The organism is Streptomyces sp. NPDC111507 (genome assembly GCF_055638955.1).
Window position 1 is genome coordinate 168260 of sequence record NZ_JBVKBU010000010.1, and the last position, 55729, is coordinate 223988.

Below are 55729 nucleotides of genomic sequence, written 5' to 3' on the forward strand. Positions count from 1 at the left end.
CGCCTGGGTGGACCTGCGCGTCGAGTTCGGCGCCCGTTCCGTCGTCTGGTGGGTCAACGGGGATCGCGCCTACGCCGACCGGCGGGGCGTAGGGAGGAGCTGGCACGCCTACCTCATCGTCAACCTGTCCGTCTGCGCCGGGCGTTACCACCCACCACCCGCCGACGGGGTCTCCGAGATGGCGTTCGAGGTGGCACAGCTACTCGTGCACAGACCGAGCAGGGTCGGCGACGGCCCCTAGCGTCGGCGCACGACCGGCCGCGACGCCCTGGCACCCCGCACGCCGCCGGCCGCCCGCCTGTCGAAGTTCAGGCGGGCGGCCGGGTCGGTCCTGACGGTGCACGCGTGCACTGCCCACGCGTGCACCGTGACAGGCCTCAGCCGACCTCGATGAGCAGGTCACCGCCTTCCACCTGCTGGATCCGGTTGATGGCCAGCCTGGCCACCCGGCCGGCCTTCGGGGCGGTGATGGAGGCTTCCATCTTCATCGCCTCGATGGTGGCTACGGTCGCACCGGCCTCCACCTCGTCGCCCTCGGCGACCGCGAGCGTCACCACACCGGCGAACGGCGCCGCCACGTGCCCGGGGTTGGCCCTGTCGGCCTTCTCGGTGACCGGTACGTCGGAAGCCGCCGCGTTGTCACGGACCTGGATCGGCCGCAGTTGGCCGTTCAGGGAGGACATCACGGTGCGCATACCGCGTTCGTCCGCCTCGCCGATGGCCTGGAGCTCGATGAGGAGCCGCACGCCGGGCTCGAGGTCGACGGCGTATTCCTTGGCGGGGCGCAGACCGTAGAAGAAGTCCTTGCTGTCCAGCACGCTGGTGTCACCGTAGGCCTGGCGGCGGGTGTCGAAGTCGCGCGTCGGCCCGGGAAACAGCAGTCGGTTGAGGGTCGAACGCCGGGACTTCTCCAGGCCCGTACGGTCCTCGGCGCTCAGCTCCGGTACGGGCTTGGCCTCCGCGCGGCCTTGCAGCGCCTTGGTGCGGAAGGGCTCGGGCCAGCCGCCGGGCGGGGTGCCCAGTTCGCCGCGCAGGAAGCCGATGACGGAGTCCGGGATGTCGAACCTGTCCGGTGTCGCCTCGAAGTCCTCCGGCGCCACCCCGGCACCCACCAGGTGCAGGGCGAGGTCGCCGACGACCTTGGAGGAGGGGGTGACCTTGACCAGGCGGCCCAGGATACGGTCCGCCGCCTCGTACATCGCCTCGATGTCCTCGAAGCGGTCGCCGAGGCCGAGGGCGACCGCCTGGGTGCGCAGGTTGGACAGCTGGCCGCCGGGGATCTCGTGGTGGTAGACGCGTCCGGTCGGCGAGGCCAGACCCGCCTCGAAGGGCGCGTAGATCCTGCGGACGCTCTCCCAGTACGGCTCCAGGTCACCGACGGCCCCCAGGTCCAGGCCGGTGGGCCGGTCGGAGTGGTCGGTGGCGGCGACGATCGCCGACAGCGAAGGCTGGGAGGTGGTGCCCGCCATGGAGGCGACCGCGCCGTCCACCGCGTCGGCGCCGGCCTGGATCGCGGCGAGGTAGGTCGCGAGCTGACCGCCCGCGGTGTCGTGGGTGTGCAGGTGCACCGGCAGGTCGAACTCGCGGCGCAGCGCCGACACGAGCGTGGCCGCGGCGGGCGCCCGCAGCAGACCGGCCATGTCCTTGACGGCCAGGACGTGCGCGCCCGCCGCCACGATCTGCTCCGCGAGGCGGAGGTAGTAGTCCAGGGTGTACAGCCGCTCCGACGGGTCGGACAGGTCGGAGGTGTAGCACAGGGCGACCTCGGCGATCGCCGTCCCGGTCTCCCGTACGGCGTCGATGGCCGGGCGCATCTGGCCGACGTCGTTGAGCGCGTCGAAGATACGGAAGATGTCGATGCCGGTGGCCGCGGCCTCCTGGACGAAGGCGTCGGTCACCTCGGTCGGGTAGGGCGTGTAGCCGACGGTGTTGCGGCCGCGCAGCAGCATCTGGAGGCAGATGTTGGGCACGGCCTCGCGCAGGGCCGCCAGGCGTTCCCAGGGGTCCTCGGCGAGGAAGCGCAGGGCGACGTCGTAGGTGGCGCCGCCCCAGCATTCCAGGGACAGCAGCTCGGGCAGGGTCCGGGCCACGGCCGGGGCGACGGCGAGGAGGTCCTTGGTGCGTACCCGGGTGGCGAGCAGGGACTGGTGGGCGTCGCGGAAGGTGGTGTCGGTGACGCCGATGGTCGGCGACTCGCGCAGCTGCCGGGCGAAGCCTTCCGGGCCGAGTTCGACGAGGCGCTGCCGGGAACCCGCGGGCGGCTCACCGGCGGGCAGCGGGGGCAGTTTGGTGACCGGGTCGATGAGCTCGGGCCGTTCGCCGTGCGGCTTGTTCACCGTGACGTCGGCGAGGTAGGTGAGCAGTTTGGTGCCGCGGTCGGCGGAGTGACGGGCGGTGAGCAGGTGCGGCCGCTGTTCGATGAACGACGTCGTGACCCGCCCGGCCTGGAAGTCGGGGTCGTCCAGTACGGCTTGGAGGAACGGGATGTTCGTGGCGACGCCCCGGATGCGGAACTCGGCCACGGCACGACGGGCGCGGCCGATCGCGGACTTGAAGTCCCGGCCCCGGCAGGTGAGCTTGACGAGCATCGAGTCGAAGTGCGCGCTGATCTCCGTACCCGCGTGGGTGGTGCCGCCGTCCAGGCGGATGCCCGAGCCGCCCGGCGAACGGTAGGCGCTGATCCGGCCGGTGTCCGGGCGGAAGCCGTTCGCCGGGTCCTCGGTGGTGATACGGCACTGGAGCGCGGCGCCGCGCAGGGTGACCGTCTCCTGGGAGAGCCCGAGATCCGCCAGCGACTCGCCCGAGGCGATGCGCAGCTGGGCCTGGACGAGGTCGACGTCGGTGACCTCCTCCGTGACCGTGTGTTCCACCTGGATGCGCGGGTTCATCTCGATGAAGACGTGGTTGCCGTCGCGGTCGAGGAGGAACTCCACGGTGCCGGCGTTGCGGTAGCCGATCTCGCGGGTGAACCGCACCGCGTCGGCGCAGATCCGGTCCCGCAGCGCCGGATCGAGGTTCGGCGCGGGCGCCAGCTCGATCACCTTCTGGTGGCGGCGCTGCAGCGAGCAGTCACGCTCGAACAGGTGGATGACGTTGCCCTGTCCGTCGGCGAGGATCTGCACCTCGATGTGGCGCGGATCGACGACGGCCTTCTCCAGGAAGACGGTGGGGTCACCGAACGCCGACGTCGCCTCGCGGGAGGCCGCCTCGATGGACTCGCGCAGTGTGGCCGGGTCCTCGACCCGCCGCATACCGCGCCCGCCGCCGCCCGCGACTGCCTTGACGAACACGGGAAAGCCGACGTCCTCGGCGGCGCGGACCAGTTCGTCGACGTCGGTGGAGGGTGCCGAGGAGCCGAGGACCGGCACGCCGGCCGCCCGGGCGGCCGCCACGGCGCGGGCCTTGTTTCCCGTCAGCTCGAGAGTGGCGGCGTCCGGGCCGACGAACGTGATGCCCGCCTCCTCGCAGGCGCGTGCCAGTTCCGGGTTCTCGGACAGGAACCCGTAGCCCGGGTAGACGGCGTCCGCACCCGCCTTGCGTGCGGCACGGACGACCTCCTCCACGGAGAGATAGGCCCGCACCGGGTGCCCCGGCTCCCCGATCTCGTAGGCCTCGTCGGCCTTCAGCCTGTGCAGCGAGTTGCGGTCCTCGTGAGGGAAGACGGCCACGGTTCGCGCGCCCAGTTCATAGCCAGCGCGGAACGCGCGAATCGCAATCTCGCCGCGGTTGGCGACCAGCACCTTGCGGAACATCCTGGATCCCTTCGGCCTGCCGGTGACGAGGACCATGCTGTCGGTGACGCCCGCGTTATGCCATGTGAACCGGGCCACTCCCGTCCATGCCCCTCTCGGAACACCGTGCATTCGGGGTGGGCCGTCCAGGGCGGACCTACGTCGTCGCCCGCACGAGTGGTTCCCGCCACCATCATGGTGCCCCGCGTGCCCCGACGGATGCGTACCTGCCGGCGTACGACGGGGGCTCCGGCGGCGTCCTGGTGCGCCATCGTCAAGAAGCAACCGTCGGCCGCGGTTGGCAGATTGTCGCCGTTGACCCGTATGTACGGCACATGACAGCGTCGGCCCTGCCCGGGCGGCAGGCCCCGGGCGCATCCGCGGAGAGGACCGATCAGCATGGGCGGCAGACGGGCCACGTACACGGTGGCGGCGGCCACAACAGCCGCGCTTCTTCTCGGAGTCTCGGGCACGGCGGCCTCGGCCGCCGCCGGGCCTGCCCCAGCCGCGACATCCCTGGCGGCCGTGCACGCCTTCGGCCAGAGCGACTTCTCCCCGGAGGAGGAGGCGCACCTGCGGGAGGTGGCCGCCTCCATCTGGAACGCCGACCTGGCCGCCGGCTGGAACATGAACCCCGACGTCGCCGACGTCCTCTCCCAGGCGACCGGCGAAATCCTCAGGTGCTCCGAGGCCTTCGCGCTGGTACCCCGGCCGCCCGGCTTCCTCCCGGGCATCGGCTACCTGCTCAGCTACTGGAAGAACCTCAAGGACTACTTCCTCGTCGTGAAGGACAACCGGACCTATCGGGCCTGCGTGGTGACCGCGGCGGCGAACTACCGGTCGGCGATCGAGATGGCGTCGATGGGCATCTGACCGGCCGGCGGTGACGCTCCGCCCCAGACCGTTCCAGGTCTCCGGGCCGTGGGCCATCGGTGGCGGAGTGGCCCGCGTCCGCGTGTGCCTCCCGTCCTGTTCCCTCACCGCACCGCACAATCGCCCCTGGTCAAGACGTACGGAGACGTCGCGGCGGACTGAGAGGCCAGGGCTGATGGACAGAGCGGGACATCCCGATCGCAGAGTTCTTCTCGTCGGCGGTCTCATGGCCGCCACGGTCACGCTTGCGGGGTGTTCGCCGACGAGCGCCGCCTCGTCGGCGACCAGCGCTCCGCCGGAACCGCCGCCGACCACGCCCGCCGCGGCGTTCACCAGACTCATGGAAGGCAACAAGCGCTGGGTGAGCGGCGATCTTCGACATCCCGACCGCGATCCGGACCGACGCCAGTTCGTGGCCGAGAAGCAGGAGCCCTTCGGGGCGATCCTGTCCTGCATCGACTCCCGCGTACCGCCCGAACTCCTCTTCGACACCGGGCTGGGTGACCTGTACGTGATGCGCACGGGCGGGGAGGCCATCGGTCCGGTGGTCACGGGCTCCGTGGAGTACGGACCCATGACGAGCGGCACTCCGCTCATCGTGGTTCTCGGGCATCAACGCTGCGGCGCCGTCGAGGCGGCGTACAAGTCCATCCGCGACGGCAAACCGCTGCCGGGCAATCTGGAGGCGATCGCCAAGGCCCTGCGTCCGGCGTACGAGCAGGCGGTCCGTGAGGGCGGTGGCGACCCGGTGGACTCCATGGCCCGTGCGCAGGTCATGCTGACCGCCGCCGACCTGCGCTCCAATCAGGACCTGGCCCCCCTCGTGAAGAAGGGTGCCCTCGCCGTGGTCGGCGCCTACTACTCGCTCGACACCGGCAAGGTGGAAGTCCTGGCCGGAGCGCCCGCCTGACCGGTCCGAGCCGCTGGCGGAGGGCACGGCCCGCATGACAGGGTCAGCCTGATCGGACACAGGCGGGCGACGAGGATGAGTTCATGGATGCACAGACGTGGGACGCGCTGGTGGAGTCGATGAAGAGCGCGTACGCCGCGGGGCTCGCCGAGGGTGCCGTGCCACGGCCGGTCATCATGCCCCTGGTGCGCGGCGAGTTGGTCGGCCTGATCTGGGTGCGGCCGACCGAGGCCGGCAAGGACGCGCTCACCGGCATCGCCGAGCTCGCGAACATCGCCGCGGCGGCCGGCGCCGACGAGGTCGTTCTCGCGTGGGAGACCCACGACGTGGCCACCGCCTGCCAGTTGCCGGTCACCGGCCCGGTGCCCTGTCTGAACATGGTGCACGCCACGAAGGACGGCCATGTGCTGCACCAGTTCCCCTACACCGAACAGCCCGCGGCCCACTCCCCCGAGGGCCGGGGCTCGGCCGAGCCCGCATGGCAGCCCGCCGTCGAGCCACAGCCGGGCGGCGAGTTGGTCCTTCCCGTCCAGGCCGCGGTCAACTACTCCTTCATCCCGCTCGAACTGGACCATCCCTCTCCGTTCGGCGTCACCGTCGTCCTCATGGAAGAAGACGGCTACAACGTCCGCCTCAACGAGGCGTTCGCCGGCTGACCGCGGCCTCGGCATGACGGTGACCTCCGCACCATCGGCCCGGTGCGGGCACGCCCCGGACCGGTGCGGGCACGCCCCGCCCGGGTGGATCATGAGCAGAGATCGTGTTCGGGTGACATCGCTCCGGAAGTGACGCCACACTCGGTGGGGCGTAGACCTGTCGACAGGAGGTGGCCGGGCACGTGCGGACATCCAGTCGAATCCGTCCCGGGTCGGTCGCGTCGTGGCTGCGCGACCGCGATCCCGAGCTGGCGGCGACCCGGCGTGCCGGGCGGACGGCGCTCGTCATGCCCACGCTGTTCGCCCTGTGCAGCCAGGTCATCGGGTCACCGACGATGGCGGCCTTCGCCGCGTTCGGTGCGTTCTCGATGCTGCTGCTCGTGGATTTCACCGGTCCGATGGTGCAGCGGCTACGCGCCCATCTCGGCCTCGCGGTGGCCTGGGCCGTCCTGATCTGTCTGGGTACGCTCGTGGCCGACAAGACCTGGCTCGCGGTCACCGCCATGGTCGTCATCGGTTTCCTGGTGCTGTTCTCCGGAGTGGTCAGCTCCGTCCTCGCGGGCGCCTCGACGGCACTGCTGCTGGCCTTCATCCTCCCGGTGACCTCGCCCGCCCCGTTCGCGGAGCTTCCCGCCCGGCTCGCGGGAGCGGGCCTCGCGGCGGCCGCCGCCATGCTCGCGGTCACCCTGCTGTGGCCCCGTCCCAGCGGGGACCCCCTCAGCGCACCCGCCGCCCGGGTCTGCCGTGCGGCCGCCGAACAACTGCGCACCGACGCGTCCCTCCTGGCGGGCGGGCCCGCCGCGCCGAGCACTGGTCAGTGCCGTACCCGGGCCGACGAGGCCGCCGCCGCGGCGGCCGAACTGCGCACCGTCTTCGACGCCACCCCGTACCGCCCCACCGGCCTGTCCACCAGCTCGCGCGCCCTCGTCCGTCTGGTCGACGAACTCACCTGGCTCAGCAGCATCCTGGCCGACAGCGCGCCCCCGCTCGACGGTCGACCGGCCTGCGACATCGACGCCCGGTCCGTACGCCGGGCCGCCGCGGCCGTACTCGACGAGGTGGCCGCGCTGCTCGACGCCCCGCGCCACTCACCGGACGAGCTGCACGCAGCCTCGCAGACGCTGCGCAAGGCCATGGCCGACATGGAGCGCAACGCCACCACCCGGCTGCCCGTGCGCCGGGGCGGCGCGGGCACACCCTCGCAGGTGCACCCCGTCATCGGAGCGCTGGACCTTTCGTTCCGCGCGCAGGAACTGGGTTTCGCGACGCTGCAGATCGCGGACAACGTGGCCCTGGCGGCGGCCGCCGAACGCCGCAGCTGGTTCGAAAGCCTGCTGGGCCGCGAGCCCGACGCCGTGACCCGACCGCTGACGGCGGCGCGTGAGCGAGCCGCCGCCCACCTTCAGCCGGGGTCCGTCTGGCTGCACAACAGCCTGCGCGGAGCACTCGGCCTCGGCATCGCGGTCGGCCTCGCCAACGTGACCAGCGTCCAGCACTCGTTCTGGGTGATCCTGGGAACCCTGTCCGTGCTGCGCTCGAACGCCCTCAACACCGGGCAGAACGCGGTCCGCGCCCTGGGCGGCACCCTCGCGGGTTCGATCATCGGCACCGGGCTGCTGCAACTGATCGGCCACCACGGCACGGCGCTCTGGTTCCTGCTGCCCCTCGCCGTGTTCCTCGCCGGCATCGCCCCCGCCGCCATCTCCTTCGCCGCCGGTCAGGCTGCCTTCACCATCACCCTCGTCATCCTGTTCAACATCGGCCAGGACCCCGACTGGCACATCGTGCTGCTGCGGATCCAGGACATCGCCCTCGGCTGCGCGGTGAGCGTGCTGGTGGGCCTGTTCTTCTGGCCTCGCGGCGCCGCGGCGGCCGTCGACCGGGCGCTCGCCGAGGCGTACACGGACAGCGCCCGGTATCTGGCGGGCGCCGTGCAGTACGCCATCGGCCACTGCGGCACCGCCCCCGCGCCCGCGTCTGCCGAGGTCGCGCTGCGGGAGGGCGTCGAAGCAGCCGCGGCCGCACGCAGGCTCGACGACGCGTTCCGCAGCTATCTGGCCGAGCGCGGTGCCAAACCGGTACCCCTGGCCGACATGACCACCCTGGTGACCGGCATCGTGGGGCTGCGCCTCGCGGCGGAAGCGGTCCTGGGCCTGTGGCGGCGCCACGGCGAACCGGGCAGCGAGCCGAACCGGGCGGAAGCGGGCCTCGTCCTGCTGAGCGCCGCCGGCCAGATCTCCGGCTGGTACCGGGATCTGGCCGCCGGTCTCGGGCACCGCGCCTCCGTCCGGGATCCGTTGCCGCGCAACCCCGCGGCCGAGGCACAGCTGGTCGAATCCCTCCGCCGCGACCTCAGCGACGAGCACGGGCAGGCGACGGACACGGCCGTCCGCATCATCTGGACCGCCGACCACCTCGACGCCGCCCGCCGGCTCCAGCCGAGCCTGGTCACCGCGGCGAGGCCCGTCGGTCCGTCCTGACCCGGGGCGGTCCCCGGGGTCAGACCGCGGCCTTCGAGGGCGTCGGCAGGCGGCCGGGGTCGAAGGCGGTGGCGCTGAGGGTGCCGTCGACGGTGATCAGGCCGAAGACCGGGTACCCGGTGATGTCGAAGGCCTCGCCGAGCGGCCCGTCGCCCGGCTCGACCACGACGTGGGCGACCTCGGACAACGCCGCCACCTGCTCGCGGGCCTCCTCGTCGGTGCCGTGCACGACGGCGAGGACGCTGCGACCAGTCGCGCGGGCCGTGGTGCGCGCCTGCTCCACGAAGAGCGGCAGCCGCTCCTTACAGGCCCGGCAGTCGGGCGAGAAGAAGCCGAGCATGGTCTCGCCGAGGCCCTCGCGGGTGATCCGCTCACCGGCGGTGGTCACGGCGGAGAAGCCGGGCACGGCGGAACCGGCCGGGATGATCAGGCCGTCCGCCACCCGGTCGGCCTTCTCGTCGGCCTGGGCGCGGAGTTTGCGTATGACGCCGAAGGTGAGCAGCAGGTTCAGCAGACAGAGCACGGCGATGAGGACGACGGCGGTGACCAGAAAGGGCATGGGTGACTCCGGGGTCTCGTGTCATCGTGGGGCGGGGTGTCCGCCCATCGGATCGCGGGATGCGACGGCGCGACGCCGCACGGGTGTGCCGCGCGCCGTGGTGCGGCGGCTGCGACGGGTGCGTCGCGGTGGCCGCCACGGTGGTGCGTGAACATCAACCACCCGGGAAATCGGGAGGGTTGTCGCCTACCGGGTCGCCTGCCCGGATCGCCTACGGGGCTGATCCGCGGACGCGTCCCGAGGTGCGTGGGGCGCCGTCGTCGAACAGCGTGCCCAGCTCGTCCGTGAAGATCACGAGCAGGGCGCCCACCAGCGCGCCGAACGCCGCGATCAGCACGCCCGCCGCCTGGGCCGGCGCCGGCGTCCCCGCGAGGGCGGCGGCCAGGCCGAACGCGGCCAGGGCGAGCAGCACGGTGTTCCGCACCACGTGGCGGCGGCCGATCGGCGCGGTGGAAGCGCCGAAGCAGGCGCAGGACGCCTTGGTTCCGCTGCGGAGCGTACGGAAGATTCCGGTGGTGAACGCGGCGAGCAACAGTAGGGTCAGGACGAACCCGGGCGCGCCACCGGGCCCCAGGGCGAGCAGCACCACCGCGGCGCACTCCCCCACGACCACGGCCACCGCCACGAGGCGGCTCAGGCGGGCCGGAACGCCCATGGAACGGGCGGATTCCTCGAAGCCGCGGAAGGCCGCGGCGCCTCGTAGTTTTCCGGTCGCGGATGCCGCGAACACGATGCCGACGAGGAGTCTGACGGCAAGCAGGGCATAGGCCACGAGCAGCTCTCACCTCCCGGGACGACTGGACCAGAGGCAATGTAGCCCCAAGTCGACATGAGCAACAGTGGCCACTTTCGCCCAGATCTCCCCAGACGAAAATGGAAGCAATCAGTCAACTTCCGCACTCTTGCGCTCAATTGGCATCGCAACATAACTTCTGCTCCGGCCGGACCTTACCCCTGGTCCGGTCTTCACCCTACGAGGGAGGTCCGTGATGACCCGTGTGATCGGCACGATGGGCGACAAGTTGCTGGGCATGCTGCTGAAGGAGGACCGGGCCGGCGCCTGTGTCCCGGAGCACGGCACTTTCTGCAAGTGCACGAACCACGTCCGGTACGTCTTCAGCTGCAACGGCCCCTGTGTGAAGTCCGGCACCTGCTGACCCAGCCCCATCCCATCCCGTCACATCACGTCGCACGGCCAGGAGGCAGTCATGAGGCGAATGATCGGCACGATGGGCGACCGGCTGCTGCGGCTCGTACTCGACGAGCAGCGCGCGGGGGCATGCGTCCCCGAGGTGGGTCAGCTCTGTTACTGCAAGGGCGGACACCAGTACCGATTCGCCTGTAACGGCGTGTGCACCAAGCGCAGCAACACCTGCTGATGACGCACTCCGACCCACCTGCCGGTTCCCCGGAGGCCGCTTCGCCTCCGGGGAACCGGCTGCGGGCCCGCGCCGCATGGGCGGCGGTCGCCCTCCAGTTCCGCGCCACACCCGTCGGCGCCTCCCTGCTGTTCGGGGTGACCGTGGGAGTCGGCGTGACGCCGGCCGCTGCCGCCTGGCTCGCCAAGCTGCTCTTCGACGAACTCGGCCGCGGTGCGCACGCCGACGCGCGGCACGCCGTCAGCCTCGGCGTCGCCATGGCCGCGCTGGGCGCCCTCTCCGCCGTCCTTCTTCAACTGGCCGCATATCTCGATGAGTTGGTGCGCAGACGGCTCGTCGTCGAAGTAGAACGGACCCTGTTCGCCAAGGTCGACGAGTTCCGGGGACTGCGGCGGTTCGAGGATCCCGCGTTCCACGACCGGCTGCGGCTCGCTCAGCAGGCCTCGGAGGACGCGCCGCACAACGTCACCATGTTCACCCAGGAGGCCGTGCGATCGGTGGCCGCGCTCAGCGGCTTCACAGGCGCCCTGCTCGCTGTCTGGCCCCCGATGGTGGGTCTTTTGTTCCTGGTCGGCGCCGCCGCACTGCTGGCCCGGCTGTCGCTCGCCCGCCGCCAGGTGGTGGTCTGGGAGCTGACGTCCGCCCGGCTGCGCCGCCATCTCTTCTACCGCTCGCTCCTGACCGACCCCCGCGCCGCCAAGGAGATCCGGCTGTTCGGCCTCGGCGGCTTCCTGCACGGCCGGCTGATCCGCGCACTGAACGACGCCACCGAGGCCGAACTCGCGGTGGCGCGGCGTGGCGCACTCGTGCAGTCCGCTTTCGCCGCGCTCAATGCCCTGGTCGCCGGGCTCGGTACGGTCGTGGTGGTCGCGGGCGCGGCCCACGGCAGATTCACGATCGGTGATGTGACGCTGTTCATCGCCGCCGCCGCGGGAGTGCAGGGGGCGTTCACCGGGATCGTGCTCCAGGCCGGATCGGCCGCGGAGGGCGTACGGCTCTTCGGCCACTATCTCGACCTGCTCGACACCCCCGACGACCTGCCCCGGGGCGAGGCCCCCGCACCGGCCCTCACCGGACGCATCGAACTGCGCGACGTCTGGTTCCGCTACGACACCTCCGGCCCCTGGGTGCTGCGCGGGGTGAATCTGACCGTCCCGGCGGGCACCGCGATGGGCCTGGTGGGCCGCAACGGCGCCGGCAAGAGCACCCTCATCAAGCTGCTCTGCCGGTTCTACGACCCCGAACGCGGCGCGATCCTCTGGGACGGCACCGACATCCGGACCATGGACGTGGCCGAGCTGCGCCGCCGGATCGGCGTCACGTTCCAGGACTACATGACGTACGACCTCTCGGCGGCCGAGAACATCGGCATCGGCGATCTGCCGTACCGCGAGGACCTGGAGCGCATCCGCGACAGCGCGCGGCTCGCCGGCATCGACGCGACCCTGCGCGGCCTTCCCGACGGGTACGAGACCCAGCTCAGCCGGGTCCACCTCGACGAGGAGGACGGCACCCCCGGGGTCACCCTTTCCGGCGGCCAGTGGCAACGGGTGGCGCTGGCCCGCTCGTTGATGCGCGGCGACGCCGATCTGCTGATCCTGGACGAGCCCAGCTCGGGCCTGGACCCGGAGGCCGAGCACGAGGTGCACCGCACGCTCAGTCGCCACCGCAGGGGACGGACCGCGCTGCTGGTCTCACACCGGCTCGGCGCGCTGCGCGAGGCGGACGCGATCGCCGTGCTGGTGAACGGCCGGATCGCCGAACTCGGCTCCCACGACGAGCTGATGGCCCTGGGCGGCGGGCACTACGCCCGGCTGTTCGGCCTCCAAGCCGCTGGCTACGCCGAGCGCGGCGACCGGGGCAGAACCACGGAGGCGGCCACATGAGCCGCCCGGAACGGAAGGCTGCCAGATGACGGGTGCGGCGCGGACGACGGTGGCGTTGGCAGCGGGCGCGGGCATGCTGCTCCTGTCCGTACGCGTACTGCGTTCTCGTCTCACCCTCATCAGGGTCACCGGGTCGAGCATGACCCCGGCCTTCGCGGACGGCGACCGGCTGCTGGTCCGCCGCACCACGCGCGTGCGGCGCGGCGACGCGGTGGTCTTCCGCAACCCCGTCCCGTTCGGCGACGGCGACGACGCGCTCACCTGGCTGGTCAAGCGGGTCTCCGCCCTGCCCGGCGATGCCGTGCCGCCCGACGTACGCGAGATCGTCGGGGCCCGGGACGGCGGACTGGTGCCGCCCGGTTCCCTGATCGTCCGGGGCGACGCCGCCCGCACGCAGGACTCCCGCCACTTCGGTTACGTCCCCCAGGCGTCCCTGCTGGGCGTGGTACTCACCCGGCCGACTCCCCTCGGCCGCTCCTGAACCCACTGCTCACGGCGGCGTCCGCTCGGGCCCCACTGAACCCTGCTCGGCCACGACGCCGACTATGCCCCGGCACCAGCGCCGCGCACTGGTCGGCACTGCCGAGCTCGCGGTCCAGAGCATCACCCGGTTGGCGGCCGACCTTCACTCCGACCCAAGCGACCGAAACGGCCGGAGCGACCAGTAGCTCCTTGGCCGCCCCGGCGCCGACGAGGCAAATGCCCCATACGGGTGATCCTCCACACGCCGCGTCAACTCCGTTGCGCTGTGCCGCCCACCACGGAGCACGACCGCGACCCCGCAGAGGCGCTCACGGTGGGGCATGCGTGGAGGGGCCGTACGCGCTCAGCCCGAACTGGAAGTGTCGGACACCTCGTTCGCGGCGCGACGGTACTCGGCGTTGATGCGCTGCGCTTCCTCGAGCTGGTCCTCAAGGATGACGATGCGGCAAGCGGCCTCGACCGGAGTCCCCCTGTCGACGAGCTCGCGGGCGCGGGCGGCGATCCGGAGTTGGTAGCGGGAGTACCTCCGGTGCCCACCCTCCGAGCGCAGCGGAGTGATCAGGCGGGCTTCCCCGATGGCCCGGAGGAAGCCCGGAGTCGTCCCGAGCATCTCGGCGGCCCGGCCCATCGTGTACGCGGGGTAGTCGTCGTCGTCCAGGCGACCGCTCAGTGGAGTATCTGCTGTCATTTCACCTCTTTGTGCAACGCGTCGAGGGGCCCCGATGCCGTACGGCACCAGGGCCCCGAAGGAAATTGAACACCATCTGTCGGCACTACTGCTCTGCCGACCTCTTGTTTCCGCTACCTGGCCCCTGCGAGGGGGCGGGAATGCGGGGTTCGCGGATGCTTGACCGGGGACCACCTTCCATTCCGGGGTCTTGCGGCACCCGACCTCGTGCATGTCGGCCGGGTGATCCCGATGGCGTCGGCTCCTTCCGTACCTCCGCTGAAATCAACTCACTTGCCAGGTGGTGCGGCCGGCGGTCTCGTCACCGTCCTACGGACAGCTCGGCTTCGAGACTCCTCAGCCACCCCGACCTGCGAACTTCTGCACTACGAGAGAAAGACTAATCATGCAACAGCCCAATGTCTACTCTGTCAAACATAGATTTTAGGTTGCTCAGGGCATCGATATTCTCCGCCGAGCGGGCCATATGAGCAGGTGGCAGTGGGGGCGCGGCCGTCGGCCGACCCCAGCGCCCGGATCGCGCACCGAATAGAATCGGCTTTCATGTCGAACCCTGACGAGCTGCTCGTGGATCTCTGCGCCCTGGTGGAGTCCGAGCAGAGCAATCAGATGTCATTGACCGTGGTGGTCGGCGGTGCCGTCATCACCGGGCGGCTGGCTCCCGAAGGCGTATGGAGGGAGCGCGTGTCGGAGGTCCTCAAGGACTCGGACCGTCTGGGCCCCTTCTCCGACGTCTTCTCCGCCGACCGGACAGTGGGCCGGCCCGAACCCGGCGGGGCCCCCACACATCTGCACTTCCACCTCGCCCGGATCCTGCAGGGCAGCGTCGGAATTCCCGAGACGGGCGGAATGTATCGGGTCGCGATCAAGGATGTCAGCGCCTGGACGGTGGGCGACTTCAGCTACTCCGACCAGTGAGGCACCGCACCCGGACCGCGCCGACCGGCCGGGAGCCGTCGACCGGACGGTGACACGCGAGGGGGCCCTGCCGACGCGCGTCGGCAGGGCCCCCTCGCTGTCCTGGTGTCAGCTTCCGCCGGTTCTCACCGTCCCAGCGGCGCGGGGCTGCCGAGCAGCGCCGACGCGGTCTGCAACGGCGTAAGGGCCCGGACGGCGGTCGAGGACTCACGGGTGGGCTCATGGGTGCCGCGGCAGGTAAAGCCGAGGCGCGTCATGGCCCGGGTGACTTCCCCGCTGGTGAAGTCACGGGGGTCCTGCCGGGTGATGACCACGCCCACTTGCTTGGCGGGGTAGTGGCGGCGGCCGATGAGCACGGACTCCCCCGTGATGGGCTCCGGCTTGACGCCCTTCATGGAGGCAAGCACCCCGCTCTTGGTGAGGTCGAAGGGGAACCGGGCGATGACGCAGCGCATGATGCCTCGCAGGGAAGGGAGAAGGGGGAGGGAGGAACGGGGCTGATGCCGAACGGTGAGCCGGATCAGAGGGAGACGGTGAGGGCGAGGGCACCCGGGCCGCGGCCGTGCGGTCCGCCGGCGCCGAGGACGTCCCGTACACGGATCCGGTCCGTATAGGCGGGACTGTCACGGACCGCGGCGAGTTGGGCCCGCGTGACCGAGCCGGTGCAGTGTTCGTCCTGGTCGCAAAGGAGCAGGTACTCGACACGGGCACTGGCCATGAGGAACAGGGCCACCTCGACGGTGATGTCGTCACCGACCCGCGGTCCGGATGTGTCCAGGGCGTCGCACACGGTCGTGGGAACGGAACCGACCAGGCGTTGCTGCGTCTGAACCAGCGTCAAAGGGGTCCTCCTGGATGGGTGGGTGGGGTTTCCGATCACGAAGGTTCTAGGCCGCCGCTGTGGCCGCGGACGACCGCCGCGGCGCACGGCGTGCCGCCTCGCCGGTGGACCGGCCCTCGCCGGTGGACCGGCCCTGGCCGGTACGGCCGCGCCGGCCCCGGGACGGGGAAGAGGAGCCGCGCCGAGGACGTTCCACGACCGGCGCGGTGATGGTGACCGCGATCCCCGAGGGGGCCTGGGCACCGGTGATGCGACTCAACTCGGCTTCACCCGAGCGCACTTGGGTGGTCTGGGGAGTGATGCCGGCGGCAGTCATCAGTCGGCTCATGTCGCGTCGCTGCTGAGGCGTCACCAGGGTGACGACGCTGCCGGACTCGCCGGCGCGGGCCGTACGGCCGCCCCGGTGCAGATAGTCCTTGGGGTCGCTGGGCGGGTCCACGTTCACGACCAGGTCGAGGTTGTCGACGTGGATCCCGCGCGCCGCGACATTGGTCGCCACCAGCACCGTCACATGCCCGGTCTTGAACTGGGCCAGGGTCCGTGTGCGCTGCGGCTGGGACTTGCCTCCGTGCAGGGCCGCGGCACGGACGCCGCTGTTCAGCAGGTGCTCGGTCAGCCGGTCCACCGCGTGCTTGGTGTCCAGGAACATGATCACCCGGCCCTCGCGTGCCGCGATCTCGGTGGTCGTCCGCTGCTTGTCCGCGCCGTGCACGTGCAGTACGTGGTGCTCCATGGTGGTGACCGCGCCCGCGGACGGGTCGACGGAGTGGACCACCGGGTCGGTCAGGTAGCGGCGGACCAGGAGGTCGACGTTGCGGTCCAAGGTGGCCGAGAACAGCATGCGCTGCCCCTCGGGACGCACCTGGTCGAGCAGCGCGGTGACCTGGGGCATGAAGCCCATGTCGGCCATCTGGTCGGCCTCGTCGAGGACGGTGATGGCGACCTGGTCCAGACTGCATTCGCCGCGGTCGATGAGGTCCTTGAGCCGGCCCGGCGTCGCCACGACGACCTCGGCCCCGCCGCGCAGCGCACTGGCCTGCCTGCCGATCGGCATCCCACCGACCACCGTGGCCAGACGCAGTCGCACGGAACGGGCGTACGGAATGAGAGCGTCGGTGACCTGCTGGGCCAGCTCTCGGGTGGGTACGAGGACCAGGGCCAGCGGCAGCCGCGGCTCGGCGCGCCGGCCGGCCGTACGGGCCAGCAGGGCGAGACCGAAGGCGAGGGTCTTGCCGGAGCCGGTGCGGCCACGGCCGAGTACGTCACGGCCCGCGACGGAGTTCGGCAGGGTCGCCGCCTGGATCGGGAACGGTACGGTCACGCCTGCGCGGCCGAGCTCGGCCAGCAACGGCGTCGGCAGGGCGAGATCGGCGAACGCCTCGACGGCGGGCAGCGCGGGGGTGATCGTCGTCGGCAGCGCGAACTCACCTTGCGGCATGGCCTGTTGACGTCCGTAACCCTTCGCACGGCTGGGAGCACCGGAGCGGCTGGAGGACGCGGATCCGAAGCGGCTGCCGCCCCTTTGGGAACCTGAATTTCCGGCGCGGGTTCGGGTGCGGGCGAAACGATCATTTGTACGCGTGCGGTTCATGTGGAACCTTCCTTGATGTGGCGCGTATCAAGGAGTTCCCGCAGCGAATGAACAGCGCAGAGAATCGCAAGAACGAGCCGAAAATGATGCGGAGCCGAATCGGTCGGTCGGATCGGATCGGTCAGATCGGTCGGATCAACCGGATCAGTCGGATCAACCGGTAATGCTCGCGGAATGCGCCGACGAAGAGAGCGGCGCGATCTCGACAGTGAGATCGGTCATTCCGTGAGTGAGACCTTGGCGGATTTGCATCCGGAGCGTCGGGGTCGAGCATCCCCGGGGGGGATTCGGTGGGGCCTTCCCCAGGGGCGGGGCCGCGGGGCCCCTGCATCATGCCGTGGGTGACACCACCACGGCCCTGGCGGAGCGGCTGCGCCCCGGAAAGCGGCGAGCTGGGGCCCGCACCCCAAGGTGCGGGCCCCAGCTGCGAAGTACGTGTCAGCGTCAGGCGGGAACGATGTTCTCAGCCGTCGGGCCCTTCTGGCCCTGCGCGATGTCGAAGGTCACCTTCTGGCCCTCCGACAGCTCACGGAAGCCCTGGGCGGCGATGTTCGAGTAGTGGGCGAAGACGTCCGCGCCGCCGCCGTCCTGCTCGATGAAGCCGAAGCCCTTTTCCGAGTTGAACCACTTCACGGTACCGGCAGCCATGTCACATCTCCTTCGGGACGGTGTTCGGAGTCTCGCACTATGCACACTCCGCGTCGCCGCGATGATTATCCCGCCGGAAAATTCGCCGGAGCCGAAAAAGAGCGCCACCAGCAGATGAAGCCGGTGAGGGCACTTGCAAGATTTCGGGAACCACAACTGCAACTGAGATCTACAGTAGCACGTTGCGATCGATCGTGTGCGATAAATACCCCGCACCGCCTGTCGATACAGTCGATGCAGGAAAACTTGCTGCACCTTCCGTCATTTTCTCACTTCACGGGCACAGATATGGATTCAGTCGGCTCACCGTGATTGCGGCGAGGTGGGGCGACTCGTGTCCTGCTTCGGCCGTGCCGCGTGGGCCACGAGGAGCAGGAGCAGTCCGCAGGCGGCGACCAGAATCCAGCCCGGGCGGGACGCGTGGGCGAGTCCCGTCGGGGCGGTGCCCGCGACCAGGCCGCCGGCGATGGCTATGCCGAGCGCGGAGCCGAGCTGGCGTGCGGTGGATGTGATCGCTCCGGCCACGCCGGCACGGGCGGAAGGCAGTCCGCTCACCGCGGTGTTGGTGATCGGCGCGTTGGCGAAGCCGAACCCGACGCCGATGAGCAAGTAGGCCGCCAAGAGCAGGAGCACGCTCGTGTGCTGGTCGAGCCCGACCAGGCAGAGTCCGCCCACCGTGATGAAACCGCCGGCCAGGACAAGCGGCAACCGCGGTCCGGTACGACCGACCAGGCGGCCGGACAAGGGTGCGCAGACGGTCGCTCCGACCGCCATGGGCAAGGTCGCCACCCCGGCGGCCAGTGGTGTCCATCCTCGGGCGTGTTGCAGGTAGAGGGTGTTGAGCAGGAGCGTCACGTTCAGGGCGACGAAGACCGCCACCGCGCCCAGCACGGCACTGGTGAAGACCGGATGCCGGTAGAGCCGTAGATCCATCAGCGGTTCGCTCCTGCGGGATTCGACCGACACGAATCCGACTGCCGCCACGGCGGCGATCGCGTACGCGACCAGCGCGGGAACCGACGCCCAACCGATGCGCGGTCCTTCGATGAGGACGCCGACCGAGACGCCGATGACCACGGTCAGCAGGGCCTGCCCCGGGAGGTCGAGCCGCTGTGCTCGCGGCGCCCGGGACTCCGGCACGAACAGCGCGCTGAGCACGAGGGCGGCCACGATGACCGGCGCGTTGATCCAGAACACCGACCGCCATCCGAAACCCGCGATGAGGGCGCCGCCCGTGACAGGGCCGGCGGCCATGCTGAGTCCGAAGACCGACGCCCAGACGCCGATCGCCTGTGCCCGTTCCCTCGGGTCGGGCATCGCGTTGACCACGATCGCGAGAGCCACGGGGCTGAGCATCGAGGCGCCGATTCCCTGGACTGCGCGGGCCGCGATCAGCACGCCCACCGAAGGGGCGATCGCGCAGACCAGCGAGGCCGCGCCGAACACGACCAGGCCGACCTGGAACACCCGTCGGCGTCCGAACCGGTCCGCCAGCGCGCCGGAGGAGATCAGGAGACTGGCCAGGACCAGCGTGTACGCGTCCACGGTCCATTCGAGGCTGCGGGTGCCGATGCCCAGACCGTGCCCGATCGCCGGCAGTCCGACATTGACGATGGTGGTGTCCAGGCCCACCAGGAACATGCTCAGACAGCAGACGGCCAGCACCGTCCAGCGCCTGCGTGCGCTCAGAACGGGCTGAACGGGGTCAAGTGGCTGAAGGGGATGGGTGGTCGCGGTCACCTGGTACCTCTCACGTCCGGAAGGGGCTGCCCGGCAAGGCTCAGGCCGGACCGCACCCGCCGCCCATCAAATTTGCGAAGGCTGCAAACTGGACCCCATGGACGCGGAGCTGGAACAGATCATCGACGGCATAGGCCCCCGGCTGCGCACGCTGCGCCGGGACCGCGGGCTCACGCTGGAGGCGCTCGCGGCGACGACCGGAATGTCGGTGAGCACGCTGTCGCGTCTCGAGTCGGGCAAGCGGCGCCCGACTCTGGACTTGCTCATCCCGCTCGCGCGTACGCACCGCGTCGCACTCGACCAGTTGGTGGCCGCGCCGGCCACCGGTGATCCTCGGGTGCACCTCAAGCCCTTGCGCAAGGGTCACGGCAGCGTCCTTGTGCCTCTGACGCAGTACCCGGGTCGGGTGCAGGTGTTCAAGCAGGTACTGGCTCCCCGCGAGCCGGTGCTGGTGACCCATGACGGTTACGAGTGGCTCTACGTCCTCGCGGGCGAACTGCGCCTCATCCTCGGAGAGCGGGACTGCACACTCCGCCCGGGCGAAGTGGCCGAGTTCGACACGAGAGAACCGCACTGGTTCGGTCCGGCGAACACCAGCGCCGTCGAAATCCTGCACCTGTTCGGACCGCGAGGCGATCAAGCCGTGGTCCGCACGCAACCCTCCCCATCCGACTCCGACCGGGCGCCCGCCACCACCCCGCCGTCGACGACGTCATGAGTCACAACTCCCGTCCTGCTAGGTGTATTTCGACCCGCCGTCGCCGTCATTCGCCCGCGGGGAAGTCCGCCGAGCGGCTGATGTCGGCCCACCGCTCGGCTTCGGCGGCACGGGTACGGGAGGCGTCGGCCGCCATCTCGACGGCTCTGGCGCCGAGCAGCAGGCGCAGCGGCGGTTCGTCGAGCCCGACGAGGTCGGTGATGATCTTGGCTGCCCGGGCCGGGTCTCCGGGCCAGGTGGCGGCGGTCTGCTCGCGGTAGCGGTTCATCGCGCCAACGGTCTCTTCGTAGGCGGGACTTACGGGCAGGGCGGTCATGGACGAGCCGCCCCAGTCGGTGCGGAAGCCACCGGGCTCGATGATGGTGACCTTGATACCGAGGGGCCCGACCTCGGCGTTGAGGACTTCGGAGAAGCCTTCGACCGCGAACTTCGCGGTCTGATAGGCGCTCAGGCCCGGTGATCCGCCCACGCGTCCGCCGATGGAGGAGAACTGGAGGAAGTGTCCGCAACCCTGGCGGCGAAGTACGGGCAGGGCAGCCTTGGTGACGTTGACGACGCCGAACAGGTTGGTCTCGATCTGGGCCCGGAAGTCCTCGTCCGGCATGTCCTCGATGGCGGCGCTGTCGGCGTACCCCGCGTTGTTCACGACGACGTCGAGCCTGCCGAAGGCGTCCTGGGCCAGTTGTACGGCGGCGCGGGCGGCCGCCGGGTCGGTGACGTCGAGGGCGACGGCGCGGACCTGGTCGTCGTAGCGCTCGACGAGGTCCTTGAGCTGTTCGGGGCGGCGGGCCGTGGCCACGACTCGGTGGCCGTTGTCGAGGACGTGGCGGGCGAGTGCCCTGCCGAAGCCGCGGGAGCTGCCGGTGATGAGCCAGGTCTTGGTCATGAGGTGTCTTCGCTTCCGGGATGGCGCTGGCTGGATGAGTGGGTGACGCGCGGGGGCGGCGCTGGGAACTGCGGGCTGGGCCCCTGCTAACTAAACAGTCATTTATATAGTGCGGCCGGCCGCGAGGTGTGTCAAATAAACAGTTAGTTGCACTACTCTGGGGTCATGCCCCAGCACCAGCCCCCAACCCGCCCCCGGGACTCCGAGGCCTCCAAGGCCCGCCTGCTCAAAGCCGCGACGGACGAGTTCGCGGCCCGCGGCATCGCCGGTGCCCGAGTGGATCGCATAGGCGCCGCGGCAGAGGTGAACAAGGCCCTCATCTACACGTACTTCGGCAACAAGGAGCAGTTGTTCGACGCCGTCATGGACGCGCATGTCGCCCGCATCCTCGACGAGGTCCCCTTCACGCCCGAGGACCTGCCGGGATACGCGGGCCACCTGTTCGACTTCCTCCTCGCCAACCCGCACCAGCTCCGGCTGGCCACCTGGCACCGCCTCGAACGCTCGGGCACCGACCACGAGCCGCAAGGGCTGGGAACCTCCATGCGGCAGAAGACCGCCGCGATCACCCAGGCGCAGACCGACGGCCTGCTGACCGCGACCTTCACCCCTGAAGACCTGCTCGTCTTCACCCTCGCCCTCGCCAGCGCATGGATGCCCACCAGCCCCATGGCGGCCAACGAGCAGCCGGCCGAGCAGACCCGACAGCACCGCGACGCGGTCGTCGAGGCCGTCCGACGCCTCGTCGCGGGAACCCCGACAACCGAGGCCTTCTAGGGAACGCGGAGGCTGAGGGATCCGCCGCCGTCATGGGGGGCGGTCGCCGTCTGCGCCGTGGCACCGCCGTCTCCGCGACGTGACGTCCGAATCCCGCCGGGCAAGGCGATCCACAAGCCGCAAGGTTGGTGGTGCAACACCACTGGTGACCTTGGCCAGGAAGGGATCGAGATCGATGACGGCCGACGCCGCGGACCGCACGTACACACTGCTCGGCCCGGACGGGCAGCTCTGCGGGAGCGGCACGCCTGGCACACTCGGCGGACACCGGCGCGGGCGCCTCTACGGGCGTCTCGACTGCCCTTCCGCCCTCCGGGCCATCGCCCGCGGCCACTACGCCGAGCACCGCGTGTTCTTTCCGGACGAGGCCACCGCGATCGCGGCCGGATACCGGCCCTGCGCGGTCTGCCTGCCCGACGAGTACGCCCGCTGGAAAACGGCCCAGGAAGGCAGCAACGCCTCGTCATGAGCATCCGCGCCGAGCGGGAGCGGTCCCGCTCACCCCTGATCGGTGCCGCCGAGCTGGCCGGGTTCGGCGACCTGTCCGCGACTACGCCGCACACGGAGGCCGAACTCGCGGCCCTCATCGGCCTGTTGACCGCAGCGAAGGCACGGATCGAGACCGTGACCATCGGCCACAGCCGCGATGCGGATTCCCTGGCGGCTGCCGAAGCCTTCGCCGCCGCATGGGAGGCGCGTGGCGGAAAGGTCCTCGCGTCAGTGGACTGGCCGGAGACCTCCGCATCCTGGCTGCGCCCCGCCAGAAGGCTGACTGCCGAGGCACCCGACGCCTGGGTCATGGCCGCGGCCCCGCTCGGCTTCGCCCAACTCGCCCGCCGTCTGCGCCACTCCACCGACTGGGACCCGGCGCGCACCTTCGCCTTCGCCTCCCTGCGGGACTCCCGCCTCCCCGCGCTCACCGGCCCTGACACCCTGCACGGCCTGCGCGGGGCGACCACCGACGGCACTACCTGGCACGTCCGCCACCGCTGGGTCATGTCCTAGGTCATGCGAGGCCGTGCCGAGCCGGAACGGCTCACCCCGTCGCCTCGGAAGGCGCTCGGGAACGCAGCCGGCGGAGCATCCGAACGTCCTGGAAGCCCACCTCGCGGGCCGCGGCCTCCACCGTCGTGCCGTGGCCGATCAGGTGCTCCGCGCGCTCCACTCTCAGGGTCTGCTGGTAGCGCAGCGGCGTCAGGCCGCCTGTGGCCCGGTGAAACAGCCGGGTCAGCGTGCGTTCGCTGACGCCGACGCTGGCGGCCACGTAGGCCAACGGCAGTGGTTCGGCGAACCGCGCGTCGATGAGGTCCTGAGCGCGGTGGACGGCGTCGTCCAGGTGGGACCGGTGCCGGAGCATGGCGCTGGCCTGCGGCTCGTCGCCGTTGCGGCGGGCGTAGACGACCATGTCCCGCGCCACCTGGGCGGCGAGGGCGGGACCGTGGCGGACGGCCAGCAGGTGCAGCGCCAGGTCGATGCCACTGGCGATACCGGCCGACGTCACCACCCGGTCGTCGGTGGTGAACAGCACATCCCGCACCACGATCGCCCGGGGGTGGCGGGCCGCCAGCTCATCCTGGAGGTGGTGATGCGTGGTGCACCTGCGCCCGTCCAGCAGCCCAGCGCGGCCGAGGGCCTCGGCCCCGGCACACACGCTGGCGACAGCTCCCCCGGCGGTGTGGTGGGCGCGCAGCCGCTCCAGCACGGACGGGCCCAGCTCGGGGCCGCCGCGCAGTGTGGACGCCCTCCACCCCGGCACCACCACCAGGTCGTCGGCGCTCAGCTCCGGCCACTGGGTGTGGGCGGCCAGCGGCAGGCCCTGGGCGCTGCACACCTGTTCCTGGTCGGCGACGTAGCTCAGCCGGTAGGGCTGTCCGAAGTCCCCCGCCATGCTGAAGACCTGGGCCGGTCCGGCGAGGTCGAGCAGGTGGACGCCGGGTACGAGGACGAAGACGACATGGCTCACGTCTGGGATGCTCCCAGCTCCGCCTCCCATTCGGCCACCGTGGAGATCCGGGCGAACCGGTCGCGCAGGACGGCCTCCGTGCGCTCGATGATCGCGTCGGCGCTCAGGTCACCGATCGCATTGGTGGTCGTGGCGTCGGTGACGAAGACCATCCGGTATCCGAGGTCGCTTCCCACCCGGGTGGTGGTTTCCACGCACTGCTCGGTACGGATGCCGCAGACCGTCAGCTCGCGCACGCCCGCCTCGGTGAGCAGTTGTTGCAGATGGGTGGTGGTGAAGGCGTTGTGGGAGGTCTTGTACAGGACTGGCTCACCGGACTGCGGCTGCTCCAGTTCGTCCAGCAGGCGGACGTGCCCCTCAGCCGGGTCGAAGACGCCGCCGCTGCCAGGCTCCGTGTGGAGGACCCAGACGACCAGGTCGCCGTTGGCGCGGGCGAGTCGTACCAGACGGTTGACCGGTTCCGCGATCTTCGGATTGGCGATCTGCTCCCACAGCGCGCGGGCTCGGAAGGATTCCTGGACATCGATCACGATCAGCGCTCGGTTCATACCTCCCATTCTGACCTGGCCGGATACCGGATCCGCAGGCCTGATCCAGGCCGGCACCGGAACGATCCGGTCAGTGGCGTGAAGGCTCGGTGCGAGAGCTCGCGGACATGAGACGCGGCGTTGTGCCGTCTCCGACAGGAGCCACCTGAGCGAAATGCTGACCCTGCGCACCGACTGGGCGAGGCGTCCGGGGTCGAACTCGTCGTCGTCGGCGAGCCGCACCGAGCTCGCGGTGCCGGAACACACGTCGGCCGGCCTCTCAGTACGCGGCGAGCCCTGCGACGAGTTGACGGCCGGTCACCAGCTCGGGCTCGATGCGGATGAAGACCTCCTCGGGTGAGGCCACCCATGAGCGCGGGCCGGTCCGCGCCAGCCGGCCGTGCTCCACGGGATCGGTCACCACCGTGGCACGGCCGGTGACCACGACACTCCAGCCGGAGTGCGCCGTCGCATCCACCTCGTCCGCTTCGAAGGCGATCACCACGCCGTCGATCGCGGCGGCCAGTTCCGAGTCTGCTGAAGTACGCATCAGTACCGCGGAGTCGACGTCCAGGCAGAAGTTGACCGGCAGCACCGCGGGCAGGGCGTGGCGCGTGTGGACGACCCGACCGATCGGTGCCCGCTCCAGCAGACGCAGGCATTCCTCGCGGCCGAGTTCACGGAAGCCGTCGTTGGCGTTCATCGCCGGGTCCCACCTTCACGGGGTACAGCGGTACGCGTTTCAGCGTGTGGGGCGGCGGGCGCCGGGAAGAGGGCCCACCGGCACGGGACGGCCCAAGAGCGACGCCCCTCGATGCCGGCGGTCAGGGCACATCGATCCGGCGCCCGGTGATGTCGACCGGATCGACGCACACCCACAGGGACCGCTCGCCGCCCGCCCACGGATCGCTGTACGCGCGTTCCTCCAGCCGGCGCGTCGCGTCCGCGTCCGTCACGACCCTCGCGCGGCCCCGCACGAGAACGCTCCAGCCCTGGCTGAGCGCTTCGTCGATGTGGTCCACCTCGAAGGCCACGTCGGTTCCGACGGCCTTGGCGGACGTCGCGCCCGGTGCCGTCCGGAGAGCGATCGCACCGTCGACGACGCTGTAGTTCAGGGGGACGATCTGCGGCCCTTCGGCGGTCTCTGTCGCCAGTCTTCCCACGCCGTGTGTCGACAGCCGCGCCCAGCACTCCTCCGCGCTCAATTCGATCAGCCGCGCGTGGTGAGCGGCTCGGCCGGTCCCGGGTGGCAGGTCCGCCTCGCCACCGCGCAGGGCCGCGACGCTCGTCTCGAGGACGTCGGCGAGCCTGATGAGAACGCCTGGGCCCGGAGTGGCGGTGGACTGTTCCTCCAGGTACCGGACGTAGCCGGGAGCCGTGCCCGCCCTGTAGGCGGTCTCCTCCCGGGTCAGGCCGAGTTCCTCACGCCGTCGGGCGATACGGCGACCGATGTCGCCCCGCGCGCTGTCCGCAGTGGCCGACACGGCGTTCGGCGATGTCTGTTCACTCATGGCCGTCACTTCCTCCTGTCAGGGCGTCCTGACCGTCAGGGCGTCGTGCTGCGGTGCGCCGAGGACGACCTTGAGCGCGCCTGTGTCGGCGGCCCGCGAGAAGACGTCGTACGCCTTCTCCATCGCGTCCAACGGGAAGGTGTGGGTGACGAGTGACGACGTGGGCAGTTGCCCGGCGGCCGTCATGCGCAGCAGGGTGGGCGTGGAGTACGTGTCGACCAGGCCGGTGGTGATCGTCACGTTCTTGCTCCACAGGTCTTCGAGGTGGAGGGTCACGGGCCTGCCGTGCACGCCGAGGTTGGCCACGTGCCCGCCGGGCCGCACCATGCGTGTGCACGCCTCGAAGCTCGCGGGCACCCCCACCGCCTCGATGACCACATCGGCACCCAGGCCCTCGGTGAGGTCGGCGACCAACTGCTCCGCCTCCTCCCCCGCCGCGGCCACCGCGTCGGCGCCAAGGCGCTTGGCGGCGTCCAGCCGGGCCGGGACCAGGTCCACGGCGATGATCTTCCCCGGGGTGTACAGCCGGGCCGTCGCGATCGCGGCGAGCCCGATCGGCCCCGCTCCGACCACGACGAGGGTGTCCGCGGGCCGTACCCGCCCGTTCAGCACGCCCACCTCGTAGGCGGTGGGGAAGATGTCGGCCAGCAGCACGGCGTCCTTGCTGTCCACCGCGCCCGGCAGCTGATAGGTCGACAGGTCCGCATGCGGTACGCGGACGTACTCGGCCTGCGTGCCGTCGATCAAGTGGCCGAGGATCCATCCCCCGCCACCGCGGCACTGCCCGTACATGCCTTCCCGGCAGTAGCGGCAGCGGCCGCACGCCGTGATGCACGAGACCAGGACACGGTCACCTGGGCGGACCGTACGGACGTCGGCGCCCGCGTCGACGATCTCCCCGACGGCTTCGTGTCCGAGTACCGTGCCGGGGCGCACCCCAGGTACGTCACCCTTGAGGATGTGCAGGTCGGTCCCGCAGATCGTGACGGCGTCGACGCGGACGATCGCGTCGGTGGCATCCTGGATTCCGGGGTCCGTGACCTTCTCCCACGCGGACTCTCCGGAACCGTGGAACACGAGTGCTTTCATGACGATCCCTTCCTGGCTCTTGCGGATGCCGGTCGCGGGGCACTACGGCGAGCGGGCGCCCCTTGCCGCGCCACCAGCGTTTGCCGTCGAAGTCGTCGACTCCGACGATGGTGGTACGCCGCTCGACGGCCTGTTCGCGCATGGATCGACCTCGTATGTCCAGCCTGAACATGACCGTCGCTGTCCGCTTGGGCCGGTCGGTCCCCATCGCGGGACCGGGCGGGGCCGCGACGGCGCCCGCTCGGCCTCTGCCACCGCGCATTCCCCGACGCGACCGTCCGGTCCATGACGACGAGGAGGTGCGGTCGGATGCGCAGGACCGAGCGTATGAGGCAGCTGCTGTGGCGCTGGCGGAACAACCCCCTGCGCCGGCACGACGACGTGGTCGAGGCCTGGATCGTGCTGGCCGTGTGGCTGGTCATCGCGATCGGTGGCACCCTGACCGGGCTGCTGACGGCTCATGCCGCCGACGCGTCCTTCGCGCGGCTTCGGCACGAGCGGCACGCGGTGCAGGCCGTCCTCGTCTCGAGCACGGCCCGGACGGTGGGCATCGGGGCGGATACGCCCTACGACCGCGTCCGGGCGACGGTCCGCTGGACGGCGGCGGACGGCTCGACCCATACCGGCAGGGCCCTGGTGGACTACGGCCACCGGGTCGGATCGAAGGTCGTCGTCTGGCTGAACAGCAAGGAGCAGCTCACCACGCAGCCGCCCACCGCCTCGGCAGCTGATTTCGAGGCGGCCTCGCTCGGCGCCGCGGCCGGGGTCGCCTTCGGCGGCCTGGCCTTCGCCGCCGGGCGCGTCGCACGGTGGCGGCTCGACCAACGGCGCTACGACCAGTGGGGTCGTGAATGGGACCAGGCCGGACCACAGTGGCGACGCAAGACCACGTGAGACACAGCTCGCCCGGTCATCTCTCACTCGTCCTCCGGGGTTGTTCAGGCGTGCGGGACCACGGCGACGGGACAGGGAACGTGGTGCAGTACGGCGTGCGCGACGGGGCCGAGGTGGGTGCCGAGCCGGGTCTCGCGCACCCGGCGTCCCACCACGAGGAGGGCCGCGCCGGCCGAGGCGTGGATCAGCTCGCCGGCCGCGCGCCCCTCGGTGACGGTCTCGGTCACGGCGACCGCGGGGAACTTCTCGCGCCAGGGGCGAAGCGTCACGACCACGGCACGCTCGTGCTCGGCGCGCAGCCCGGGGTCGTTCTCGGGGGCGAGCCTGTCGATCGCCGCGTAGGGGGACGGACCACTGAAGACATGGACCACGCGGAGCGGGGCGGCACGGCGTCGGGCGGCGTCGAAGGCGAACTCGATCAGTTCGTCGCAGGGCCGGTCCGTGTCGAGGCCGAGCACGACATCGCGGTACGGGGTCTCGGGTATCTCGTCGGGGGAGATTCCGTCCACCGCCGAGAAGTGCTCGTCGGCGGTGCACTCCCCCGCCCGCACCAGCACCACGGGACGCGGTGACCTTGCGACCACCCGCTGGGACACCGACCCGGTCAGGAAGCCCGCGACGCCGCTGATCCCGTGGGAGCCGAGGACCAGCAGATCTGCCTCTACGGCCGCCGCGAGCAGGGCTTCGACCGGTGCGTCGGCGACCGCGTGGGTGATGATCTGCAGGCCGCTGTGCGCGGCACGCATGCTGTCCGACGCCTGCGCCAGCATGTCCTCGGCCCAGGACCGCTGCGACACGTCCGCGGGCACGGTCGGGGCCGGCCGCGGCTGCCCCTCCCAGGCGTGCACCAGGCGCAGCGCCGTGCCTCGGCGCAGGGCTTCTCTGGCCGCCCAGTGCGCAGCGGCCAGGCCTGCGGGAGAACCGTCGATCCCCGCGGCGACGTGTCGAAGCATGGTCCGCACCTTCCTGCGCGCATGCCGGTGGATTCCCCTTCTCCCCTCGAGTCTGGTACCGGGTTGACCCGGGCGCAGGGGCCGGGCAGGCCCTGCCGAGGGGCCCTTCGGCCCATGGTGGAAGCGGGGCCCGAGAAAGAGATTGGAGGTGGCCTGGTCGCGCTCCTGGAAGAGGAGCTCGAGGAAGAGGAAACGATCATGAACGCTTCCACCGCTTCCAGCATGCTGCGGGCGTTGCCCGCCGAGCACGGCGAACGACTGATGCACAGCGCCCGGGAGGTGTCGTTCCCGCTGGGGACCCGCCTGTTCGAGGAGGGACGGCGAGCGGACCGGTTCTGGATCGTCCGTACCGGCACGGTGACCCTCGACATGCGTGTGCCGGGCCGCCGCGCGGTCGTGATCGAGACCGTCGGGCACAACGAACTCGTCGGCTGGTCCTGGCTGTTCGGGCCGCACACCTGGCATCTGGGCGCCGAGGCGACGAGCCCGGTACGCGCGTACGAGTTCGACGCCGAAATCGTACGCGCCATGTGCCTGGCCGATCCGGCGCTGGGCATGGCCGTGGGCCAGTGGGTGGGGGACACGGTCGCCCGCAGGCTGCGGTCGGCCAGGACCCGGCTGTTGGACATGTACGCGCCCTACGGCAGCGGAAGTCTTCGCTGACCGCGTCGCCACCCAGCGAGGAGTCACCGTGCACGGCAGCCCGCACATCGTCAGCGACGTGATGACCCACACCGTCGCCGCCGTCGGCCGCAAGGCGAACTTCAAGGAGATCGTGCGGTTGATGGAGCAGTGGAAGGTCAGTGCCCTGCCCGTCCTGGAGGGCGAGGGCCGGGTGATCGGCGTGGTCTCCGAGGCCGATCTGCTCCCCAAGGAGGAGTTCCGCGACAGCGATCCGGACCGGTACACGCAGCTGCGGCGGCTCTCCGATCTCGCCAAGGCCGGCGCCGTGACGGCCGAGGACCTGATGACGGCCCCTGCATTCACCGTCCGGGCGAACGCGACTCTCGCGCAGGCCGCACGGACGATGGCGCACGCCAAGGTCAAGCGGTTGCCCGTCGTCGACGACAGGGGCCTGCTCGCAGGAGTTGTCAGCCGCGGCGACCTTCTGAAGGTGTTCCTGCGGGACGACGAGGACATCGCCGAGGAAGTGCGCCGCGAGGTGGTGTCGTATCTGTTCCGTGCGCCGTCGTCACCGGTGCGGGTACAGGTGCACGACGGGGTCGTCACTCTCGCCGGGCGTGTCCGGGACACCTCGTTGGTGCCCGTGGCGGCGCGCCTGGTGCGGGCCGTCGAAGGGGTGGTGGACGTGGAGTTCGAGCTCACGGGACCGGCCCGCGGGCCTGAGCGGTGACCCGGGGCCGATGCGACGGCCGCGGTCAAGTGGGGCCGGTCGGCCCTAGTGACTTCGGCCCCGGAGGGTGATGATCGTCGTCACAGCGGGCTCGTGGTCCACGGTCCGGTACTGAAACCGAACAAGGGGTCGTCATGGCCGAGGCGCGCACCTTCACGGAACAGAACCCCATCCGGGTGTTCCTGCTGGACGACCACGAGGTGGTGCGCCGCGGTCTGACCGATCTCCTGGACGCCGAGCCGGACATCTCGGTGGTCGGCGACGCGGGCAACGTCGAGCACGCGCTGGTGCGCGGCCCGGCGCTGCGACCGCACGTGGCCGTCCTGGACGTACGCCTGCCGGACGGGGACGGGATCAGCGTCTGCCGGGAGCTGCGCAGCCAGATGCCTGAGCTGGCCTGTCTGATGCTGACGTCGTTCGACGACGAGGAGGCCCTGCTCGACGCGATCATGGCCGGAGCCTCGGGCTATGTGCTCAAGCAGATCAAGGGCTCGGATCTGGTCTCGGCGGTACGCACCGTGGCTTCCGGTCAGTCGATGCTGGACCCCACGACGACCGCCCGGCTGATGCGGTCGTTGCGCGCGGACCCCACCGAGGCCCCGGCGCTCGCTCCCGAACTCGCCGGTCTCTCGCCCCGCGAGCGCGACATCCTCGCACTGATCGGGGACGGGCTCACCAACCGTGAGATCGGCAAGAAGCTGTACCTGTCCGAGAAGACGGTGAAGAACCACATCTCCCGGCTGCTGGCCAAACTCGGCGTCCAGCGCAGGGTGCAGGCGGCGGTCCTGGCCAGCCAGCTGGAGCACCCCGGCACCGCCGGCCACCAGAGCCGCTGACTCCAGGGAACACCCCTTCAGCTCCACGGGGAACGGCGCGGCCGGCCCCCAGCACCCGCAGCCCCAGAACACCGGTCGCACAGGTCGCCGGCCGTCTCAGCCACGCGCCGGACCGCCCCGCGCGTCCGCGCCGGGTGCGCTCACCGGTACCCGCCACACCAGCCGTGTACCACCGCCGGGCCGTTCGCCGAGCGTCAGTACGCCCCCGAGGGCGATGGCCCGGTCCTCCATGTTCTTCAGGCCGCTGCGCCGCACGTCGGCCGGCACTCCACAGCCGTCGTCCGTCACGGTGAGCGTCAACTCGCCACCGGCGCACTGGAGCCGGACGTCCACGGCGTGCGCCCCGGAGTGCCGGGCCGCGTTGCTCAGCGCCTCGCCGAGCACCGCGACAGCGTGGTCGGCGATGTCGCCGGGGACTTCGGTCTCGACGAGCCCCTCGATCCGCAGCGCGGGCGCGAACCCGAGCGACGTACTCGAGGCCGTGACCGCCTCGGAGACCCGGCCGCGCAGACCGTTGCCGTCCCGGCCGGCCCCGCCGTGCGTCCGCAGGCCGAAGATCGTGGACCGGATGATCTTGATGGTGTCGTCGAGGTCGTCGACGGTCCGTGCCAGTCGCTCCATGCCCTCGGCATGCTCCATGAACCGCTGCGCGCTCTGCAGTGTCATGCCGGCCGCGAAGAGCCGCTGGATGGCGAGGTCGTGCAGGTCCCGGGCGATGCGGTCGCGGTCTTGGAGCAACGCGATCTGTTCCGCGTCCCGCCGTCGCTCGGCCAGCTCCAGCGCCAGTGCGGCCTGGTCGGCGAACCCGAGCAGCGGTCCGGTGTCCGCGTCGCCGAACGGTGTGCCGCCCCGCAACCGCCCCAGCAGCAGCACGCCCCGCGCCTTGCCGCTGGTACCGAGCGGCACCGCGACGACGGGTCCGAGCCCGGCCCACTGGGCTTCGCCCCCGCCCACACGGGGATCGTGTTCGATGTCGGCGCTGACCACCGGCTCCGCGGAGCTGAGCGCGGCTCCGACGAAACCGCCCCTGGCCGACATCACCAGACCACCGCGCTCCGCCGCGCCGAGCCCGACGGCCAGCGCCGGCCGTAGCTCCTCTTCGCCCGCCACGCGCTCCGCGATCAGCCCCATGTCGGCGGAGACGATCTTCCGCGCCTCGTCGACGATCAGCTCCAGCACCTCCGCGCCCGGCGCGCCGGTCAGCAGGACGCTGGTGACCTTCCCGCTGGCCCGCTGCCATCGTTCGCGGAGCCTGGTCTCCTCGTACAGCCGCGCGTTCTCGATGGCGACGCCGGCGGCCACGGCCAGCGTCGCCAGGACGGACTCGTCCTCCGCGTCGAACTCCCGCTCGTCGCGCTTCTCGGTGAGGTACAGGTTCCCGAACACCTCGTCCCGCACCCGGATCGGTACGCCGAGGAAGGAGTGCATCGGCGGGTGGTGGGCGGGGAAGCCGTACGACTCCGGGTGCTCGGAGAGTTCCGGCAGCCTCAGGGGAACCGGGTGCCGGATCAGCTCACCGAGGAGTCCGTGCCCGCTGGGCAGCGCCCCGATCTCGGACCGCCGCTCGTCGTCGATGCCGACGGTGATGAACGCGGACAGCTTCTGGTCGCCACCGATCACGCCCAGCGCCCCGTACTCGGCGTCCACCAGGACGACGGCCGCCTCGACGATGCTGCGCAGTACCTGTGGCAGGTCCAGCTCCCGTCCGACCGACAGGACGGCTTCCAGCAGGCTGTGCAGGCGGTCCCGAGTACCGCGGACGGCGTCGATTCGCACCTGCAGCTCGCCCAGCAGCTCGTCGAGCCGAAGCTTGGGCAGATGCTGCTCGGATCCCCCGCGTGTGTCCGCGCCCATCGCTTCCTCCGGCCCATTCGGCGGACAAGAGGCCGCACACCAGTCCGCCTGCCCTCACCGTACTGCCTGGCGACCCGCGGGACCGTCAGGTCACTGGTCCGGCAGGGTGAGAGTGCAGGACTCCCCGGGCGCTACGGACACGGTGCGGTCCGCGAGGGCGACGTCGATCGGGTCCTGGTCGGAGGCGGGCACTGACAGCATCAACTGGTCTGCGGTCAGGTGCAGTTGTACGCCACGATGACCCCGGTAGCGGATGCCGAAGCCGTACTCGGAGAACTCCGGCAGCGGCACCGGATCGAACCGCAGCGCGCCGCCCCGGGTCTCCAGACCGGTCAGGCAGCGCTGGACGAGATCGAGGGTGCCGGCCATGGCACCGAGATGGATGCCCTCCCCCGTGGTGCCGCCCTGCAGATCGGCGACGTCCCCGGCCAGGGCCTCGTGTACGAACGTCCACGCCTCCGCGCGCCGCGCGCGAGCCAGCACCCACCCGTGCACCAGGCTGCTCAACGTCGAGCCGTGACTCGTGCGGCGCAGGTAGTGGTCGACGGTGCGCCGCCAGACGGTGTCGTCCACCTCGTGCCCCAGCCTGCGGAAGAGCCCGCCGAGCTCGGCGGGCGAGAAGAGGTAGCCCAGCATCAGGACGTCCGCCTGCTTGGACGCCTGGTAGCGGTTGACGCTGTCGCCCTCGGCCTCCAGGATCCGGTCGAGCCGCCGGATGTCGCCGTAGCGGGTCCGGTAGCCGTCCCAGTCGAACTCCTCCAGTGCGCCGAAGCCCTCGAACTGGCTGATCACCCCGGCGTGGAAGGGCACGTACAGCTTCCGGGAGACCTCCTGCCAGCCGTCGAGTTCGGCCGCGTCGAGGCCGGTGCGCTCGCAGAGGTCCCGGCGCGGCAGTTCGGGCAGGTCGTAGAGGACATCGAGGGTGCGGGCGATCACCCAGGCCGCGGTGACGTTGGTGTACGCGTTGTCGTCGAGTCCCGGCCGCTCGGCGCCGGGGTAGGCGTCGTGGTACTCGTCGGGGCCGACGACGCCACGGATCCGGTACCGGCCGAGCGTCCCGTCGTACGCCGCGAGGCCGGCCCAGAAGCGGGCGATCTGCACGAGCATCTCGATGCCCTTGGTGTGCAGGAACTCGGTGTCGCCGCTCGCCTCGCAGTACTGCCACACGTTGTACGCGATCGCCGAGCCGACGTGGTGCTGGAGCCGCGAGTGGTCGGGCAGCCAGCGCCCCGAGCGCGGGTTGAGGTGCAGTTGCTGGGTCTCCTCCCGGCCGTCGCTGCCGCTCTGCCACGGGTACATCGCGCCGGTGTGCCCGGCGTCGACCGCGGCCCGGCAGGCCTGCTCGAGGCGGCGGTGGCGGTAGGTGAGCAGGGCGCGAGAGACCTCGGGGAAGTGCAGGTTGAGGTAGGGCAGGACGAACAGTTCGTCCCAGAAGACGTGTCCGCGGTAGGCCTCGCCGTGCAGACCGCGCGCCGGCACGCCGACGTCCAGCTCCGCGGTGTGCGGGGAGAGCGTCTGGAGCAGGTGGAAGAGGTGCAGCCGCAGCACCGGGCCCGCACTGTTCGGCACGTCCAATTCGGCGTTGCGCCACAGCTGTTGCCAGGCCGTGCGATGGGAGTCCAGCAGGGTCGCGAAGTCCGGGGCGCGGCCGACCCGGTCGAGGGCGGCGTGCGCCGGCTCCTCGATGGCCGGGTCGCGGGAGGTGTGCAGGGCGACGGTCTTGTCGACCGTGACCGTCCGGCCGTCGGCCAGGGTGAGCCGCAGCAGCCGAGCCGCCCGCGCGTCCTCGTGTGCGTCCACGGTCCGGGCGGGTACGTCGGTGACCGTGCGGGCCGCCAGGCCGATCCTGAGGTCGGAGGTGCTGGTCCGGCACTCCAGCCAGATCGTGTCCGGCGCCGTGGTGCCGGTCCGGACGTCCGTGAGGTGCCGGGAGGCGAGGGAGCGGTAGCGCTCCACTCCGGTGTTGGCGACCCTCCCGTCGAGCGCCGTCTCGACCTCGATCTCCCCGGACCAGCCCTGCGCCGTCAACTCCGTGCGCAGCAGGGCCAGATGGGGGTCGGCCATGTGGACAAGGCGCACCTGCCGCACGGCGAGGTGCCGGCTCACACCGTCCTCGACGTACGCGTAGCGCAGGGTGCGTTCCAGTGTGCCCGCGTGCAGATCCAGGGTCTGGCGGTGGTCGAGGAGCGTGTGGGTGTCGGGCGTGAGCCAGTTCCCGGAGGTGGTGCGCACGCGAAGTGGCAGCCAGTTGGGGAGGTTGACCATGTCCTCGTTCTCGACCCGGTGTCCGGCCACGTCCGAGGTGAGGCGGTTGTAGCAGCCCGCCGCGTACGTGCCCGGGTAGTGGACGGGGTCCGCCGCGCACTCGGGAGCCGCGCCCCGGGTGGCGAAGTAGCCGTTGCCGAGGGTGCACAGCGCCTCGCGCAGCCGCTCCTGCGCGGGCTCGTAGCCTTCGTACGCCCAGGTCCAGTCGGACACCCTCAGTCCTCCTTCTGCGTGAGCAGCTCCGCGAGGTCCTCGACCACCAGGTCCGCGCCGTGCTCCATCAGGGCGGTCCGGGTGGCCGGGGTGCGGGCGCGGTCGACGCCCACGACGATTCCGAATCCGCCGCGTCGCCCGGCCTCGACTCCGGCGAGGGCGTCCTCGACGACGGCGGCCTGTTCGGCGGGGACCCCGAGGCGGCGGGCCGCTTCCAGGAAGAGAGCGGGGTCGGGCTTGCCGGGCAGCCCGAGCCGGGCCGCCTCCCCTCCGTCCACGAGAACGTCGAAGAGACCGCGTACTCCCGCCTGTTCGAGGAGTTCGCCCGCGTGCCGGGAGGCGGAGGCCGCGGCCAGCGGGATCCCGGTGGACCGCAGGGCCCGCAGCAGGCGGACCGTGCCCGGGTAGGCATCGACGCGTCCGGCGCGCAGTCGCTCGGTGAACAGCCGTTCCTTGTGGGCGGCGACGGCCCGGATCTCCGCGTCGGAGGGCCGCAGCCCCCGGGCTTCGAGGAAGGCCGCGGTTCCGTCGAGGCGCGATTTGCCGTCGACGTGGCGCAGATAGTCCTCGTGCGGGTCGAAGGGGCGCTCGCCGCGTGGACGTAGGAAGGCGTCGAAGGCCGTCTTCCACGCGGCGGCGTGCAGCCGCGCGGAGTCCGTGATGACGCCGTCGGTGTCGAGGACCATGGCCCGCGTCCCATGCAGCGCACGGGGGACGCGGGCCATGCCGTTCGGCTCCGCGCTCATCGGTCGTCGGCCGTCCTCATGTCGATGCCGATGCGTACGGTCATGGCGTTGAACTCCCTTACGGGGTGCCGGATATCGGCCGGTGCGGAATGCCGGCCGGTGCGGGGTGGGGGCTCAGCCGCTCCAGGTCCAGTCGGCGACTTCGGGCAGGTCGGTGCCGTGTTCGCGGATCCAGGTGCGGTGGCGGCTGCGGACGTCGGCCATCTGCTGGCGGACGGCGGCGGCGCGGACGCCGAGGCCGGGGACGCGGTCGATCACGTCCATGACGAGCCGGTAGCGGTCCATGTCGTTGCGGACGACCATGTCGAACGGGGTCGTGGTGGTGCCCATCTCCTTGTAGCCGCGTACGTGCAGGTTGGCGTGGCCGGCGCGGCGGTAGTCGAGCCGGTGGATCAGCCAGGGGTAGCCGTGGTAGGCGAAGATCACCGGCTTGTCGGTGGTGAACAGCCCGTCGTACTCGAAGTCGCGCATCCCGTGCGGGTGTTCGTCGCGCGGCAGCAGCCGGGTCATGTCGACGACGTTGACGACGCGGACGGCCAGCCCGGGCAGATGGCGTCGGAGCAGGTCGGAGGCGGCCAGGATCTCCTGGGTGGGGACGTCACCCGCGCAGGCGAGGACGACGTCCGGTTCACGGTCCCCGTTCGCCGAGCCCGCCCACTCCCAGATCCCGGCGCCGCGGGCGCAGTGGTCGCGGGCCTGGTCCATGGAGAGCCAGTCGAAGCAGGGCTGCTTGCCCGCGACGACGACGTTGACGTAGTCGCGGCTGCGCAGCACGTGGTCCGCCACCGACAGCAGGGTGTTGGCGTCCGGCGGCAGATAGACCCGTACGACCTCGGGGCTCTTGTTGAGGACGTGGTCGACGAAGCCGGGGTCCTGGTGCGAGAAGCCGTTGTGGTCCTGGCGCCAGACGTGCGAGGTGAGCAGGTAGTTGAGGGAGGCGATCGGGGCGCGCCACGCCAGCTCCCTCGACGTCTTCAGCCACTTGATGTGCTGGTTGACCATCGAGTCGACGATGTGCACGAACGCCTCGTAGCAGGAGAACAACCCGTGTCGGCCGGTCAGCGTGTAGCCCTCCAGCCAGCCCTGGCAGAGGTGTTCGGAGAGGATCTCCATCACGCGGCCGTGCCGGTCCAGGTGCTCGTCCACCTGGAGGGTCTGGGCCTGCCAGGCCTTGCCGGTGGCGCCGAAGACGGCCCCCAGCCGGTTGGAGGCGGTCTCGTCGGGGCCCACCAGCCGGAAGTCCCGGCGTCGGGAGGTGTCCTTCATGACCTGTTCGAGGAGGTCGCCGAGAACCCGGGTGGGCTCGTGCAGGGTGGCGCCCGGCTTGTCGACGGGAACGGCGTAGCGGTCGAGGGACGGGAGGGGCAGATCACGGACGAGCAGGCCGCCGTTGGCGTGCGGGGTGGCGCCGAGCCGCTTCGAGCCGTCGGGTACGCCGGCGAGGACGTCGGCGACGGGGCGCCCCTCGGCGTCGAAGAGTTCCTCGGGACGGTACGAGCGCAGCCAGGTCTCCAACTGCCGCAGGTGTTCCGGGTTCTCGCGGACCGCGGCCAGCGGTACCTGATGGGCGCGCCAGGTGCCCTCGACGGGCACGCCGTCGACCGCCGCCGGTCCCGTCCAGCCCTTCAGGGTGCGCAGCACGATCATGGGCCAGCGCACCCGCTCGGGCACGCCCTCCGCGCGGGCGGTGCGCTGCATCAGCGCGATGCTGTCCAGGGCCCGGTCGAAGGCGTCCGCCATCGCACGGTGGACCTCGTGCGGGTCGTCGCCGGCGACGTGGATCGGGTCGTGGCCGTAGCCGCGCAGCAGTTCGTCGAGTTCGGCCTCCGGGATCCGGGACAGGACGGTCGGGTTGGCGATCTTGTAGCCGTTGAGGTGCAGGATCGGCAGCACGGCGCCGTCGTGGACCGGGTCGAGGAACTTGTTGGAGTGCCAGGACGCGGCCAGCGGCCCCGTCTCCGCCTCGCCGTCACCGATGACGCAGGCGACCAGCAGGTCCGGGTTGTCGAAGGCGGCCCCGTAGGCGTGCGCCAGCGAGTAGCCGAGCTCACCGCCCTCGTGGATCGAGCCCGGGGTCTCGGGCGCGACATGACTGGGCACCCCGCCGGGGAACGAGAACTGTCGGAACAGCCGCTCCATGCCGGCCGCGTCCCGCGAGACGCTCGGATACGTCTCGCTGTAGGTCCCCTCGAGCCAGGAGTTGGCGAGGACCGCGGGCCCGCCGTGTCCGGGCCCCCACACGCACAGCGATTCCAGACCACGGGCCTTGATCACCCGGTTGAGGTGCGTGTGCACCAGGTTGAGGCCGGGCGAGGTGCCCCAGTGGCCGAGCAGCCGCGGCTTGATGTGCGCGGGGGTCAGGGGTTCGGTCAGCAGCGGGTTGGCGAGCAGGTAGATCTGGCCCACGGCAAGGTAGTTGGCGGCTCGCCAGTGGGCGTCCAGGGTGCGCAGTTCCTCGTCGGTCAGTACGGTGCTGTCCTGGTGTTCGACCTTGGGCGGTTCGGCCTTGGGCATGGTGACTCCGTAAGTCATCGAGGTGCGTCACGAGGCGTGTCGCAGGGCGTGTCGCGGTGCGTGGCATCGGTGTGCGTGATCGAGCGGAGGAGGCGGCATGGCCGGCGAGAAGACGGCGAAGGTGCCGGTTGCGGCGTACGAGCGGGAGCTGCTGCGCCTGCAGACGGAGCTGGTGAAGCTTCAGGAGTGGGTGCGCACCGAGGGCGCCCGGCTCGTGGTGATCTTCGAGGGCCGGGACGCGGCGGGCAAGGGCGGCACGATCAAGCGGGTGTCGGAGCTTCTCAACCCGCGCGTCGCACGGACCGTGGCGCTGCCCAAGCCGACCGAGCGCCAGCGCACCCAGTGGTACTTCCAGCGGTATGTCGAGCATCTGCCCGCCGCCGGGGAGATCGTGCTGTTCGACCGGAGCTGGTACAACCGCGCCGGCGTCGAGCAGGTGATGGGCTTCTGCACGAAGGAGGAGCACCAGCTCTTTCTTCGCCAGTGCCCGATCTTCGAGCGGATGCTCGTCGAGGAGGGGATCCTGCTGCGCAAGTACTGGTTCTCGGTGAGCGACGCGGAGCAGCAGAAGCGGTTCCGGCGCCGGCTGAAGGATCCGACACGGCGCTGGAAGCTGTCCCCGATGGACCTGGAGTCGATCACCCGCTGGGAGGCGTACTCCCGGGCCAAGGACGAGATGCTGGTGCACACGGACGTCTCGGAGGCGCCGTGGTACATCGTGGAGAGCGACGACAAGCGCCGGGCCCGCCTGAACATGATCGCCCACCTGCTCGGCTCCGTTCCATACCACGAGGTGAAGCCACCGGTTCTCGAACTGCCGCCCCGGCCCCCGTCGACGGGCTATGTGCGCCCGCCGCGCGATCTGCAGACGTATGTCCCCGACCACGCGGCGACCCTCTGAGTCGCTCATCCCCGTTGCGGTACGACGGCGACCGGGCAGGTGGAGTGGTGCAGGAGCCTGTGGGCGACCCGGCCGAGCTGGAGTCCGGGGAGTCCGTGGTGGCGCCGGACTCCGACGACCAGCAGGTCGGCGTCGTCCGAGGCGTCCAGCAGGATCCGGCGAGCGCTGCCCTCGGCGGTCCTGCGGTGCAGATCCACCGCGGGATGCTCGTCCGCGGCCTTGCTCAGCGCCGACTCCATGATCTCCGCGGCCCGCTGCTCGTGCAAACGGGCCGGTTCACCCTCGAGCAGAGGGTCGTCGGGACTCTCGTACGCCGGGCAGCGCCAGGCCCGTAGGGCGTCCAGGGTGGCCTTGCGGACCTCGGCCTCCTCGAAGGCGAACCGGGTGGCCGCCGTGCCGTGTGGTCCCTCGCCGACTCCGAGGACCACGCGCCGGTGCGTCTTGGCCCCTGCCTGGTTGTCCTGGTCGCCGCGCAGCACGATCACCGGGCAGGCGGCGCGGCCGGCGACCGTGAAGCTGACCGAGCCGAGCAGCAGCTCGGCGAGGCCGCTGCGCCCGCGTGACCCGAGGACCAGCGCGGCGGCGGTGTGCGCCTCGTTCAGCAGCACGCTCACCGCGTCGTCGGGCAGGACGTCGGTGGTGACCGTCACCTCGGGGGCCCGAAGGTGGGCCCGGCGCGCGGCGGCCTCGACGATGTTGTCGGCCATCACCTGCTCCGGGGACCTGCTGAGGCCCTCGGCGAGCGCGGCGCCCTCGTAGCGCTCCCACAGCGACGCGTACACCAGGCGCAGCGGTGCGCCGCGCAGCGCGGCGTCGTCCGTCGCCCAGTCCACGGCGCGCAGGCTGGGCTCCGAGCCGTCGACGCCCACGACCAGGGGCAGCTCCACCGTCCTCACCGTCCTTCGCCGGAGACGAGGGGCCGGGACTCGCGGATGACCCGGATGGCCCCGTGCGCGGGCACCGCCACCACGACAAGTCTCCCTCCACGCTCGTACGACTGCCGCATTCACGGGCGTCTCTCCTCGGAGGGTGAGGCGCGCCTGATGGTGAGTCGTGTTGGTTGATCGGCTGTGTCGTCGGGTGATCGGTCGTGCCGGGCCTCAGTCGTGCGGGACCACGGCGACGGGGGCGGTGGCGTGGTGCAGCACGGCGTGGGTGACCGGCCCGATGTGGGCGCCGAGCGCCGAACGGCGGATACGGCGGCCGACGACGACCAGGGAGGCCTGCGCGGAGGCATCCACGAGGTGGTTGGCCGCCTTCCCGGACAGGGAGTCCTCGACGACGTCCACCGTCGGGAACTTCTGCCGCCACGGCCGCAGCACCTCGCTCACGGCGACGGCCTCCTCCGCGCCGATCTGGGCGTTCAGTTCCAGGTCCGGGGGCATGCCGTACGCGATGTAGGGCGGCTCGTTCCAGCCGTGGACGACACGCAGGGAGGCGCCGCGCAGGACGGCCGCCTCGAAGGCGAAGCCGATCAGGGTGCCGTCGGGGGCCGTGGTGTCGAGCCCGAGCACGACGGGTCGCGGGGCCGGTACGCCGGCGTCGGTGTCCGGGGTGTCTCCTTCGGCCCGGACGAGGACGACCGGACCCTCGGCGTGGGCGACGACGGCCAGGCCTACGGAGCCGACCACAAATCCGCCCATCCCGCTCAGGCCACGGGATCCGAGGACCAGCGGTTCGGCGTCCTTCGCGGCGTCGGTCAGCACCTCGGCCGGCCGTCCGGTGACCTGCTCGACGAGCACCTCGAGCTCCGGGTGGGCCGCCCGCAGTTCCCCGGCCGCTTCACGCGGTATCTGTTCGCTCCACTGCTGGTGGGTCTCGGGGCCGAGCAGGGGGGCTTGGGCGATGGGGGTCGGAGCGGGCTCCCAGACGTTGACCAGCTTCAACGGCAGCCCGCGCAGCTTCGCCTCCCTGGCCGCCCAGTCGGCGGCGGCACGGCTCTCGGGCGAGCCGTCGAGGCCTACGGTGACGGTGCGGGGCATGATCTCCACCTCCTGGACCGGGATCGCTCGATCCCTCTTCCAGCGTCGTGCCGTGGGGGTTCGCGGTGCAGGGGCCGCAGGTCCCCGGAAGGGGCCGATCGGCCCTATGGACCCGCGGGGCGTGCGTGGGAGGGCGGCCCTGTCCGCAGGGGCTGTTGGGCTCGTCCCGCACGACCACGCCGAAGGGCACCGGCGCTGCCCGACGCCTCTTCGAGGAAGCCGACTACGTCTCCCTCTCCAGGTTGCGGCCGCCGCGCCGGAGCCACTCCCGGTAGGCGGCCAGGGCCGTGGGCAGGGTCGGGAAGATCCGGTCGGTGCCGACGGCCTCGGTCAGCCCGAAGGCGTCGAGGTCGTCGCGCAGGTCCTGTTTGACGCGGGCGAGCGCGAAGACGATGTGACGCTGTTCGAGTTCCTGACGCAGGGCGTCGACCGCGTCGAGCGCGGTGATGTCCACCTCGACGTTGGCCTCGGTGTTGAGGACGAACCAGTCGACAGGACCTGCGTGTCGGTCGACCGCCGCCAGCGCCCGCCGCTTGAAGTCCTCGGCGTTGGCGAAGAACAGGGGCGAGTCGTACCGGTAGACAAGCAGGCCGGGGACCGTGCGGGCCTGTGGATAGTCGTCGACGTCGTGCATGCCTGCCAGTCCCGGCACCAGACCCTCGATCGCGTCGTGCGGGCGGGCCACCCGGGTGAGCAGCTCCGCGACGGAGAGCCCGACCGCCACGATCACGCCGTACAGGATGTCCAGGGCCAGCACTCCGGCCAGACAGCCCAGGGCCAGGAGCAACTCCCGGCGTCGGAAGGCGGCCAGCCGCCGGAACCCGGCCAGATCCATCATGCGGACCCCGGCATAGACGACCAGGGCGCCCAGCACGGTCGACGGCGTGTGCGCGAGGAGCGGGCTGAGGAACAGCAACACGGCGAGGACCACCACACCGGCGACGAGCGAGTACGCCTGGCTGCGGCCCCCGGCCGAGTGCGCGAGCGCGGTACGGCTGGCGCTGCTGCTCACCGGGAAGCCGTGCAGCACGCCCGCGCCCAGGTTCGCGGCTCCCAGGGCCAACAGTTCCTGGTTGGGGTCGAGTTCGTCGCCGCGTTCCGAGAAGGCGCGCGCGGTCAGGATGACGTCGGTATAGCCGACCAGGAGCACGCCGAGTGCCGGCAGTACCAGTTGCGGCAGGTCTCCCGGCGTCGGCAGGCCGGGGCTCGGCAGCCCGGCCGGTACCGCGCCGATGACGGCGATGCCGTGGTCCTCGAGTCCGAAGACCGCGACGGCCGCCGTGCCGAGCACCAGGGCCAGCAGGGGGCCCGGGGCACCGGGGAGGAACCGCGCGACCGCGAAAAGGAACGCGATCGCCGCGACGGAGAAGATCAGCGTGGCGGGATGGGCTTCTCCCAGGTGCCTCATGAAGGAGAGCAGTTGGGGGAAGAACTCGGATCCCGAGGTGCGGACACCGGTCAGCTTGGGGAGCTGGTCGACGATGATGATGAGCGCCACGCCGGTCAGGTAGCCGACCAGGATCGGCCGTGACAGGAGGTCGGCGAGGAAGCCCAGTCGCGCCACCCACGCCACCAGGAACATCGCCCCGACCACGACCGCGAGCCCGGCGGCGAGTACGGCGTACCGGTCCGGGGCGCCCGCGGCGAGGGGCCCCACCACGGTGGCGGTCATCAGCGCGGTGGTCGACTCGGGCCCGACGGACAGCAGCCGGGACGAGCCCAGCAGGGTGTACAGCAGCAGGGCGGGAAGGATCGCCCACAGCCCCGCGACCGGCGGCAGTCCCGCGAGGCCCGCATAGGCCATGACCTGCGGAACGAGATAGGCCGCGACGGTCACTCCGGCCAGCAGGTCGCCGCGCAGCCACGAACGGTGGTAGCCGGCCAGTACGGCGAGGCCGGGAGCCGCCCGCCGCACGAGACCGCGTCGGCCCGCCCCGGCGGCCGCATCCGAGCGCTCGGACATGGGGCTCCCTTCGTCACCCCCTTCAGCATCGCCCGACGGTCGTCCCGGCGCACGGCCGGTCCACCGTCGCCCGGCCGGACCCGGGGTTCGCTGGTCCGACAGGGCCGACTCACGACCGAACATGTCGGCAGACGAACGTAGCCCGCGCTCGCCGCAGACACGATCGACCGCGGTGCGGCCAGAATGAGACATACCCCAGTGATCGTGATCCAAGTGCGCTGAGATGGCCCGAACGACCGCATGCGGCGGGTCCGTGAGGGGCGAAGGGTCCGTGGGGGCGAACGTGGGAGAAACGATCAGTTCGGCTTCGGCCGCACCGGACTCGGCGTCCGGCTGCTCGGCGTCGACGTCGTGTGCCGGGGAGTGCGGTGCCCGTTCGGGAGGCGCCGAGGACAGGTTTCGGGGGCTCCTGGAAGCGGCGCCCGACGCCATGATCATCGTGGACGACACCGGAACGATCACGCTCGTCAACGCCCAGACCGAAGCGCTCTTCGGCTACGGGCGCGAGGAACTCCTCGGCCGAACAGTGGACTTGCTCGTACCCGACCGCTTCCGAACCCACCACTCACTGCACCGCTCCGGCTACGCCGAAAATCGTCAGGTGCGGCCCATGGGCGCCGGGCTCGAACTGCACGGCCTGCGCAAGGACGGCACCGAGTTCCCCGTCGAGATCAGCCTCAGCCCCCTGGAGACCAGCGACGGCCTCCTCGTCTCCGCCGCCGTCCGCGACGTCAGCGACCGCAAGGCGGCCGAGGACCGGTTCCGGGGGTTGCTGGAGGCGGCGCCGGACGCCATGGTGATCGTGGACGACACCGGAACGATCAGACTCGTCAACGCCCAAACGGAAGCGCTCTTCGGCTACGGGCGCGAGGAACTCCTCGGCCGAACAGTGGACTTGCTCGTACCCGACCGCTTCCGAACCCACCACACCGCGCACCGGACCGGCTACGCCGAAAATCGTCAGGTGCGGCCCATGGGCGCCGGGCTTGAGCTGCACGGCCTGCGCAAGGACGGCACCGAGTTCCCCGTCGAGATCAGCCTCAGCCCCCTGGAGACCACCGACGGCCTCCTCGTCTCCGCCGCCGTCCGCGACGTCAGCGACCGCAAGGCAGCCGAGGAACGCATCAACGAGCTGGCCGCGCTCGTCGAGTCCTCCCAGGACGCGATCCTCGCCAAGACCCTCGACGGACACATCACCTACTGGAACGCCGCCGCCCAGCGCCTCTACGGGTACACCCGCGCCCAGGTCATGGGCCGCCACGTGTCCCTGCTGGCCCCGCCCGACCACGGCCACGAGATCGACCTCCTCATGGACCGGTTGCGCAACGGGGAAAGGATCGAGCACTTCGAGACACTGCGGGTCACCCGTCACGGCGATCTCCTCGACGTCGACATCACCCTGTGGCCGACCCGTTCACCCGAGGGCGAGGTCATCGGCGCCTGCGCCATCGTCCGTGACATCAGTGATCGCAAGCGGGCCGAGGCCGAGCTGACCGTGCTCTACGAACAACAGCGGCACATCGCGCTGACCCTCCAGCGCAGTCTGATGGGCACTCCGCCCGCCATCCCCGGTCTCACGACCGCCAGCCGCTACCGGCCCGCCACCCAGGGGGCTGGGGTGGGCGGCGACTGGTTCGACCTGGTCCCGCTGGGCGCCGGCCGCGTCGGCGTCCTGATCGGCGACGTGATGGGACGCGGACTGGAAGCCGCTGCCGTCATGGGCCAGTTGCGTTCCGCCGCGCACGCCCTGGCCAAGACCGGTATGCAGCCCCGCCAGCTCATGCAGGCCCTCGACGCCGCCGTCGCCGACCTCGACGTCCCGGACCAACTGGTCACCTGCTGCTACCTGGTGATCGCGGCCGACGCGGGCGCGGTGACGATCTGCTCCGCCGGACATCTGCCCACCCTGGTGGCCACCCCGGGCGAGGGCGCCCGTGCGCTGCCCGCGCCCGTCAACGCGCCCCTCGGCGTGGGTGACGTCCTCTACCAGCAGTGCAGTGCGGTCATCCCGCCCGGCGCCACCCTCGTGCTCTACACCGACGGACTGATCGAAACCCCCGGCAGCGACATCGAGGACCAGCTCTCCCAGCTCACCAGCACACTGAGCGGCCTGTTCGCCACCGCCCCCGACCTTGAGGTGGCCGCCGACCACGTCCTGACCACCTTGCTGCCCGACGCCGAGGGCCACAACGACGATGTCACCCTGCTGCTGACCCGGCTGCCCGACGCACCGCTCGACGCCGTCTCCCTCGACCTCCCGGCGGTCCCCGACTCCGTCCCCGAGGGCCGGGCCTTCCTCAGCAAGGCCCTCACCTCGTGGGGCTGCGCCACAAAGGCCGACGACGCGCGGCTGCTGCTCTCAGAAGTCCTCACCAACGCCGTTCAGCACGCCCAGGGCCCCATCGGACTGCACCTGTGCCGGACCGCCTTGGACCTGACGGTCGAAGTCGGCGACCACAGCCCGCAGTTGCCCCAGCCCCGCTTCGCGGCCGAGGACGACGAATCCGGGCGCGGACTGATCCTCGTCCGCGCGCTCGCCGACGACTGGGGCGTACGACCCACCGACGACGGCAAGACCACCTGGTTCACCCTCCACCTGTGAGCGGTCCCGCCGTCATCGTGCTACCTGGTGACATCGTGCTGCCCGGCGTCGCCTCGTCCGGCGCTCACTGGCCGGAGGCGGCGGTGCCCGAGCCGCCGGCCGGGCCCTGACCGCTCAGGACGAGTTCCTTCGCCCTGCGGAACTCCTCGTCCGTGATGTCGCCACGGGCGCGGATCTCGGACAGCTTGGCGAGTTCGTCGACGCTGCTGGTGCCGCCGCCCGCCGCCTGCCGGATGTAGGAGTCGAAGGCCTCCTGCTGCGCGCGGGCCTGATTCACCTCTCGGCGCCCCATGTTCTTGCCGCGGGCGATCACGTAGACGAGGACGCCCAGGAAGGGCAGGAGGATGACGAACAGGAGCCAGCCGGCCTTGGCCCAACCACCCAGTTCGTCGTCGCGGAAGATGTCGATGATGATCCGGAAGAGCAGGATGAACCACATGATCCACAGGAAGAACCAGAGCATGCTCCAGAAGACGCTCAGCAGCGGGTAGTCGTACGCGAGGTACATCTGTGTGCTCATGTCGCTCCTCCATCCCGGGCGTTCGCCCGGCAGTCGTCCCACCTGATTCAGCATGCGCACGGCAAGGTTCGTCCGGCCTCACCCGGGACGGGTGAACGTCCCCGCGGAGTCTCAGGGCGACTGAGGGGAGCCGTACGGGTCCGCGGCGCGTGCGCGGCGCAGTGCGGCCCGCCAGGCGAAGGCGAGGACGAGTTCGATCAGGCCGAGCAGTACGAGCCACAGGCCGAGCAGCCGGGTCAGGGCGCGGGCGGACTCGGTCGGCAGGGCGAGCACCACGACTCCCGCGACGATGCCGAGCGCCGCGGCGCAGAAGACGACGCCACGGTGCGGGAGGGCCTTCATGGCGATGGCCGTGTAGGCGGTCAGCATGCCGGAGGCGAGCCAGACGACGCCGACGATCAGCGAGAGCGCGGCGATGGTCTGCAGCGGGTTCCTCAGGCACAGCACCCCGGCCAGGACGAACAGCACCGAGAGCAGGAGTCCGGGGAGCCGCTCGCCGTGCTCCTCGCGGCCGAAGACCGCCACGAAGCGGAACACCCCGGTCACGACCAGATAGAGACCGATGAGTACCGCCAGGATGTGCAGGGTCTCGTCCGGCCACACCAGCACCAGGATGCCCGGCACCAGCGTCGAGATCGCCGAACCCAGAATCCAGGTCCACGAGCGGCCGAGTCCCGCCAGCAGTTCCTCGGGGTCGGCGGACGGTGGCGAGGCCGTCTCTTCGGGCCTGGGCCCGGGCTCTGTACGCGGCGCCTGACCACGCGATTCGGTCATGGCTCCTCCTCACGCGGTCGAGTCCTGACGCAGCCGAACGGGTTGTCGCCGGACCGCCGACGGGACGGTGTGCGGGGACTTCACCGGGTCAGCGTCCCGCGCGCCGCCCGCTGCCGGGTCACCCCCGGCGGGTGATCGTCCCAGCCCCCGGGACGGCTTGCGCCCGGTCACTCCGGTAGCCGGCGCATCTCTATGACGTGCAGTCCCAGCGACTGGCAGCGGGCCAGCAGGCCGTACAGGTGCGCCTCGTCGACGACGGGGCCGAACAGGACGGTCTGACCGGACATCACCACGTGATCCATCTCCGGAAACGCCTTGGTCAGCGTCTCCGTCATGTGCCCCTCGATACGGATCTCGTAGCGCATGGGCTCTGAACGACCTTTCAATGCGTCAGGACGAGCTTGAACGAGATGATCAGCAGGCCGAGCAGCAGATTGATCGAGGCCGTGACGGCCGTGAGGCGCCAGGAAGCGCCCGCGCGGCGTGCCGCTGCCGCCGACCAGCCCACCTGCCCGGCCACCGCGACGGCGAGCGCCAGCCAGAAGGTGCCTTGGAGGCCGAGGCCCAGGAGCGGGCTGACGGCCACGGCCACGGTCGGCGGGACGGCGGCCTTGACGATCGGCCACTCCGCGCGGCACACCTCGACGACGGTCCTCCGGTCCAGGGCCTGCCGGGCCAGACGCGCCCCGAACAGCTGGGCGTGCACATGCGCGATCCAGAACGCCACGCCGGTGCCCAAGAGCAACACCGCCAGCTCCACGTGCGGGAAGGAGCCCAGCGTGCCGGTGCCGATCACCACCGATGCGGCGAGCATGGACCCGTAGACACCACCGGTGTAGTCGGCTTGCTCCCGGTGGTCGGCGTCGGCCGCTGAGGGTACGGCGGGTTCGGTCCGGGACATCAAGGGCCTTCTCTCCGATTCGGCGCACCGGAACGAGGGGCATCGGCCGCATCGCCGGATTCGGGATGCTCCGGGCGCCCCGCCCGGTCGGGAGGTGCGTGGTGCCGCTCCTCCCATCGCATCCGAACGGCTCGTCCCGCGCCTCACCCGTGACGGGCGAGGGTGGTCACCGGTACGGGTTCACAGCAGTCGCAGCTCGCGCGCCCGGCGGACCGCTTCGTTGCGCCGGTTCACCGCCAGTTTCCGGTAGACGCTCTTGAGGTGGGTCTTGACCGTGTTCACCGACACGCAGAGGTCGGCCGCGATCTCTTCCGTCGACATCATCTGGGCCAGTCGCCGCAGAACGTCGCGTTCGCGTTCGCTCAGCTCCTGCACGACGAGTGGTGCGGGCGTTTCGAGCCGGGGCGCGTCGCCTGTCGTCAACCAGCCCGCGGCCAGTGGCTGCAGTGGCGCCGTGCCCAGGAGACGTCGGATCCACGGTCCGGCCTCGAGGAAGGGCCGCCGCAGCCGCTCGCGCCGGGCCTCCAGGAGCGCCTGGCCCACGAGCTTGCGCGCGGCGGCGGAGTCACCCGCCTCGAATGCGGCCTGCGCCCGGGTCAGCGTGGCCCGCACGGTCACCGCCGGACCGGCCGGACCCTCGGCGCGCAGTCGGTCGAGCAGGTCGAGCGCGGCGGCGGGGCGGCCCGCCGCCAGCTGGGCCCGCGCGGCCTCCACCACACAGGCCGGCTGGTCGTCCGGCACCTGTCGCAGTACCTCGGCGGCCGCGGCCGGCCGGCCCTCGGCCAGGTGGGCGGCGGAGGCGACCAGGGCGGCGTGAGCCTGCGCCCAGGGTGATGCCACGTCCGTGGAGACCGCCGGGTCCACCGCCGCCAGGGCTGCTCGGGTCTTGCCTCGGGCCAGCAGCAGACGTGCCGTCACGAGGGACCGGCCCGTGGCCGGCACCGGGTCCCGTGTCGCCGGACGCGAGCCGACCGCCTCGTCGAGGAGGGCTTGGGCGTGATCCAGTTCGTTCCGGTCGACGGCCACGGCGGCCAGGACCAGCCGCCCGATGTCCGAGCCGGACGACCCGCACAGACCGAAGCGCTCCGAGTCGGTCGTCGCCGCCAGTGCCTTGCGCTCCGCCCGGCCCAGCCAGCCGTTCAGGTAGTCGATCAGCGCCAGGTGCCCCAGGGACTCCTCTCGCGGAAGCGCCGTCGAGGCACCGCCGGGACAGCCCGCTGCCGCGGACAGCGCGGTGCGGGCGTCCTCGAAACGCCCGGCCCACAGGCGCGTCGAGCCCAAGTGGGTCAGCAGCAGAGCGATGAGTTCGGGATGCTGCCCCAAGAGGTGGGCGGGAACCGCCTGTCTCAGTTCCTCGGCCGCCTCCGCGGCCCTCTCCGCCTGGAACGGGGACCCGGCCAGACGGGCCGCCAGCGCCTCCAGCAGCGCGCAGCTCAGCCGTGCCGCCGCCGGGCCGGGCACGTCGGTGGCCGCGTCGGGCACGTCCGCGGCCAGGCTCGCCTCGGCGTGGTGCAGACGGGCCAGACCGCGGTCGAGGTCGCACTGGGAGAGGTCCCGGGCCGCTCGGACGACGTCCGTCGCGGGACTCGTGGCCTCGGGTCCCATCCGGGAGAACAGCTCGGCCAGCTCGTCACGGCGCAGACCGGTGAAGAGCTGTCCGATCGCCAGGCCGTCGACGAAGGCGCCGGCGGTGAACTCCCAGTCGCCCGCGGCGGCGCCATGGGCGATCGTCTCGGGGAGGAATCCGGAGCGCAGCAGCCACCGTGCGGCCCGCCGGTGGAGTTCGGGCTCCAGTCCAGGACAGCGCTCCCGCAGATGCGCCCGGAGGATCTCCCCGAACAGCGGGTGGAGCCGGTACCACGAGTGTCCGAGGTCCTCGACGAACGCGTTCTCGCGGTGCAGCTCGGCCAGAATGGGCTCGGCGTCGGTGCGCTGCGTCAGCGCGTTGGCCAGATCGGGGCAGAGCCGCTCCAGGATGCTGACCCGCAGCAGGAGGTCCTGTGTCTCGGCAGTGCGCCGCTTGAGCACCTCGGCCAGGAGGTAGTCGGCGACCGTACTGCGCCCGGCCTCGAATTCCTTCAGGTATCTCTCCGGATCCGGGCTCTCCCGCGCGGCCAGGGCGCACAGCCGCAGGCCGGCCGCCCATCCGCCGGTGCGGTCCACGAGCGCCCCCACCGCGTGCGCGGGCAGGCGCAGGCCGTGCAGTTCCAGGAGTACGGCCGCCTCCTCGGGTGTGAAGGCCAGTTCCGCGTTCCGCATCTCCGTCAGGTCACCGGCCGCCCGGTAACGGTGCACCGGCAGCAGCGGCTCGGTGCGGGTGACGAGGACCAGGCGCATCCCCGGTCCGGCATGGTGCAGGACGAATTCCAGCTGCTCCGCGATCTCCGGTGCACTCACGCGGTCGTATTCGTCGAGCACGACGATCGCCGGCCGGTCGCGTCCGCTCAGCTCGGCGGCGAGCCGTGCCAGCAGTGTGCGGTCCACCCGGCTCGCGTCGGCGGGACAGCGGATGTCGTCGGGGATCGGCACGCCCGAGGCCCGCAGGGCCTGGAGCACGTACGCCCAGAACATCCCGGGTTGCTGATCCGCCGTGTCGGCGGTGAACCAGGCGACGGGCTGCGCCAGCCCAGTGACCCACTCGGCGACCAGCAGGGTCTTCCCCGCCCCGGCCGCTCCGTTGACGACCGTCAGCGGGGTCAGCAGCGCCTGGTCCAGGTGTTCGACCAGCCGCTCCCGCCGCAGGAAGGTGACGGGCCTCGCCGGCGGGGCGAACCGCGTGCGCAGAAACGGGTCGCCCATGGGATCGACCCAGTCGACGGTCGACCCCTGGCCGCTCTCCTCGATCCCAGCCATGGTGCTCGCCATTATCCCGTCAGATCACGGGCGGCGCTCTTCTCACTCCTGTCCCGGGCGGCGCGACCGCACTCGGGGCCGCGGGCCGCGTCTTCCGAACGACCGCGGTCACGGCTGGGCCGCCCCGGTTCCCTTCTCCCCCTCAACCGCTGCCCAGCCGCCGGAACTCGCCCCTGTGGACATCACGTTGACACCGCCGGTTGCCCGGCGTTGACTGACAGCACGGTGCGGAGCGCGGCCCCGCCCAGGGCGACGAAACCGACGCGGCCGGTACGACGTACAGGAAAGTGGCACTCAATGATGTACGACCAGTCACGCGCCCAGCAGCCCCCGGACAAACAGACCGGTGCGGCCGGGCGTCGTACGCCGGGCCCCGAGCCGCTGATCCCGTCGGACGAACGGGACAAGCTCACCCATCGCCTCCAACACGCCCTCAACACCTTCGCCGACAGCCCACGTGAGGCGTTGGAAGAGGCCGAGACCGCGTTCGACGCGGTCACCGCCCAGCTCATGAGCACCCTCGCGGAACGGCGGCGTGTTCTCCACGCGACCTGGCAGGACCAGGACCCCGGGACACAGCCGGAAGAACTCCGGCACGCGCTGAGGCAGTACCGGGAGATCACACAGCGGATGCTGCGCATGTAGACCCTCACCGCACCCTCGGTCCGACGTTCGGTCAGGGCGTCGGCGAGGATCCGAGGGGCGCGGGGGCTCCGGCAGTGACACGGTTAGGGTGCCGGTGTGCCGTCGTACAGCATTGGCCAGGCCGCGCGCCTGCTGAGGGTGAGTCCGGAGACCGTGCGCCGTTGGGCGGACGGGGGCCGGCTTCCCATGGGGCGGGACGGTTCGGGGAACCGGGTGATCGACGGCGTCGGGCTGGCCCGCTTCGCGCGGGAGCGTGCGGTCGAGGACGAACGCGGCACCGGCGGCGGCCCGCCCACGTCGGTGCGCAACGCGTTCACGGGCATCGTCACGGCGCTGAGGGTCGACGACGTCGTGGCGCAGGTGGAGATCCAGTCAGGGCCGCACCGGGTGGTGTCGCTCGTGACCCGGGAGGCGGTCGACGAGCTGGACCTCGCGGTCGGCGTCACGGTCACCGCGCGGGTGAAGTCGACGAGTGTGCACGTGGATCGCTCGTAGCCGATGGCGTACGGCACAGCAGAGCGGCCCAGAGATCGAGGCGCTCGTAGAGGCGGGACAGGTCGCGGCCGGTGAAGTGCTCGATGCGCTGGATCCGGTAGTGGACGGTGTTGACGTGCAGGTGCAGGACCTCCGCCGTGCGGGCCCATGAGCCGTCGTGGGCGAGGAAGGTCTCCAGGGTCTTCAGCAGGGCGGCGGCTGAGGCGTTCCGGGTGTCCAGGAGGGGGCCCAGGACGGTGCGGCTGTAGGCGGTACGGACCTCGGCCGGTATGCCGGTCAGCAGGGTGTCGAGTCCGGTGAGGGACGAGGAGTCGACGACTGACGAGGAGTCGGGGGCGGTGGTGCGGGCCGAGGCCAGGGCGTAACGGGCCTCGGCCAGCGCCCCGTTGAGGTCCTGCGGCCCGGCGGCCGGCGAGCCGATACCGCCGTGCAGCGGGACGGACGGCTCGCAGGCGGCGACAAGCGGCCAGAACTCCGCACATCCCCCTGCGGCGTCCGCTGTATCCGGTACGACCGCGAACGCCGTGCCGTCCGGCAGCCGCCCCACGGACGCGCGCCCCGGCCCCGCATGGGCGACCGCCTCCGTCAGCGCCGCCTCCGCCAGTCCCGCCCGTTGCGATCCCGTATCGGCGACGATCACCCGGTAGGGGCCCTGAGCGGGCAGCCCGCACGTCCGCAGCGCTCCTTCCACGGCGGCGGCCTCCGCGCCGGGTGCGCAGAGCAGGGTGCCGAGCTCGTCCGCCGCCTGGTGTTCGGCGGCCCTGCGCCGGGCTCGTGACTCCTGGCAGCGGGCCAGGATCGCGGCGATCTCGTGCAGCATGCGCGGCGGGGTGCCACCGGGCTCGGGCAGATACAGGTGCCAGCGCTCGTACGGCGAGACGGCGTCGGAGTCGACGAACGCCGTGATCCCCGCGCCGTTGGCCAGCAGCGCGACGGCCTCCCGCGCCGGAACCGGCCGCGCGCCCTCGGTGGCCGCGACGGTCCGGCCGGCGGGTGTGAAGACATACGCGGTCGCCCGGTCGACGTGGGCGAAGGCGGACGCGACGACCACGTCGGGGCCCGCGTCCTGGGCGACGAGTCGGCTCAGCCGGACACGTACGTTCTCGGGCAGCGCGTGGAGGCGGTTCAGCTCGCCCCACTGCTGGAAGTACACGGTGTCGGTGATCGCGCGGAACATGATGTGGGCCGGGACCGCCGCCAGCGGGACGCCGTGCCGCGCGCACGCCTCGATGAGATCGCCGGGCACCGAACCGTGGGTCTCCTCGCCCGCCAGCAGTACGGCGGCGCCCGCCGTCCGCAGCGCGGCCACGAACCGCTCCGCCTTGTCCCGCCCGCCCTCGGCCGTCCACCACACCAGTCCGCTGAGCACGACCTCGCCGGGTCGCACGAAACGGGCGGGGTCCTCCAGGTCGGTGGCGGTCACCCCGCTGATCTCCCGCGTCAGCTGGGGTTCCTCGGCCCACAGCAGGCGCAGGCCCAGGGACTCGTCCTTGAGGAGATGGTCGACGTGCATGTGCTCTGGCTCCTTGTGCGGCAGCCGGGCACGAGGGCGCGTGCCCGGCATCTCACATTCACCAGGTGCATGCGAGTGATCGCATCGTAAGTGCAAGGCGAGGCGAACGGTATGCCTCTTGGTTGATCCTCCAGGACACCCGCCGGAAAACTCGGCGTTTCCGTGTCGTGAACCAGTCGTCCGGAGCACGGTCGCGTTGCTTCACTGGCGCTCATGGACCTGAACACCGTGGTGGAGATACGGGACGCACGGCATCCCGCGCCCTGGCGGCCGGGCGACGCCTGGCTCGGCGGCGGGACGTACCTGTTCTCCGAGCCGCAGCCGCACCTGCGGCGGCTGGTGGACCTGAGCCGGACCGGTTGGACACCGGTGCAACCGCACCCGGACGGCTCGGTGGAGATCGCCGCTACCTGCACGATCGCCCAGCTGTCCCGGTTCGCGAGGGAGCTCCGGGGCGAGGCGGCACCCCTGTTCGAGCAGTGCTGCCGCGCGTTCCTCGCCTCCTTCAAGATCTGGAACCTGGCCACGGTCGGCGGGAACCTCTGCAACTCCCTCCCGGCCGGACCGATGATCTCCCTCACCGCCGCCCTCGACGGCGAGTGCCTGCTGCACGCCCAGGACGGTGTACGCCGCCGGGTCCGCGTCGTGGATTTCGTGACCGGCGCGGGCCGCAAGGTCCTGGACGAGGGCGAGCTGCTGCGGTCCATCACCCTGCCCGCCCGCGCCCTTGCCTGCCGTACGGCGTTCCGGCAGGCGTCCTTGTACGGGCTCGGCCGCTCCGGCGCACTGGTCATCGGCACCCTGGACCCGGTCGACCACTCCCTCGCGATCACGATCACCGCCGCGACCGTCCGCCCGGTCCGGCTGTGGTTCCCGCTGCCGCCGACGGCGGACGGACTGCGTGCGGCGATCGACGCGGCCGTCGCCGACGACGAGTGGTTCGACGACATCCATGGGCTTCCCGCATGGCGGCGGCACATGACGTTCCGGTACGCGGAGGACATCCGCCGCGAGCTGTCCCACGGTGAGGAGCCGCAGTGAGTTTCGGGATCGAGGTGAACGGCCGGCCGTTCACGCAGGAGCCACGCCCCGGCCAGTGTCTACGGACCTATCTGCGTGAACGCGGCTGGTTCGGTGTGAAGAAGGGCTGCGACGCGGGCGACTGCGGCGCGTGCACGGTCCACGTCGACGGCGAGCCCGTACACAGCTGCCTCTTCCCGGCCTTCCGGGCCGACGGCCGCGAGGTCACCACGGTCGAGGGCCTTGCCTCCGAGGACGGCGAACTCCACCCCGTACAGCAGAAGTTCCTGGACGCGCAGGGATTCCAGTGCGGCTTCTGCACGGCCGGATTCCTGATGACGACCGCGGCACTCGACGACGATCAACTGGCCGATCTCCCCCGGGCGTTCAAGGGCAATCTGTGCCGCTGCACCGGGTACCGGGCCATCGAGGACGCCGTACGAGGGGTGTGTCACACCGAGGCTCCCTCGGCCGGCGAGGCCGTGGGCCGCAACCTTCCGGCCCCCGCCGGAGCGCAGGTCGTCACGGGCACCGCCCGCTACACCTTCGACGTCGACATCCCGGGCATGCTCCACATGAAACTGCTGCGCTCCCCGCACGCCCACGCCCGCATCCTCGCCATCGACACCTCCGCCGCCCTGCGCGTACCAGGCGTGCACGCGGTCCTCACCCACTACGACGCGCCGGAACGGCACTTCTCCACCGCCCGTCACGAGCACCCGGAGGAAGATCCGGACGACACCCGCGTCCTCGACGACACCGTCCGCTACATCGGCCAGCGCGTCGCGGCCGTCGTCGCGGACAGCGAGCGGGCGGCGGAGGAGGGCTGCCGCCTCGTCGAGGTGACGTACGACGTGCTGCCCGCGGTCGTCGACCCTGAGGAGGCGATGCGGCCGGGCGCACCGGTCGTGCACGACAAGGACGCGGCGACGGCTCGGATCTCCCGTCCCCAGGAGAACGTCGTCGGTGAGGCGCACGGCGAGATCGGTGACGTCGAGGCGGGGTTCGCCGAGGCCGACATCGTCTACGAGGACACCTACCGCACCCAGCGTGTCCAGCACGCGAGCCTGGAGACAC

The 55729-nt window shown here is 71.2% G+C and carries 52 protein-coding genes and 1 pseudogene (2 of these 53 cut by a window edge); 24 read left to right on the plus strand and 29 right to left on the minus strand.

Features of this window, described 5'->3' with window-relative positions; translation table 11 throughout:
- Positions 1–241, plus strand: partial view of a beta-glucanase gene (locus tag ACZ7M2_RS33805; RefSeq protein ID WP_471598538.1) — the final stretch only. 431 nt of this gene lie to the left of the window's left edge; 241 of the gene's 672 nt are visible here — the last part of the coding sequence; its start codon lies off the left edge, out of view; it ends in the stop codon at positions 239–241.
- Between the two features lie 136 nt (positions 242–377).
- On the opposite strand, the gene ACZ7M2_RS33810 is transcribed toward ACZ7M2_RS33805, so the two are convergent.
- Complete coding sequence (locus ACZ7M2_RS33810; RefSeq protein WP_471598539.1) at positions 378–3752, minus strand: pyruvate carboxylase; 3375 nt, start codon at positions 3750–3752, stop codon at positions 378–380.
- 378 nt (positions 3753–4130) lie between these two features.
- On the opposite strand from ACZ7M2_RS33810, the gene ACZ7M2_RS33815 reads away from it, so the two are divergent.
- The 4 genes from ACZ7M2_RS33815 to ACZ7M2_RS33830 all read left to right on the plus strand — a co-directional run bounded on the left by ACZ7M2_RS33815 (position 4131) and on the right by ACZ7M2_RS33830 (position 8650).
- Positions 4131–4604, plus strand: a complete 474-nt coding sequence (locus ACZ7M2_RS33815; protein WP_471598540.1) for a hypothetical protein — start codon at positions 4131–4133, stop codon at positions 4602–4604.
- 226 nt (positions 4605–4830) lie between these two features.
- Positions 4831–5514 carry a carbonic anhydrase gene (locus ACZ7M2_RS33820; protein WP_471598541.1) on the plus strand — a complete coding sequence of 228 codons (684 nt, stop codon included), beginning with the start codon at positions 4831–4833 and terminating at the stop codon, positions 5512–5514.
- Between the two features lie 83 nt (positions 5515–5597).
- Positions 5598–6170 carry a hypothetical protein gene (locus ACZ7M2_RS33825; protein WP_471598542.1) on the plus strand — a complete coding sequence of 191 codons (573 nt, stop codon included), beginning with the start codon at positions 5598–5600 and terminating at the stop codon, positions 6168–6170.
- 182 nt (positions 6171–6352) lie between these two features.
- Complete coding sequence (locus ACZ7M2_RS33830) at positions 6353–8650, plus strand: FUSC family protein (protein WP_471598543.1); 2298 nt, start codon at positions 6353–6355, stop codon at positions 8648–8650.
- Positions 8651–8669: 19 nt separating this feature from the next.
- Here ACZ7M2_RS33830 and ACZ7M2_RS33835 read toward each other — a convergent pair whose 3' ends face one another.
- Both ACZ7M2_RS33835 and ACZ7M2_RS33840 read right to left on the minus strand, forming a co-directional pair.
- Complete coding sequence (locus tag ACZ7M2_RS33835; RefSeq protein ID WP_471598544.1) at positions 8670–9209, minus strand: hypothetical protein; 540 nt, start codon at positions 9207–9209, stop codon at positions 8670–8672.
- Positions 9210–9420: 211 nt separating this feature from the next.
- Entirely contained in the window at positions 9421–9981 is a 561-nt protein-coding gene (locus ACZ7M2_RS33840; protein WP_471598545.1) for a MauE/DoxX family redox-associated membrane protein, read from the minus strand.
- A 217-nt stretch (positions 9982–10198) separates the two neighbouring features.
- Between ACZ7M2_RS33840 and ACZ7M2_RS33845 the strand changes: the two genes are divergently transcribed.
- Genes ACZ7M2_RS33845 through ACZ7M2_RS33860 form a run of 4 tightly spaced genes read left to right on the plus strand, consistent with a single transcriptional unit; the run spans position 10199 to position 12955 of the window.
- Entirely contained in the window at positions 10199–10366 is a 168-nt protein-coding gene (locus ACZ7M2_RS33845) for a hypothetical protein (RefSeq protein WP_165853921.1), read from the plus strand.
- 51 nt (positions 10367–10417) lie between these two features.
- On the plus strand, positions 10418–10588 hold the full coding sequence (locus ACZ7M2_RS33850) for a hypothetical protein (protein WP_168499662.1): 171 nt from the start codon (positions 10418–10420) through the stop codon (positions 10586–10588).
- Positions 10588–12474, plus strand: a complete 1887-nt coding sequence (locus tag ACZ7M2_RS33855; protein WP_471598546.1) for an ABC transporter ATP-binding protein — start codon at positions 10588–10590, stop codon at positions 12472–12474. Before ACZ7M2_RS33850 ends, ACZ7M2_RS33855 begins: the two co-directional genes overlap by 1 nt.
- Before the next feature lie 25 nt (positions 12475–12499).
- Positions 12500–12955 carry a S26 family signal peptidase gene (locus ACZ7M2_RS33860; RefSeq protein ID WP_471598547.1) on the plus strand — a complete coding sequence of 152 codons (456 nt, stop codon included), beginning with the start codon at positions 12500–12502 and terminating at the stop codon, positions 12953–12955.
- Positions 12956–13300: 345 nt separating this feature from the next.
- Here ACZ7M2_RS33860 and ACZ7M2_RS33865 read toward each other — a convergent pair whose 3' ends face one another.
- On the minus strand, positions 13301–13645 hold the full coding sequence (locus ACZ7M2_RS33865) for a MerR family transcriptional regulator (RefSeq protein WP_054235794.1): 345 nt from the start codon (positions 13643–13645) through the stop codon (positions 13301–13303).
- A 543-nt stretch (positions 13646–14188) separates the two neighbouring features.
- On the opposite strand from ACZ7M2_RS33865, the gene ACZ7M2_RS33870 reads away from it, so the two are divergent.
- A complete protein-coding gene (locus tag ACZ7M2_RS33870; protein ID WP_054235795.1) occupies positions 14189–14563 on the plus strand; it encodes a hypothetical protein in 375 nt (124 codons plus the stop codon).
- A gap of 125 nt (positions 14564–14688) precedes the next feature.
- Here ACZ7M2_RS33870 and ACZ7M2_RS33875 read toward each other — a convergent pair whose 3' ends face one another.
- The 5 genes from ACZ7M2_RS33875 to ACZ7M2_RS33895 all read right to left on the minus strand — a co-directional run bounded on the left by ACZ7M2_RS33875 (position 14689) and on the right by ACZ7M2_RS33895 (position 19383).
- Entirely contained in the window at positions 14689–15018 is a 330-nt protein-coding gene (locus ACZ7M2_RS33875) for an SCO5918 family protein (protein ID WP_471598548.1), read from the minus strand.
- A 65-nt stretch (positions 15019–15083) separates the two neighbouring features.
- A complete protein-coding gene (locus ACZ7M2_RS33880) occupies positions 15084–15404 on the minus strand; it encodes a CBS domain-containing protein (RefSeq protein WP_471598549.1) in 321 nt (106 codons plus the stop codon).
- A gap of 46 nt (positions 15405–15450) precedes the next feature.
- Positions 15451–16995 (minus strand): DEAD/DEAH box helicase, encoded by a 1545-nt coding sequence (locus tag ACZ7M2_RS33885; protein WP_471598550.1) that lies wholly within the window; start codon positions 16993–16995, stop codon positions 15451–15453.
- Between the two features lie 444 nt (positions 16996–17439).
- Positions 17440–17643 (minus strand): cold-shock protein, encoded by a 204-nt coding sequence (locus ACZ7M2_RS33890; protein ID WP_352050128.1) that lies wholly within the window; start codon positions 17641–17643, stop codon positions 17440–17442.
- Between the two features lie 303 nt (positions 17644–17946).
- Positions 17947–19383, minus strand: coding sequence for an MFS transporter (locus ACZ7M2_RS33895; protein WP_471598551.1), 1437 nt, complete (start codon positions 19381–19383; stop codon positions 17947–17949).
- Between the two features lie 97 nt (positions 19384–19480).
- On the opposite strand from ACZ7M2_RS33895, the gene ACZ7M2_RS33900 reads away from it, so the two are divergent.
- Complete coding sequence (locus ACZ7M2_RS33900) at positions 19481–20101, plus strand: helix-turn-helix domain-containing protein (RefSeq protein WP_471598552.1); 621 nt, start codon at positions 19481–19483, stop codon at positions 20099–20101.
- Between the two features lie 46 nt (positions 20102–20147).
- On the opposite strand, the gene ACZ7M2_RS33905 is transcribed toward ACZ7M2_RS33900, so the two are convergent.
- Positions 20148–20987 (minus strand): oxidoreductase, encoded by an 840-nt coding sequence (locus tag ACZ7M2_RS33905; RefSeq protein ID WP_471598553.1) that lies wholly within the window; start codon positions 20985–20987, stop codon positions 20148–20150.
- 165 nt (positions 20988–21152) lie between these two features.
- Here ACZ7M2_RS33905 and ACZ7M2_RS33910 point away from each other — a divergent pair, with 165 nt between their 5' ends.
- The 3 genes from ACZ7M2_RS33910 (at position 21153) to ACZ7M2_RS33920 (ending at position 22769) form a co-directional block, all read left to right on the plus strand.
- Entirely contained in the window at positions 21153–21764 is a 612-nt protein-coding gene (locus ACZ7M2_RS33910) for a TetR/AcrR family transcriptional regulator (RefSeq protein WP_471598554.1), read from the plus strand.
- 175 nt (positions 21765–21939) lie between these two features.
- A complete protein-coding gene (locus ACZ7M2_RS33915; RefSeq protein ID WP_471598555.1) occupies positions 21940–22233 on the plus strand; it encodes an Ada metal-binding domain-containing protein in 294 nt (97 codons plus the stop codon).
- A complete protein-coding gene (locus ACZ7M2_RS33920; protein WP_471598556.1) occupies positions 22230–22769 on the plus strand; it encodes an ABC transporter substrate-binding protein in 540 nt (179 codons plus the stop codon). Before ACZ7M2_RS33915 ends, ACZ7M2_RS33920 begins: the two co-directional genes overlap by 4 nt.
- A 31-nt stretch (positions 22770–22800) precedes the next feature.
- Here the strand turns inward: ACZ7M2_RS33920 and ACZ7M2_RS33925 are convergent, their stop codons facing one another.
- The 5 genes from ACZ7M2_RS33925 to ACZ7M2_RS33945 all read right to left on the minus strand — a co-directional run bounded on the left by ACZ7M2_RS33925 (position 22801) and on the right by ACZ7M2_RS33945 (position 26854).
- Complete coding sequence (locus ACZ7M2_RS33925; RefSeq protein WP_352050121.1) at positions 22801–23727, minus strand: GlxA family transcriptional regulator; 927 nt, start codon at positions 23725–23727, stop codon at positions 22801–22803.
- Positions 23724–24275, minus strand: coding sequence for a cysteine hydrolase family protein (locus tag ACZ7M2_RS33930; protein ID WP_471598557.1), 552 nt, complete (start codon positions 24273–24275; stop codon positions 23724–23726). The genes ACZ7M2_RS33925 and ACZ7M2_RS33930 overlap by 4 nt, the downstream gene beginning before the upstream one ends.
- Before the next feature lie 259 nt (positions 24276–24534).
- Entirely contained in the window at positions 24535–24957 is a 423-nt protein-coding gene (locus tag ACZ7M2_RS33935; protein ID WP_471598558.1) for a pyridoxamine 5'-phosphate oxidase family protein, read from the minus strand.
- 121 nt (positions 24958–25078) lie between these two features.
- Entirely contained in the window at positions 25079–25765 is a 687-nt protein-coding gene (locus tag ACZ7M2_RS33940; protein ID WP_471598559.1) for a helix-turn-helix domain-containing protein, read from the minus strand.
- 18 nt (positions 25766–25783) lie between these two features.
- On the minus strand, positions 25784–26854 hold the full coding sequence (locus ACZ7M2_RS33945) for a zinc-dependent alcohol dehydrogenase family protein (protein ID WP_471598560.1): 1071 nt from the start codon (positions 26852–26854) through the stop codon (positions 25784–25786).
- A 309-nt stretch (positions 26855–27163) separates the two neighbouring features.
- Here ACZ7M2_RS33945 and ACZ7M2_RS33950 point away from each other — a divergent pair, with 309 nt between their 5' ends.
- A complete protein-coding gene (locus tag ACZ7M2_RS33950; protein ID WP_471598561.1) occupies positions 27164–27748 on the plus strand; it encodes an Rv1733c family protein in 585 nt (194 codons plus the stop codon).
- A gap of 44 nt (positions 27749–27792) precedes the next feature.
- On the opposite strand, the gene ACZ7M2_RS33955 is transcribed toward ACZ7M2_RS33950, so the two are convergent.
- Positions 27793–28701, minus strand: coding sequence for a universal stress protein (locus ACZ7M2_RS33955; protein WP_471598562.1), 909 nt, complete (start codon positions 28699–28701; stop codon positions 27793–27795).
- Between the two features lie 198 nt (positions 28702–28899).
- On the opposite strand from ACZ7M2_RS33955, the gene ACZ7M2_RS33960 reads away from it, so the two are divergent.
- From ACZ7M2_RS33960 to ACZ7M2_RS33970, 3 genes are all read left to right on the plus strand, one after another.
- Complete coding sequence (locus ACZ7M2_RS33960; RefSeq protein ID WP_471598563.1) at positions 28900–29364, plus strand: Crp/Fnr family transcriptional regulator; 465 nt, start codon at positions 28900–28902, stop codon at positions 29362–29364.
- A gap of 28 nt (positions 29365–29392) precedes the next feature.
- Entirely contained in the window at positions 29393–30055 is a 663-nt protein-coding gene (locus ACZ7M2_RS33965; protein ID WP_471598564.1) for a CBS domain-containing protein, read from the plus strand.
- A 134-nt stretch (positions 30056–30189) separates the two neighbouring features.
- Positions 30190–30891 (plus strand): response regulator transcription factor, encoded by a 702-nt coding sequence (locus ACZ7M2_RS33970; protein ID WP_352050112.1) that lies wholly within the window; start codon positions 30190–30192, stop codon positions 30889–30891.
- Between the two features lie 96 nt (positions 30892–30987).
- On the opposite strand, the gene ACZ7M2_RS33975 is transcribed toward ACZ7M2_RS33970, so the two are convergent.
- The 4 genes from ACZ7M2_RS33975 to ACZ7M2_RS33990 form a co-directional block, all read right to left on the minus strand.
- Positions 30988–32745 carry a sensor histidine kinase gene (locus tag ACZ7M2_RS33975; protein ID WP_471598565.1) on the minus strand — a complete coding sequence of 586 codons (1758 nt, stop codon included), beginning with the start codon at positions 32743–32745 and terminating at the stop codon, positions 30988–30990.
- Between the two features lie 90 nt (positions 32746–32835).
- Complete coding sequence (locus tag ACZ7M2_RS33980; RefSeq protein WP_471598566.1) at positions 32836–35223, minus strand: glycoside hydrolase family 65 protein; 2388 nt, start codon at positions 35221–35223, stop codon at positions 32836–32838.
- Between the two features lie 2 nt (positions 35224–35225).
- Positions 35226–35969: an HAD family hydrolase gene (locus ACZ7M2_RS33985; protein ID WP_471598567.1), complete on the minus strand. Its 744-nt coding sequence runs from the start codon at positions 35967–35969 to the stop codon at positions 35226–35228.
- Between the two features lie 114 nt (positions 35970–36083).
- Positions 36084–38483: a phosphoketolase family protein gene (locus ACZ7M2_RS33990; protein WP_471598568.1), complete on the minus strand. Its 2400-nt coding sequence runs from the start codon at positions 38481–38483 to the stop codon at positions 36084–36086.
- Positions 38484–38580: 97 nt separating this feature from the next.
- On the opposite strand from ACZ7M2_RS33990, the gene ppk2 reads away from it, so the two are divergent.
- A complete protein-coding gene (gene ppk2, locus ACZ7M2_RS33995) occupies positions 38581–39384 on the plus strand; it encodes a polyphosphate kinase 2 (protein WP_054232062.1) in 804 nt (267 codons plus the stop codon).
- 5 nt (positions 39385–39389) lie between these two features.
- Here ppk2 and ACZ7M2_RS34000 read toward each other — a convergent pair whose 3' ends face one another.
- The 3 genes from ACZ7M2_RS34000 to ACZ7M2_RS34010 form a co-directional block, all read right to left on the minus strand.
- Positions 39390–40271, minus strand: coding sequence for a universal stress protein (locus tag ACZ7M2_RS34000; protein WP_471598569.1), 882 nt, complete (start codon positions 40269–40271; stop codon positions 39390–39392).
- Positions 40272–40484: 213 nt separating this feature from the next.
- Complete coding sequence (locus tag ACZ7M2_RS34005; RefSeq protein WP_471598570.1) at positions 40485–41366, minus strand: universal stress protein; 882 nt, start codon at positions 41364–41366, stop codon at positions 40485–40487.
- A 223-nt stretch (positions 41367–41589) separates the two neighbouring features.
- Positions 41590–43329 carry a SulP family inorganic anion transporter gene (locus ACZ7M2_RS34010; RefSeq protein ID WP_471598571.1) on the minus strand — a complete coding sequence of 580 codons (1740 nt, stop codon included), beginning with the start codon at positions 43327–43329 and terminating at the stop codon, positions 41590–41592.
- 388 nt (positions 43330–43717) lie between these two features.
- Here ACZ7M2_RS34010 and ACZ7M2_RS34015 point away from each other — a divergent pair.
- A pseudogene (locus tag ACZ7M2_RS34015) lies at positions 43718–45931 on the plus strand (SpoIIE family protein phosphatase); the annotation flags it as partial.
- Positions 45932–45995: 64 nt separating this feature from the next.
- Here ACZ7M2_RS34015 and ACZ7M2_RS34020 read toward each other — a convergent pair.
- The 5 genes from ACZ7M2_RS34020 to ACZ7M2_RS34040 all read right to left on the minus strand — a co-directional run bounded on the left by ACZ7M2_RS34020 (position 45996) and on the right by ACZ7M2_RS34040 (position 50979).
- The gene (locus tag ACZ7M2_RS34020) at positions 45996–46451 is read right to left on the minus strand and encodes an SHOCT domain-containing protein (RefSeq protein ID WP_471598572.1); all 456 of its coding nucleotides are present in this window, start codon (positions 46449–46451) and stop codon (positions 45996–45998) included.
- A gap of 111 nt (positions 46452–46562) precedes the next feature.
- Entirely contained in the window at positions 46563–47225 is a 663-nt protein-coding gene (locus ACZ7M2_RS34025; RefSeq protein ID WP_403697402.1) for an HdeD family acid-resistance protein, read from the minus strand.
- A 167-nt stretch (positions 47226–47392) separates the two neighbouring features.
- Positions 47393–47590 carry a hypothetical protein gene (locus tag ACZ7M2_RS34030; protein ID WP_403697399.1) on the minus strand — a complete coding sequence of 66 codons (198 nt, stop codon included), beginning with the start codon at positions 47588–47590 and terminating at the stop codon, positions 47393–47395.
- A gap of 17 nt (positions 47591–47607) precedes the next feature.
- Positions 47608–48126 carry a hypothetical protein gene (locus ACZ7M2_RS34035; protein WP_352050099.1) on the minus strand — a complete coding sequence of 173 codons (519 nt, stop codon included), beginning with the start codon at positions 48124–48126 and terminating at the stop codon, positions 47608–47610.
- Between the two features lie 180 nt (positions 48127–48306).
- The gene (locus ACZ7M2_RS34040) at positions 48307–50979 is read right to left on the minus strand and encodes a helix-turn-helix transcriptional regulator (RefSeq protein ID WP_471598573.1); all 2673 of its coding nucleotides are present in this window, start codon (positions 50977–50979) and stop codon (positions 48307–48309) included.
- A 297-nt stretch (positions 50980–51276) separates the two neighbouring features.
- On the opposite strand from ACZ7M2_RS34040, the gene ACZ7M2_RS34045 reads away from it, so the two are divergent.
- Both ACZ7M2_RS34045 and ACZ7M2_RS34050 read left to right on the plus strand, forming a co-directional pair.
- Complete coding sequence (locus ACZ7M2_RS34045; RefSeq protein WP_471598574.1) at positions 51277–51624, plus strand: hypothetical protein; 348 nt, start codon at positions 51277–51279, stop codon at positions 51622–51624.
- Positions 51625–51720: 96 nt separating this feature from the next.
- On the plus strand, positions 51721–52119 hold the full coding sequence (locus ACZ7M2_RS34050) for a TOBE domain-containing protein (RefSeq protein ID WP_471598575.1): 399 nt from the start codon (positions 51721–51723) through the stop codon (positions 52117–52119).
- Here ACZ7M2_RS34050 and ACZ7M2_RS34055 read toward each other — a convergent pair.
- Entirely contained in the window at positions 52073–53632 is a 1560-nt protein-coding gene (locus ACZ7M2_RS34055; protein ID WP_471598576.1) for a PucR family transcriptional regulator, read from the minus strand. The genes ACZ7M2_RS34050 and ACZ7M2_RS34055 overlap by 47 nt on opposite strands.
- 213 nt (positions 53633–53845) lie before the next feature.
- On the opposite strand from ACZ7M2_RS34055, the gene ACZ7M2_RS34060 reads away from it, so the two are divergent.
- Both ACZ7M2_RS34060 and ACZ7M2_RS34065 read left to right on the plus strand, forming a co-directional pair.
- The gene (locus ACZ7M2_RS34060; RefSeq protein WP_471598577.1) at positions 53846–54673 is read left to right on the plus strand and encodes an FAD binding domain-containing protein; all 828 of its coding nucleotides are present in this window, start codon (positions 53846–53848) and stop codon (positions 54671–54673) included.
- Positions 54670–55729, plus strand: partial view of a molybdopterin-dependent oxidoreductase gene (locus tag ACZ7M2_RS34065; RefSeq protein ID WP_471598578.1) — the 5' end (the start) only. Its footprint extends 1673 nt past the window's final position; only the first 1060 of its 2733 coding nucleotides appear in the window; its start codon is at positions 54670–54672; its stop codon lies beyond the right edge, outside the window. The genes ACZ7M2_RS34060 and ACZ7M2_RS34065 overlap by 4 nt, the downstream gene beginning before the upstream one ends.

Excerpts from the sequence above, each read along its gene's own strand:
- ACZ7M2_RS33820 (WP_471598541.1), top strand. The coding sequence starts at position 4,831 with ATGGCCGCCACGGTCACGCTTGCGGGGTGTTCGCCGACGAGCGCCGCC.
- ACZ7M2_RS33900 (WP_471598552.1), top strand. The coding sequence starts at position 19,481 with ATGGACGCGGAGCTGGAACAGATCATCGACGGCATAGGCCCCCGGCTG.
- ACZ7M2_RS33890 (WP_352050128.1), bottom strand. The coding sequence starts at position 17,643 with ATGGCTGCCGGTACCGTGAAGTGGTTCAACTCGGAAAAGGGCTTCGGC.
- ACZ7M2_RS33990 (WP_471598568.1), bottom strand. The coding sequence starts at position 38,483 with ATGCCCAAGGCCGAACCGCCCAAGGTCGAACACCAGGACAGCACCGTA.
- ACZ7M2_RS33905 (WP_471598553.1), bottom strand. The coding sequence starts at position 20,987 with ATGACCAAGACCTGGCTCATCACCGGCAGCTCCCGCGGCTTCGGCAGG.
- ACZ7M2_RS33950 (WP_471598561.1), top strand. The coding sequence starts at position 27,164 with ATGCGCAGGACCGAGCGTATGAGGCAGCTGCTGTGGCGCTGGCGGAAC.
- ACZ7M2_RS33985 (WP_471598567.1), bottom strand. The coding sequence starts at position 35,969 with ATGAGCGCGGAGCCGAACGGCATGGCCCGCGTCCCCCGTGCGCTGCAT.
- ACZ7M2_RS33875 (WP_471598548.1), bottom strand. The coding sequence starts at position 15,018 with ATGCGCTGCGTCATCGCCCGGTTCCCCTTCGACCTCACCAAGAGCGGG.
- ACZ7M2_RS33945 (WP_471598560.1), bottom strand. The coding sequence starts at position 26,854 with ATGAAAGCACTCGTGTTCCACGGTTCCGGAGAGTCCGCGTGGGAGAAG.
- ACZ7M2_RS33930 (WP_471598557.1), bottom strand. The coding sequence starts at position 24,275 with ATGAACCGAGCGCTGATCGTGATCGATGTCCAGGAATCCTTCCGAGCC.
- ACZ7M2_RS33860 (WP_471598547.1), top strand. The coding sequence starts at position 12,500 with ATGACGGGTGCGGCGCGGACGACGGTGGCGTTGGCAGCGGGCGCGGGC.
- ACZ7M2_RS34060 (WP_471598577.1), top strand. The coding sequence starts at position 53,846 with ATGGACCTGAACACCGTGGTGGAGATACGGGACGCACGGCATCCCGCG.
- ACZ7M2_RS34045 (WP_471598574.1), top strand. The coding sequence starts at position 51,277 with ATGATGTACGACCAGTCACGCGCCCAGCAGCCCCCGGACAAACAGACC.
- ACZ7M2_RS34035 (WP_352050099.1), bottom strand. The coding sequence starts at position 48,126 with ATGTCCCGGACCGAACCCGCCGTACCCTCAGCGGCCGACGCCGACCAC.
- ACZ7M2_RS33955 (WP_471598562.1), bottom strand. The coding sequence starts at position 28,701 with ATGCTTCGACACGTCGCCGCGGGGATCGACGGTTCTCCCGCAGGCCTG.
- ACZ7M2_RS33825 (WP_471598542.1), top strand. The coding sequence starts at position 5,598 with ATGGATGCACAGACGTGGGACGCGCTGGTGGAGTCGATGAAGAGCGCG.
- ACZ7M2_RS34025 (WP_403697402.1), bottom strand. The coding sequence starts at position 47,225 with ATGACCGAATCGCGTGGTCAGGCGCCGCGTACAGAGCCCGGGCCCAGG.
- ACZ7M2_RS33915 (WP_471598555.1), top strand. The coding sequence starts at position 21,940 with ATGACGGCCGACGCCGCGGACCGCACGTACACACTGCTCGGCCCGGAC.
- ACZ7M2_RS33940 (WP_471598559.1), bottom strand. The coding sequence starts at position 25,765 with ATGAGTGAACAGACATCGCCGAACGCCGTGTCGGCCACTGCGGACAGC.
- ACZ7M2_RS33885 (WP_471598550.1), bottom strand. The coding sequence starts at position 16,995 with ATGAACCGCACGCGTACAAATGATCGTTTCGCCCGCACCCGAACCCGC.
- ACZ7M2_RS33855 (WP_471598546.1), top strand. The coding sequence starts at position 10,588 with ATGACGCACTCCGACCCACCTGCCGGTTCCCCGGAGGCCGCTTCGCCT.
- ACZ7M2_RS33960 (WP_471598563.1), top strand. The coding sequence starts at position 28,900 with ATGAACGCTTCCACCGCTTCCAGCATGCTGCGGGCGTTGCCCGCCGAG.
- ACZ7M2_RS33970 (WP_352050112.1), top strand. The coding sequence starts at position 30,190 with ATGGCCGAGGCGCGCACCTTCACGGAACAGAACCCCATCCGGGTGTTC.
- ACZ7M2_RS33810 (WP_471598539.1), bottom strand. The coding sequence starts at position 3,752 with ATGTTCCGCAAGGTGCTGGTCGCCAACCGCGGCGAGATTGCGATTCGC.
- ACZ7M2_RS33865 (WP_054235794.1), bottom strand. The coding sequence starts at position 13,645 with ATGACAGCAGATACTCCACTGAGCGGTCGCCTGGACGACGACGACTAC.
- ACZ7M2_RS33870 (WP_054235795.1), top strand. The coding sequence starts at position 14,189 with ATGTCGAACCCTGACGAGCTGCTCGTGGATCTCTGCGCCCTGGTGGAG.
- ppk2 (WP_054232062.1), top strand. The coding sequence starts at position 38,581 with ATGGCCGGCGAGAAGACGGCGAAGGTGCCGGTTGCGGCGTACGAGCGG.
- ACZ7M2_RS34010 (WP_471598571.1), bottom strand. The coding sequence starts at position 43,329 with ATGTCCGAGCGCTCGGATGCGGCCGCCGGGGCGGGCCGACGCGGTCTC.
- ACZ7M2_RS34005 (WP_471598570.1), bottom strand. The coding sequence starts at position 41,366 with ATGCCCCGCACCGTCACCGTAGGCCTCGACGGCTCGCCCGAGAGCCGT.
- ACZ7M2_RS33935 (WP_471598558.1), bottom strand. The coding sequence starts at position 24,957 with ATGAACGCCAACGACGGCTTCCGTGAACTCGGCCGCGAGGAATGCCTG.
- ACZ7M2_RS34040 (WP_471598573.1), bottom strand. The coding sequence starts at position 50,979 with ATGGCTGGGATCGAGGAGAGCGGCCAGGGGTCGACCGTCGACTGGGTC.
- ACZ7M2_RS33845 (WP_165853921.1), top strand. The coding sequence starts at position 10,199 with ATGACCCGTGTGATCGGCACGATGGGCGACAAGTTGCTGGGCATGCTG.
- ACZ7M2_RS33920 (WP_471598556.1), top strand. The coding sequence starts at position 22,230 with ATGAGCATCCGCGCCGAGCGGGAGCGGTCCCGCTCACCCCTGATCGGT.
- ACZ7M2_RS34055 (WP_471598576.1), bottom strand. The coding sequence starts at position 53,632 with ATGCACGTCGACCATCTCCTCAAGGACGAGTCCCTGGGCCTGCGCCTG.
- ACZ7M2_RS33850 (WP_168499662.1), top strand. The coding sequence starts at position 10,418 with ATGAGGCGAATGATCGGCACGATGGGCGACCGGCTGCTGCGGCTCGTA.
- ACZ7M2_RS34030 (WP_403697399.1), bottom strand. The coding sequence starts at position 47,590 with ATGCGCTACGAGATCCGTATCGAGGGGCACATGACGGAGACGCTGACC.
- ACZ7M2_RS33835 (WP_471598544.1), bottom strand. The coding sequence starts at position 9,209 with ATGCCCTTTCTGGTCACCGCCGTCGTCCTCATCGCCGTGCTCTGTCTG.
- ACZ7M2_RS33910 (WP_471598554.1), top strand. The coding sequence starts at position 21,153 with ATGCCCCAGCACCAGCCCCCAACCCGCCCCCGGGACTCCGAGGCCTCC.
- ACZ7M2_RS33815 (WP_471598540.1), top strand. The coding sequence starts at position 4,131 with ATGGGCGGCAGACGGGCCACGTACACGGTGGCGGCGGCCACAACAGCC.
- ACZ7M2_RS33975 (WP_471598565.1), bottom strand. The coding sequence starts at position 32,745 with ATGGGCGCGGACACACGCGGGGGATCCGAGCAGCATCTGCCCAAGCTT.
- ACZ7M2_RS34020 (WP_471598572.1), bottom strand. The coding sequence starts at position 46,451 with ATGAGCACACAGATGTACCTCGCGTACGACTACCCGCTGCTGAGCGTC.